47 protein-coding genes and 1 pseudogene (1 of these 48 cut by a window edge) are annotated in these 57,671 nt (G+C 67.7%); 22 read left to right on the top strand and 26 right to left on the bottom strand.

Annotation, left to right across the window (positions count from 1 at the left end; all coding sequences use genetic code 11):
* Positions 1–122 precede the first annotated feature (122 nt).
* Positions 123–1,091 (top strand): tripartite tricarboxylate transporter substrate binding protein BugE, encoded by a 969-nt coding sequence (locus F7R26_RS03545; RefSeq protein ID WP_150988791.1) that lies wholly within the window; start codon positions 123–125, stop codon positions 1,089–1,091.
* A gap of 140 nt (positions 1,092–1,231) precedes the next feature.
* On the opposite strand, the gene F7R26_RS03540 is transcribed toward F7R26_RS03545, so the two are convergent.
* The 7 genes from F7R26_RS03540 to F7R26_RS03510 all read right to left on the bottom strand — a co-directional run bounded on the left by F7R26_RS03540 (position 1,232) and on the right by F7R26_RS03510 (position 10,603).
* Complete coding sequence (locus F7R26_RS03540; protein WP_150988794.1) at positions 1,232–2,161, bottom strand: carbohydrate kinase family protein; 930 nt, start codon at positions 2,159–2,161, stop codon at positions 1,232–1,234.
* A 44-nt stretch (positions 2,162–2,205) separates the two neighbouring features.
* Positions 2,206–3,864 carry a glucose-6-phosphate isomerase gene (gene pgi, locus F7R26_RS03535; RefSeq protein ID WP_150988833.1) on the bottom strand — a complete coding sequence of 553 codons (1,659 nt, stop codon included), beginning with the start codon at positions 3,862–3,864 and terminating at the stop codon, positions 2,206–2,208.
* Between the two features lie 104 nt (positions 3,865–3,968).
* On the bottom strand, positions 3,969–5,459 hold the full coding sequence (zwf, locus tag F7R26_RS03530; protein ID WP_150988798.1) for a glucose-6-phosphate dehydrogenase: 1,491 nt from the start codon (positions 5,457–5,459) through the stop codon (positions 3,969–3,971).
* A 100-nt stretch (positions 5,460–5,559) separates the two neighbouring features.
* A complete protein-coding gene (locus tag F7R26_RS03525) occupies positions 5,560–6,498 on the bottom strand; it encodes an ABC transporter substrate-binding protein (protein WP_416351320.1) in 939 nt (312 codons plus the stop codon).
* Between the two features lie 78 nt (positions 6,499–6,576).
* A complete protein-coding gene (locus tag F7R26_RS03520; protein ID WP_241754410.1) occupies positions 6,577–7,590 on the bottom strand; it encodes an ABC transporter permease subunit in 1,014 nt (337 codons plus the stop codon).
* A 90-nt stretch (positions 7,591–7,680) separates the two neighbouring features.
* Entirely contained in the window at positions 7,681–9,357 is a 1,677-nt protein-coding gene (locus F7R26_RS03515; RefSeq protein ID WP_241754409.1) for a sugar ABC transporter ATP-binding protein, read from the bottom strand.
* On the bottom strand, positions 9,344–10,603 hold the full coding sequence (locus F7R26_RS03510; protein ID WP_150993444.1) for an ROK family transcriptional regulator: 1,260 nt from the start codon (positions 10,601–10,603) through the stop codon (positions 9,344–9,346). The genes F7R26_RS03515 and F7R26_RS03510 overlap by 14 nt, the downstream gene beginning before the upstream one ends.
* Before the next feature lie 248 nt (positions 10,604–10,851).
* Here F7R26_RS03510 and F7R26_RS03505 point away from each other — a divergent pair, with 248 nt between their 5' ends.
* The 4 genes from F7R26_RS03505 (at position 10,852) to plsY (ending at position 13,845) form a co-directional block, all read left to right on the top strand.
* On the top strand, positions 10,852–11,331 hold the full coding sequence (locus tag F7R26_RS03505; protein WP_150993442.1) for a methylated-DNA--[protein]-cysteine S-methyltransferase: 480 nt from the start codon (positions 10,852–10,854) through the stop codon (positions 11,329–11,331).
* A gap of 92 nt (positions 11,332–11,423) precedes the next feature.
* Positions 11,424–12,353 carry a site-specific tyrosine recombinase XerD gene (xerD, locus tag F7R26_RS03500; RefSeq protein WP_150993446.1) on the top strand — a complete coding sequence of 310 codons (930 nt, stop codon included), beginning with the start codon at positions 11,424–11,426 and terminating at the stop codon, positions 12,351–12,353.
* A 35-nt stretch (positions 12,354–12,388) separates the two neighbouring features.
* Positions 12,389–12,880: an aminoacyl-tRNA deacylase gene (locus F7R26_RS03495; protein ID WP_150993440.1), complete on the top strand. Its 492-nt coding sequence runs from the start codon at positions 12,389–12,391 to the stop codon at positions 12,878–12,880.
* A gap of 347 nt (positions 12,881–13,227) precedes the next feature.
* Entirely contained in the window at positions 13,228–13,845 is a 618-nt protein-coding gene (gene plsY / locus F7R26_RS03490; protein WP_150993439.1) for a glycerol-3-phosphate 1-O-acyltransferase PlsY, read from the top strand.
* Positions 13,846–13,911: 66 nt separating this feature from the next.
* Here the strand turns inward: plsY and F7R26_RS03485 are convergent, their stop codons facing one another.
* Positions 13,912–14,205 (bottom strand): GYD domain-containing protein, encoded by a 294-nt coding sequence (locus F7R26_RS03485; protein ID WP_150993438.1) that lies wholly within the window; start codon positions 14,203–14,205, stop codon positions 13,912–13,914.
* Between F7R26_RS03485 and F7R26_RS03480 the strand changes: the two genes are divergently transcribed.
* Positions 14,204–14,374 (top strand): hypothetical protein, encoded by a 171-nt coding sequence (locus F7R26_RS03480; RefSeq protein WP_170302034.1) that lies wholly within the window; start codon positions 14,204–14,206, stop codon positions 14,372–14,374. The genes F7R26_RS03485 and F7R26_RS03480 overlap by 2 nt on opposite strands.
* A gap of 42 nt (positions 14,375–14,416) precedes the next feature.
* Here F7R26_RS03480 and F7R26_RS03475 read toward each other — a convergent pair whose 3' ends face one another.
* Together F7R26_RS03475 and F7R26_RS03470 are read right to left on the bottom strand one after the other, a co-directional pair.
* Complete coding sequence (locus F7R26_RS03475; RefSeq protein ID WP_150993436.1) at positions 14,417–15,694, bottom strand: ATP-binding protein; 1,278 nt, start codon at positions 15,692–15,694, stop codon at positions 14,417–14,419.
* The gene (locus F7R26_RS03470) at positions 15,691–16,422 is read right to left on the bottom strand and encodes a response regulator (protein ID WP_150993434.1); all 732 of its coding nucleotides are present in this window, start codon (positions 16,420–16,422) and stop codon (positions 15,691–15,693) included. Before F7R26_RS03470 ends, F7R26_RS03475 begins: the two co-directional genes overlap by 4 nt.
* A 330-nt stretch (positions 16,423–16,752) precedes the next feature.
* Here F7R26_RS03470 and F7R26_RS03465 point away from each other — a divergent pair, with 330 nt between their 5' ends.
* Genes F7R26_RS03465 through F7R26_RS03450 form a run of 4 tightly spaced genes read left to right on the top strand, consistent with a single transcriptional unit; the run spans position 16,753 to position 26,189 of the window.
* Entirely contained in the window at positions 16,753–18,210 is a 1,458-nt protein-coding gene (locus tag F7R26_RS03465) for an MdtA/MuxA family multidrug efflux RND transporter periplasmic adaptor subunit (RefSeq protein ID WP_193692125.1), read from the top strand.
* A gap of 9 nt (positions 18,211–18,219) precedes the next feature.
* Positions 18,220–21,393: an MdtB/MuxB family multidrug efflux RND transporter permease subunit gene (locus tag F7R26_RS03460; RefSeq protein WP_150992724.1), complete on the top strand. Its 3,174-nt coding sequence runs from the start codon at positions 18,220–18,222 to the stop codon at positions 21,391–21,393.
* Positions 21,393–24,689, top strand: a complete 3,297-nt coding sequence (locus tag F7R26_RS03455) for an efflux RND transporter permease subunit (RefSeq protein WP_150992728.1) — start codon at positions 21,393–21,395, stop codon at positions 24,687–24,689. The genes F7R26_RS03460 and F7R26_RS03455 overlap by 1 nt, the downstream gene beginning before the upstream one ends.
* 9 nt (positions 24,690–24,698) lie before the next feature.
* Complete coding sequence (locus F7R26_RS03450) at positions 24,699–26,189, top strand: efflux transporter outer membrane subunit (protein WP_416351302.1); 1,491 nt, start codon at positions 24,699–24,701, stop codon at positions 26,187–26,189.
* A gap of 50 nt (positions 26,190–26,239) precedes the next feature.
* Here F7R26_RS03450 and F7R26_RS03445 read toward each other — a convergent pair whose 3' ends face one another.
* On the bottom strand, positions 26,240–27,667 hold the full coding sequence (locus F7R26_RS03445; RefSeq protein WP_150992719.1) for a sensor histidine kinase: 1,428 nt from the start codon (positions 27,665–27,667) through the stop codon (positions 26,240–26,242).
* Positions 27,660–28,361, bottom strand: coding sequence for a response regulator (locus F7R26_RS03440; RefSeq protein ID WP_150992717.1), 702 nt, complete (start codon positions 28,359–28,361; stop codon positions 27,660–27,662). Before F7R26_RS03440 ends, F7R26_RS03445 begins: the two co-directional genes overlap by 8 nt.
* Before the next feature lie 126 nt (positions 28,362–28,487).
* Between F7R26_RS03440 and F7R26_RS03435 the strand changes: the two genes are divergently transcribed.
* Positions 28,488–29,465, top strand: a complete 978-nt coding sequence (locus F7R26_RS03435; protein WP_150992715.1) for a tripartite tricarboxylate transporter substrate binding protein — start codon at positions 28,488–28,490, stop codon at positions 29,463–29,465.
* 22 nt (positions 29,466–29,487) lie between these two features.
* Here the strand turns inward: F7R26_RS03435 and F7R26_RS03430 are convergent, their stop codons facing one another.
* Complete coding sequence (locus F7R26_RS03430) at positions 29,488–30,393, bottom strand: LysR family transcriptional regulator (RefSeq protein ID WP_150992713.1); 906 nt, start codon at positions 30,391–30,393, stop codon at positions 29,488–29,490.
* Positions 30,394–30,510: 117 nt separating this feature from the next.
* Between F7R26_RS03430 and F7R26_RS03425 the strand changes: the two genes are divergently transcribed.
* Complete coding sequence (locus tag F7R26_RS03425) at positions 30,511–30,981, top strand: PACE efflux transporter (protein ID WP_150992711.1); 471 nt, start codon at positions 30,511–30,513, stop codon at positions 30,979–30,981.
* Positions 30,982–31,074: 93 nt separating this feature from the next.
* Here the strand turns inward: F7R26_RS03425 and F7R26_RS03420 are convergent, their stop codons facing one another.
* Positions 31,075–31,284, bottom strand: a complete 210-nt coding sequence (locus F7R26_RS03420) for a hypothetical protein (protein ID WP_150992709.1) — start codon at positions 31,282–31,284, stop codon at positions 31,075–31,077.
* Positions 31,285–31,627: 343 nt separating this feature from the next.
* Between F7R26_RS03420 and F7R26_RS03415 the strand changes: the two genes are divergently transcribed.
* The 5 genes from F7R26_RS03415 (at position 31,628) to dacB (ending at position 36,985) form a co-directional block, all read left to right on the top strand.
* Entirely contained in the window at positions 31,628–32,908 is a 1,281-nt protein-coding gene (locus tag F7R26_RS03415) for a flavin-dependent oxidoreductase (RefSeq protein WP_150992707.1), read from the top strand.
* 95 nt (positions 32,909–33,003) lie between these two features.
* Positions 33,004–34,188, top strand: coding sequence for an ABC transporter substrate-binding protein (locus F7R26_RS03410; RefSeq protein ID WP_416351301.1), 1,185 nt, complete (start codon positions 33,004–33,006; stop codon positions 34,186–34,188).
* Positions 34,185–34,694: a DUF3237 domain-containing protein gene (locus tag F7R26_RS03405; RefSeq protein WP_150992705.1), complete on the top strand. Its 510-nt coding sequence runs from the start codon at positions 34,185–34,187 to the stop codon at positions 34,692–34,694. The genes F7R26_RS03410 and F7R26_RS03405 overlap by 4 nt, the downstream gene beginning before the upstream one ends.
* Before the next feature lie 60 nt (positions 34,695–34,754).
* Positions 34,755–35,378: a MarR family winged helix-turn-helix transcriptional regulator gene (locus tag F7R26_RS03400; RefSeq protein ID WP_150992703.1), complete on the top strand. Its 624-nt coding sequence runs from the start codon at positions 34,755–34,757 to the stop codon at positions 35,376–35,378.
* A 71-nt stretch (positions 35,379–35,449) separates the two neighbouring features.
* Positions 35,450–36,985 (top strand): D-alanyl-D-alanine carboxypeptidase/D-alanyl-D-alanine endopeptidase, encoded by a 1,536-nt coding sequence (gene dacB / locus F7R26_RS03395; RefSeq protein ID WP_150992701.1) that lies wholly within the window; start codon positions 35,450–35,452, stop codon positions 36,983–36,985.
* A 467-nt stretch (positions 36,986–37,452) separates the two neighbouring features.
* Here dacB and F7R26_RS03390 read toward each other — a convergent pair whose 3' ends face one another.
* From F7R26_RS03390 to F7R26_RS03360, 7 genes are all read right to left on the bottom strand, one after another.
* The gene (locus F7R26_RS03390) at positions 37,453–38,439 is read right to left on the bottom strand and encodes an L-threonylcarbamoyladenylate synthase (RefSeq protein ID WP_150992699.1); all 987 of its coding nucleotides are present in this window, start codon (positions 38,437–38,439) and stop codon (positions 37,453–37,455) included.
* Positions 38,440–38,536: 97 nt separating this feature from the next.
* Positions 38,537–39,781, bottom strand: coding sequence for a 5-(carboxyamino)imidazole ribonucleotide synthase (locus F7R26_RS03385; protein ID WP_150992697.1), 1,245 nt, complete (start codon positions 39,779–39,781; stop codon positions 38,537–38,539).
* 59 nt (positions 39,782–39,840) lie between these two features.
* Complete coding sequence (purE, locus tag F7R26_RS03380; RefSeq protein WP_006158083.1) at positions 39,841–40,338, bottom strand: 5-(carboxyamino)imidazole ribonucleotide mutase; 498 nt, start codon at positions 40,336–40,338, stop codon at positions 39,841–39,843.
* Positions 40,339–40,512: 174 nt separating this feature from the next.
* The gene (locus F7R26_RS03375; RefSeq protein WP_006158082.1) at positions 40,513–41,421 is read right to left on the bottom strand and encodes a phosphoribosylaminoimidazolesuccinocarboxamide synthase; all 909 of its coding nucleotides are present in this window, start codon (positions 41,419–41,421) and stop codon (positions 40,513–40,515) included.
* Between the two features lie 185 nt (positions 41,422–41,606).
* Entirely contained in the window at positions 41,607–42,671 is a 1,065-nt protein-coding gene (fba, locus tag F7R26_RS03370; protein ID WP_150992695.1) for a class II fructose-bisphosphate aldolase, read from the bottom strand.
* A 161-nt stretch (positions 42,672–42,832) separates the two neighbouring features.
* Entirely contained in the window at positions 42,833–44,269 is a 1,437-nt protein-coding gene (gene pyk, locus F7R26_RS03365) for a pyruvate kinase (protein ID WP_150992693.1), read from the bottom strand.
* Positions 44,270–44,392: 123 nt separating this feature from the next.
* Positions 44,393–45,601 carry a phosphoglycerate kinase gene (locus tag F7R26_RS03360; protein WP_170302015.1) on the bottom strand — a complete coding sequence of 403 codons (1,209 nt, stop codon included), beginning with the start codon at positions 45,599–45,601 and terminating at the stop codon, positions 44,393–44,395.
* A 361-nt stretch (positions 45,602–45,962) separates the two neighbouring features.
* Between F7R26_RS03360 and F7R26_RS03355 the strand changes: the two genes are divergently transcribed.
* Positions 45,963–47,099 carry a helix-turn-helix transcriptional regulator gene (locus F7R26_RS03355; RefSeq protein ID WP_150992689.1) on the top strand — a complete coding sequence of 379 codons (1,137 nt, stop codon included), beginning with the start codon at positions 45,963–45,965 and terminating at the stop codon, positions 47,097–47,099.
* 61 nt (positions 47,100–47,160) lie between these two features.
* On the opposite strand, the gene F7R26_RS03350 is transcribed toward F7R26_RS03355, so the two are convergent.
* Positions 47,161–47,484, bottom strand: a complete 324-nt coding sequence (locus F7R26_RS03350; RefSeq protein ID WP_043343936.1) for an AzlD domain-containing protein — start codon at positions 47,482–47,484, stop codon at positions 47,161–47,163.
* On the bottom strand, positions 47,481–48,323 hold the full coding sequence (locus F7R26_RS03345) for an AzlC family ABC transporter permease (protein ID WP_150992687.1): 843 nt from the start codon (positions 48,321–48,323) through the stop codon (positions 47,481–47,483). Before F7R26_RS03345 ends, F7R26_RS03350 begins: the two co-directional genes overlap by 4 nt.
* Positions 48,324–48,639: 316 nt before the next feature.
* On the opposite strand from F7R26_RS03345, the gene F7R26_RS03340 reads away from it, so the two are divergent.
* The gene (locus F7R26_RS03340; RefSeq protein WP_193692081.1) at positions 48,640–49,785 is read left to right on the top strand and encodes an IS481 family transposase; all 1,146 of its coding nucleotides are present in this window, start codon (positions 48,640–48,642) and stop codon (positions 49,783–49,785) included.
* 856 nt (positions 49,786–50,641) lie between these two features.
* Here F7R26_RS03340 and F7R26_RS03335 read toward each other — a convergent pair.
* The 3 genes and pseudogenes from F7R26_RS03335 to F7R26_RS03325 all read right to left on the bottom strand — a co-directional run.
* Positions 50,642–51,682, bottom strand: a complete 1,041-nt coding sequence (locus tag F7R26_RS03335; RefSeq protein ID WP_150991860.1) for a Bug family tripartite tricarboxylate transporter substrate binding protein — start codon at positions 51,680–51,682, stop codon at positions 50,642–50,644.
* A 228-nt stretch (positions 51,683–51,910) separates the two neighbouring features.
* On the bottom strand, positions 51,911–54,838 hold the full coding sequence (locus F7R26_RS03330) for a DEAD/DEAH box helicase (protein WP_416351319.1): 2,928 nt from the start codon (positions 54,836–54,838) through the stop codon (positions 51,911–51,913).
* Positions 54,839–55,904: 1,066 nt separating this feature from the next.
* A pseudogene (locus tag F7R26_RS03325) lies at positions 55,905–56,135 on the bottom strand (branched chain amino acid aminotransferase); the annotation flags it as partial.
* A 132-nt stretch (positions 56,136–56,267) separates the two neighbouring features.
* Here F7R26_RS03325 and F7R26_RS03320 point away from each other — a divergent pair.
* The 3 genes from F7R26_RS03320 to F7R26_RS03310 all read left to right on the top strand — a co-directional run.
* Positions 56,268–56,462, top strand: coding sequence for a zinc-finger domain-containing protein (locus F7R26_RS03320; RefSeq protein ID WP_006158072.1), 195 nt, complete (start codon positions 56,268–56,270; stop codon positions 56,460–56,462).
* Between the two features lie 121 nt (positions 56,463–56,583).
* Complete coding sequence (gene waaF / locus F7R26_RS03315) at positions 56,584–57,606, top strand: lipopolysaccharide heptosyltransferase II (RefSeq protein WP_150991862.1); 1,023 nt, start codon at positions 56,584–56,586, stop codon at positions 57,604–57,606.
* A gap of 57 nt (positions 57,607–57,663) precedes the next feature.
* Positions 57,664–57,671 carry the 5' portion of a YybH family protein gene (locus tag F7R26_RS03310; protein WP_150991864.1) on the top strand. It continues 433 nt past the right edge of the window, so only the first 8 of its 441 coding nucleotides appear in the window; its start codon is at positions 57,664–57,666; its stop codon lies off the right edge, out of view.

The raw sequence follows: 57,671 nt of genomic DNA, 5'->3' as shown, positions 1-57,671 counted from the left end.
CAGGCCCGCCCGCCAGAACTCACGCCGCCGGCTTCAAAGCCCCGCCACCGCGGCAGCGTCGCCGGCGTTCTTTACCTTGGGCGGATATCCCCGCCCGGTCCTTTGACGGGAGACACAATCTCATGCAAACCAGCAAAATCGTCCTGGCCCTTGGCCTGGCAGCAGCAGCCTCCGTGGCGCAGGCGCAAAGCTTCCCGACCAAGCCGATCCGGCTGATCATCCCGTTTGCGCCCGGCGGCACGACGGACATCGTGGGCCGTGGCGCGGCCGACCAGATGAGCCGCATCCTGGGCCAGCCCGTGGTGGTGGAAAACCGCGCCGGCGGGGGCGGCTCGATCGGCGCCGACGCCATCGCCAAGGCCGCGCCCGACGGCTACACCATCGGCATCTCCACGGTCTCCACCATGGCGGTCAACCCGGCCTGCAACCCCAAGCTGTCGTACGACCCGATCAAGGACTTCAAGCCCGTCACCAACCTGGCCAACGTGGCCAACGTCATCGCGGTCAACCCGAACTTCCCGGCCAAGGACTACAAGGAGTTCCTGGCTGTGCTCAAGGCCAATCCGGGCAAGTATTCGTACGCGACCTCCGGCACCTGCGCCTTCGGCCACATGCTGGGCGAGCAGTTCAAGGTCTCGACCAAGACCTTCATGGTCCATATCCCCTACCGCGGCGCGGGCCCGGCGCTGAACGACGTGCTGGCCGGCCAGGTGCCGATCATGGTCGACAACCTGCCCTCCTCGATGCCCTACATCAAGGCCGGCAAGCTGCGCCCGATCGTGGTGGCATGGAACAAGCGCATCGACTCCCTGCCGAACGTGCCGACCTTCGGCGAGCTCGGCCTGAAGGAGCCGAACGACCCGGCCTGGTACGGCCTGGTGGCCCCGGCCGGCACGCCTGACGAAGTCATCAAGAAGCTGAACGAAGCAGCGGTCAAGGCGCTGCAGGACAAGGACTTCCAGCAGCGCCTGCGCACTGCCGGCGCGGAACCTTCGGGCAACACCCCGGCAGAGCATGCGGCGGAGATCAAGAAGGAATTCGAGAAGATGAAGACGCTGGTGAAGGTGCAGAACATCAAGCTGGAGCAGTGATCTCGGTGTCAAACCCGCGGCACTAGCCGAAGCCGGCGAGCAGGCCAACGCCGCGCGCCATGACGACGGCTGTCTCTCCCTCTCCCCTCATGGGGAGAGGGAGAGACAGCCGAGAGCACGACAAGGCAGATCCTGTTTTATCAGGCCAGAACCACCGCCTCGCCCAGCAGCACCCTCACCTCGGCCACCGTCGGCGAATACGCCCCTGCACGCGTGGCCGCCACCGCCGCGGCAGCGGCAGCCCATCGCGCCTGCCGCGCCAGCGTCGCCTCGGGGTCCAGCAGCAATCCCGCCATCCATCCGCCCATTGCAGCGTCGCCGCAGCCAACGGTATCCACCACGTCGACGGCGAAAACCGGCTGCTCACAAGCACCATCGCCATGAAACAGCGTCATGCCATCCGCGCCGCGCGTCAGCAGCACGCGCGCCTGCGGCGCCAGCGCCCTGAGCGCGGCGAGCGCGGCGTGTTCGTCCAGCGCGGGGTACAGGCCGCGCAGGTCTTCGTCCGATACCTTGATGTAGTCCGCCAGGCCAGCCATATGCGCAAAGACGGCCTGATACGCCGGCGCGCGCATGGGCGTGCGGAAGTTGGGATCGAAGGCGATGCGCTTGCCTGCGGCCCTGGCCTGTGTGGCTTCCGTGCACAGGCGCGCGGCGAGCGGCTGGCGCGCGAGGCTGAGCGAGCCGAAGTGCACGGTGCGCGCGGCCTGGCGCCAGCCCGGCGGCAAGCGCTCGGGATCGAAGTAGAGATCGGCGCTGTCGTCGCCGACGAAGAAGTACTGCGGCGGGTGCTGCGCGCCGACAAACGCCAGCAACGGCGAGCGCTCCACGCGCTGCAGGAAGCGCAGGTCCAGGCCGGCCTCGGCACTGGCCTCGGCTAGCTGGTCGCCCAGCGTGTCGGCGCTGATCGCACCGGCAAAGGCGGTGGGCACGCCCAGCCGCGCGCCCACGCGGGCCACGTTCCAGCACGAGCCGCCGGGCAGGCCGAGCCAGCCCTGCCCGCCCTGGTGGACCATATCGGTCAATGCCTCGCCAAAGACGACGTAGGCTGGCCATGATGTCGTTGTCATTGCATCCTCTTTCTCGTGTTTCCCAGCGCGTACGCTGCCGCGCGTCAGCCTTGCCAGGCCGATGCCGCGGCCAATGCGCGCCGGATCAGGCCGGCGGTGGAAGCATCATGCGGGCGGGCCGGCCCGCCGTCGAGCTCGCAGGCGATCGGCGCGGCAAGCTGCTTGCCGAGTTCCACGCCCCACTGGTCGAACGAGTTGATATTCCACAGCACGCCCTGCACGAAGGTGCGGTGCTCCGAGAGCGCGATCAATGCGCCCAGATGATACGGATCGAGCCGCTGCAGCAACAGCGTGTTGCTGGGGCGGTTGCCCTCGAACACCATGTGCGGCACCAGCGCTTCGTCCTGCACGCCGAGCGCCCTGACCTCTTGCGCGGTGCGCCCGCGCAGCAACGCCTCGCCTTGCGCAAAGCAGTTGGCGAGCAGCTTGCCGTGGTGGCCCGGCATCGGGTGCACCGGCTCCAGCGCGGCGATGAAATCCACCGGCATCCAGTGCGAGCCCTGGTGCACCATCTGGAAGTAGGCGTGCTGTCCATTGGTGCCCGTGGTGCCCCACACCACCGGCGCGGTGCCTTGCGCGGCGGCGGCACCATCGAGCTGCACGGACTTGCCGTTGCTCTCCATCTCGAGCTGCTGCAAAAAGGCTGGCAGCAGCTCAAGCGGCTCGCAGTACGGCGCCACGCAGCGGCTGCCGGTGCCCAGGAAGCTGCGATACCACACGTCGAGCAGGCCGAGGATCATCGGCATGTTTTGCGGCGCGTCGGCCTCGGCGAAATGCCGGTCCATGGCGCGGGCGCCGTCGAGCAACTGGCGAAAGCGCGCAAAGCCAACAGCCAGCGCAATGGACAACCCCACCGCGGACCACAGCGAGAAGCGCCCGCCCACCCAGTCCCAGAACGGGAACATATTGGCGGGGTCGATGCCGAACGCGGCCACCGCTTGCCGGTTGGTGGAGACCGCGACGAAGTGGCTGGCCAACTGCGCCTGCGGCACGCCGTGGCGCAGGAACCAGGTGCGCGCGGTGTGCGCGTTGGCCATGGTTTCCAGCGTGGTGAAGGTCTTGGAGCAAACCACCACCAGCGTGCTGGCGGCGTCCAGCCGAGCGAGCACGGCGGCAAGATCGCTGCCATCCACGTTGGCGACAAAATGCAGGCGCGGCCCTTCGGTGTCCAGGTGCGCGAGCGCGCGGCAGACCATGCGCGGGCCGAGGTCCGAGCCGCCGATGCCGATATTGATCACGTCGGTGATCCGGCGGCCATTCCAGCCGCGCCACGTGCCGCCGCGCACCGCGTCGGCAAAACGCTCCATCTGGGAGAGCACCGCAGCCACGTCGCCGGCCACCGCCACGCCCTGCGCGTGAAAGCCGTCCTGCGGCCACGCGCGCAGCGCCATATGCAGCGCGGCGCGCCGCTCGGTGGTGTTGACGGCTTCGCCGCGGTACATGGCATCGCGCCGCGCGCTCACGCCGGCCTCGTCGGCCAGCGCGAAGAGCAGCGCCATGGTGGTGTCGGTGACACGGTTCTTGGCGTAGTCCAGCGTCAGGCCAGCCGCCTCGGCCACGAAGCCGGCGCCACGGGCTTCGCCCTGCTGGCCGTCGAACCAGTCGCGCAGGTGGGCATGGCGAATGGTTTGCGCATGCGCTTGCAGCCGCTGCCAGGTCGGCAGGGAACGAGGTCCTTCGGATATCGGGGATATCGGGGACATCGGGGACATAGGGGACATCGGGGACATCGGGGACATCGAGGGCACCGGGAACATCGTGGACATCGAATCAACTCCTGTACTTCAGACTGGCTTCACAACGCGTCTCACAGCTCTTCATGCCACACCGCGCCATCGCGCGAGGGCAGCGCGCTCGACGCCGCCGGCCCCCAGGTGCCGGCGGTGTAGAGCTTGGGCGCGAGATTGCTCTGCGCCCAGGCCTGCTGGATCGGCGCGACCCAGCGCCAGGCCTGCGCCTGCTCGTCGCGCCGCACGAACAGCCCGAGCCGCCCGCGGATCACGTCCAGCAGCAGCCGCTCGTAAGCGCCGGTCTTGCGCTCATTGCGATTGCCCTGGCCGCGCGGCAGCATGCGTTGCAGGTCCAGCGTGGCGGGCTGCAGCGCCTGCGTGTCGCCGGGATGCTTGACCAGGAAATGCAGGCGGATGCTTTCCTCCGGCTGCAGCGTGATCACCAGCCGGTTGCCGGGCTCGTGGTCCAGCGGACGCGGGAACAGCGAGTACGGCACGTCGCGGAACTGGATCACGATCTCGGCCAGGCGCGACTGCATGCGCTTGCCGGTGCGCAGGTAGAACGGCACGCCGGCCCAGCGCCAGTTGGCAACCTCCGCCTTGATCGCGACGAAGGTCTCGGTCTGGCTGTCGGGCGCGACGGCCGGCTCGTTCACATAGCCCGGCACGGCGTCGCCGGCCGCGGCGCCACGGCAGTATTGCCCGCGCACCACCTTCTCGGCGACCTCGTTCAACGCGATGGGCTTGAGCGCCTTGAGGATCTTCAGCTTCTCGTCGCGGATCGCGTCCTCCGACAAGCTGGCCGGTGGCTCCATCGCCACCATGCACAGCAGTTGCAGCAGGTGGTTCTGCACCATGTCGCGCAGCGCGCCGATGCCGTCGTAGAATGCGCCGCGCTTTTCCACGCCGATTTCCTCGGCGATGGTGATCTGCACGTCGCGCACCCATTCGCGCCGCCACAGCGGTTCGAACAGGACATTGCCAAAGCGCATCGCCATCAGGTTCTGCACCGACTCCTTGCCCAGGTAGTGGTCGATGCGGTAGATCTGGTCTTCGGCGAAGTGTTGCGCCACCGCGGAGTTGATCGCATCGGACGAGGCCAGATCGTGGCCCAGCGGCTTTTCCAGCACGATGCGCACGCCCGCGTGGTTCAGGCCGGTGCGCGCCAGTTGCTCGCAGATCGGCACGAACAGCTGCGGGCCGGTGGCCAGGTAGAACACCACCACCGGCGCGGCGCGGGCACGGACCAGCTCGGCGAGTGCATCGAAGCCCTCCGGCGCGTTGGCGTCCACCTGCAGGTAGAGGATGCGCGCGACAAAGGCCTGCCAGACTTCGGCCGCCGCGGCGGCCGGCAGCGCCGGACGCACCTTGGACTCCAGCATGGCCAGGTAGGCGTCCTGGCCGAGCGGCTGGCTGCCGAGTGCGAGAATGCGCCCGCGCGGGTGCAGCGAGCCCACGCAGTGCGCATCGAACAGCGCCGGCAGCAGCTTGCGTGTGGCCAGGTCGCCGGTGCCGCCGAACAGCACGAAGTCGAATTCGGGGACTGCGCCTACAGCATTGTTTGGCATGGTTTCACCAGTCGGATGGTCGGTTGGTCGGTTGGTCGGTTGGTCGGTTCATCGGCTATCAGGGAATTCGGTTGTCAGTTGAGCGCGGGCCGCCGCCCCGCTAGCGCGGCGCCGCCCAGCCCTTGTACGCGTTCACATTGGCTCGCGTCACCAGTGTGGGCGGCAACAACACGGTGCGGTTTACGGGCGCCTGGCCATGCATCAGCCCCACGCCGATCTCCACCGCGGTGCGGGCGATGGCCCACGGGTCCTGGCTGGCCGAGGCCTGCACCAGCGTGTTGGCCTTGAGCGCGGCCTCGATATCGGGCGCGCCGTCGACAGACGCGATCAGGATGCCACGGCGGTTCAGCTGACGCGCGGCCAGGTCAGCGCCGACAGCCTGCGGGTCGTTGATGGTGAAGACCGCGTCGATCCTGGGGAAGCGGGTCAGGTAAAGCTGCATGACATTGAGGCCGCCCTCGCGCGAGCCCTTGCCATCCTGGTCATCGGAGAGCACGTGGATGCCGGGGTGCTTGCCCAGCACCGTCTTGCAGCCCTTCACGCGATCCAGCACGGCAGACACCGGCGGGCCATTCTGGATGATGAGGTTACCGCGCCCGCCCAGCTGCTCGGCGAGGAAGGCGCAGGCCAGTTCGCCGGCCTGCGTGTTGTCGGTCTGCACCGTGGCGTCGGCGCCCGCCGCCGCCACGTCCACCGCCACCACCACGATACCGGCCTTGCGGGCCTTCTTCACCGCGGGCTCGATGGCGCGCGCATCGGCCGCGTTGATCAGGATCAGGTCCACCTTCGACACGATAAAGCTATCGATATGCGAGAACTGCTTGTTGAGGTCATAGTCGGCGGACAGCACCGTGACCTTGGCATCCGGGTTGATCTTCTTGGCGGCGGCTTCGGCGCCATGCGCCAGCGCGACAAAGTACGGGTTGCCGAGCGAGCCGAGCGTGACGCCGACTTTTTTCAGCGGCCGTTGCGCGGCCTCGCTCGCCGGTGCGGCGTCCGGCGCGTTCTGTGCGGCTGCGCCGGCGCACAGCAAGCTCATTGCCGCCATCGCCAGTGCCGCCAGGTATTGCTTGGACATATCGTGTCTCCAGTAGCCGGTGGTCAGGTCACGCACGCCTCACGTGCGCGCCGAGCCCTTGCGGCGATAGCTGTCGAGCGCCACCGCGCCGATGATCACCAGCCCCTTGATGATGTACTGCCAGATATCGGACACGCCCAGCAGCACCAGTCCGTTGGACAGCACCGCGATGATCAGCGCCCCGACCAGCGTGCCGACGATGGAGCCAGTGCCGCCCACGAAGCTGGTGCCGCCCAGGATGACCGCGGCGATGGCGTCAAGCTCGTACGACTGGCCAAGCTGCAGCCCGTTGGCCGCGTACAGGCGCGCGGAAGACATCACGCCGCCCAGTCCCGCCAGCAGCCCGGACACCGCGTACACGAACAGCAGCACGACCCACACCTTGATGCCGGACAGGCGCGCCGCCTCGGCATTGCCGCCCACCGCGTAGATCTGCAAGCCCAGCACGGTACGGCGCAGCACGAACCACGACACCGCCACCACGGCAAAGGCGATGATCACCAGCCAGGGCACGCCCAGCACTTCGCCATTGCCGATAAAGGCAAAGCCGATATCCGGGTTGTAGATCGTGCTGTCGTTGCCGACCAGCCGCGCCAGCCCGCGCACCGCCGTCAGCGTGCCCAGTGTGACGATGAACGGCGGCAGTTTCATGAAAGCAACCAACGCGCCGTTGACGATGCCGAACAGCAGGCCGCACAAGAGCGCGGCGGGCACGCTCAGCATGCCGAGCTGCGGCATCAGCGACACCAGCATCGCCACCACCGCCGAGATCGACAGGATGGAGCCCACCGACAAATCGATACCGCCGGTCAGGATCACGAAAGTCATGCCCGCGGCCAGCACCATGTTGATGGAGGCCTGCTGCGCGATGATCGACAGGTTCTGCCAGCCGGCGAAGTTCTCGGTCAGCACCGAGAAGCCGACGCACAGCAGCACCAGCACGGGCAGCATGCCAAGCGCGCGCAGGCGCTCCTGGGTGGTGAGGCGGCCAAGGGTGGCCGCGGGCAATGAAGCGCCAGTGGATGCGGCGGGACGCGTAATGGATTCATGCATGGTTGTCTCCTGCGCCGGCGGCCGCGCAGCGTTGCGGTCCGGCGTCGATCGTTTTGTCTCTTGCGGGCGGCGCACAGGCTGCGCCCTGCCTCAGTGCAGCGTGATGCCGGTTGCGTTGGCGGTGGCAGCGCGCGGCACGTCAGCCCACGCGGGCGCCGGCTGCGCGGCCGCGCCGGTGGCCAGCGCGATGATGCGTTCCTGGGTCTCGGCCGCGCTGCCGGCGGGGCGCACCTCGCCGGCCAGCACGCCCTCGCGCATGACCAGCACGCGGTCGCACAGGCCCACCACTTCGGGCAGCTCGCTGGAGATCATCAGGATCGCCACGCCGCTCTGGGCCAGCGCGTTGATCAGCCGGTAGATCTCCGACTTGGCGCCAATGTCCACGCCACGCGTGGGCTCATCCAGGATCAGCACGCGCGGCTGGATTTCCAGCAGCCGCGACAGCATCACCTTCTGCTGGTTGCCGCCGGACAGCGCGCCCACGTTGACCTGCGCATGCGCCACGCGGATGCCCAGCGAGTCGATGGCCTCGGCCGTGCGGCGGCGCGCGGCGCTCCGGTTCAGGCGGCCCAGGCCCAATGCGTCGCGCGCGGCCACGATCAGGTTGATGTTCTCGTGCACGCTCTGGTCCAGGAACAAGCCCTGCAGCTTGCGGTCCTCGGTCAGGTAGGCAATGCCGGCATCGATGGCCTGGCGCGGGCCGCCGGCCGGCAGCGTGACCAGCCCGCCGGCGCCGGCGGGGTTGGCCGGGTCGGCAATGCGGACCTCGCCGCGCGTGCGCACGTCGGCGCCAAACACCAGCCGCGCCAGCTCCGTGCGGCCCGCGCCGACCAGGCCCGCCAGCCCCAGTACCTCGCCGGCGCGCAGGTCGAAGCTGCAGCCCTTGACGCGCCGGCCATCGGCCACGTCGCGCACGGACAGCATCACCTCACGCTCGGCCGCCTGGCCGTGCGTCTTGGTGTAGAAGCCTGACAGGTCACGCCCCACCATCATCTTGACCAGCGCCGCCTGCGACAGGTGCGCGCGGTCCAGCGTGCCGACGAAGCAGCCGTCGCGCAACACGGTCACGCGATCGGCCAGCTCATCGATCTCGGCCATGCGGTGGCTGATATAGAGAATCCCCATGCCTTCGCCGCGCAACTGGCGGATCAGCGCGAAGAGACGATCCGTCTCGTGCGTGGACAGCGGCGTGGTGGGCTCGTCCATCACCAGGATGCGCGCCGCGAAGTGCACGGCCCGCGCGATTTCCACCAGCTGGCGCTGCGCGATCGACAGGCTCGCCACGTTCGCCGCGGGCGAGAAATCCGCGCCGAGCCTGGCCAGCGTGGGCGCGCAGGCGCGCACCATGTCGCCGCGCGCCACCAGCCCGCGCCGCTGCAGAGCGCGGCCCAGGTAGATGTTCTCGGCCACGCTCAGGTTGGGCGCCAGGCTCAGCTCCTGGTAGATCACCGCCACGCCAAGGTCGCGCGCGGATTGCGGCCCATCGATCTGCACCCGTTGCCCGTCGATATGGCATTCGCCGCCGGGGTCCGCCGTGTAGGCGCCGGACAGGATCTTCATCAGCGTCGACTTGCCGGCGCCGTTCTCGCCCATCAAGGCGTGGACCTCGCCGGCGTAGGCCGTGAGCTCGACGTTGCGCAGCGCGCGCACGCCGGGGAAGGTCTTGCAGATATTGCGCAGCGCCAGCAGCGGCGCCTTGGTGGACGTATCGGACGAAGCAGCCGAAGTTGCCGAAACAGCCGAAGCGGACAGATCAGACGATGGCATGGTTGGCCTCCGGAATCATGGCGGATGCGCCTTTGAGCATGTCGGCCCGCGGCGAGAAATTCATGAACATCGGCAGCGACGCGGCACCGACCGCGCCGGCGTTGGCGCCAAAGCAGCCACGCACCACGCGTGGCGCTCGCCGTGCCTCGGGCGCGCCGTCGTCCAGCTCGCCTTGCAGGCGCTCGATCAGCGCCTGCACCAGGCCACCGTCGATATCGGCGTCAAGGATGATCAGCGGCACGTCGAGCACCGCGAGCGCGGATTGCATGGCGGGCGCCAGCGCATCGATGCAGTCGTCCAGCCACTGCGCCACCGCCGGATGCTGGCCGCGCACCTGCGCTTCCAGGTCGGCATGGCCGTCGATGGCCACGCCGTGGTAGCGCAGGTGGCGCGTCAGCGCGTTGAGCGAGGCGCGCGCCAGCAGGATGTCGCGCCGCTTGCCGGTGCGCGGCGCGGAGGCCAGGGTGCTGGGCTGCACCGGCATCATGCCGATATCGCCGGCATTGCCCGACACGCCGCGCACGCAGTCTCCGTTGAGCACCACGCCGCCGCCGATGGCCGGGCCGACGAAGACATAGAGGAAGCTCTGCGCGTGATGGCTGCCGTAGAACAGCTCAGCCACGGCGGCGGCGGTGCCGTCGTTCTCGCCAAACACCGGCAGGCCGGTGGCATCCGACAGCGCCGCGGCAAAGTCCACGGCATCCCAGGCGCGGAAGGTGGCCTGCGATGCCTCGTCCTGCAGGTCCAGCTCGCGCAGCCAGGCGCCCAGGTTGTAAGGTTGGGCCACGCCGATGCCAAGCAGGCGCTTGCGCTCGGCCGGCGTGAGCAGCGCACGCAGTTCGGCCACGTCGTCGCGCACCAGCGCCAGCGCTTGCTCCGGGTGGGGCAGGACCATCTGGTGGGCACGGCTGGCGAGGATCTCGCCACCGAAGTCCACCATCACGCACTCGATGCTGCCGCGGTCCAGCCGGACCCCGATGCCGAACGCGCCCTTGGGCTGCAGGCGGATCAGGCTGGCCGGCTGGCCGCGCTGCCCATCCTGGCGGCGGCCGGCCACATGGATCAGGCCATCCTCGGTGAGCGTCTGCACGATGCTGCCCACCGCCGTGTTGGTGAGCTGCGCGATGCGAGCGAGATCCGCCTTGGACGCCTCCCCGGCATGACGCAGCGCCAGCAGCAGGGCACGCTCGTTGTACAGCCGCAAACTGGCGGAATTCACGCCGCGGCCGGCCTTGACACTGTTCATGTCGTCTCCGAATGCTGTTATGAGTGCCGTTTGCATCACGCTGCGCACCGGGTGGCGGCGGCGGTGCGTCTGGCTACGGCATTAATTAATTCAGATTGAATTAAATAATAAGCCAGACCAGAACTCAAGGAAGGGGAAACCCCAGTCAAGTGGTTGCATGGCCCTCTGCGGTGCGCCCCACACGCCACCGCGCATCCCGGCGCCGCCGCCATGCTCTAAAATCCAGGCTCGCGCTTCCCACCCCTGCCATGGACTCCATCTTCGACGCCATCCTCCCAGCCCCTTTCGGCAAGATCGGCGTGCGCACCGACGGCGAATTCATCCGCGAGATCGTCTACCTGCCCCCGAGCATGCGGCTCGTCGCGCCGGCCAACGCGGTCACGCAACGCCTGGCGCGGCAGCTGGAGGCCTACTACGCCGATCCGGATGCACGCTTCGATATTGCGCTGGCGCCGGTCGGCAGCGCGTTCCAGCGCCGGGTCTGGCAAGCGATCTCGAACGTGCCGCGCGGCAAGGTCACCACCTATGGCGCGGTGGCGCGGCAGATCGCCAGCGCGCCGCGCGCGGTCGGGCAGGCGTGCGGCGCGAATGTCTTCCCGCTGGTGATTCCCTGCCATCGCGTGGTTGGCGCCAGCGGCATCGGCGGCTTTGCCAACCATGACGGCGACGGCTTCTTCCTTGACATCAAACGCTGGCTGCTGCGCCATGAAGGGGTGATGCTGGCATGAACGACATTGCGCAGACTGACGACGGTGACAACGGCGGCGACAGCGGCCATATCGACGACCTCGAAGACGGCCTCGAAGACGGCAGCGCCGCCATGGACACCATCGACACCGAGGACAGCCCCGCCCTGCTCGCCGACCTGGCCCTGGTCGACCGCTTCTGCGACGCGCTGTGGCTCGAAGACGGCCTTGCGCAGAACACCATCGACGCGTACCGGCGCGACCTGGCGCTGCTGTCGCGCTGGCTGCATGCCTCGGGCACCTGCGCGCTGCTGGCGGTGGACGACACCGCCCTCAACGGCTACTTCGCCTCGCGCCACCTGGAAACCCGCGCCTCGTCCGCCAACCGGCGGCTGACGGTATTCAAGCGCTTTTTCCAGTGGGCGCTGCGCGAGCACATGATCACGGCCGACCCCTGCCTGCTGCTGCGCCCGGCCAAGCAGCCGCCGCGCTTTCCCAAGACGCTGACCGAAGCCCAGGTCGAGGCGCTGCTGGAGACACCCGACACCGCCACGCCGCTTGGCCTGCGCGACCGCACCATGCTGGAACTGATGTATGCCAGCGGCCTGCGTGTGTCCGAGCTGACGCAGATGAAGACCATCGAGATCAGCCTGAACGAAGGCGTGGCGCGCGTGGTCGGCGGCAAGGGCAACAAGGAGCGCCTGGTGCCGTTTGGCACCGAAGCCGGCGACTGGCTGCGCCGCTACCTGGCCGAAGGCCGGCCCGCGCTGTTGGGCGAGCGTGCCTGCGAAGCGCTGTTCGTCACCCAACGCGGCGACGGCATGACGCGCCAGGCCTTCTGGCACCTGATCAAGCGCCACGCGCGCGAAGCCGAGATCTACGCGCCGCTGTCACCGCACACCTTGCGGCATGCCTTTGCCACCCACCTGCTCAACCACGGCGCGGACCTGCGCGTGGTGCAGTTGCTGCTGGGGCACGCCGATATCTCCACCACGCAGATCTACACGCACGTGGCGCGCGAGCGCCTACGCGAGCTGCACCAGCACCACCATCCGCGCGGCTAGGTTGCCCGCGCGGTCATCGCGATCCGTCATCCATCATGAGCAAGTCCAAACACGTTTCGGAAACCCCGGCCACCCAGTTCCTCAAGCGGCATGGCGTTGCCTTCGGCGAGCATGCCTATGACTACGTCGAGCATGGCGGCACGGGGGAGTCCGCCCGCCAGCTCGGCGTGGACGAGCATGCGGTGATCAAGACCCTGGTCATGGAAGACGAGCGTGCGCAGCCGCTGATCGTGCTGATGCATGGCGACTGTTCGGTGTCTACCAAGAACCTGGCGCGGCAAACCGGGCACAAGAGCGTGCAGCCCTGCAAGCCCGAGGTGGCGCAGCGGCATAGCGGGTATCTGGTGGGCGGGACGTCACCGTTCGGGACGCGCAAGCAGATGCCGGTTTTTGTTGAGGCAGGTGTGTTGGCGCTGGAGCGGATCTATATCAATGGGGGCCGCAGGGGGTATCTGGTTAGTATTGATCCGCAGGTTTTGAAGACGTTGGTGGGGGCGGAGGTGGTGGAGTGTGGGTTGAGGGATTGAGGGATTGAGGGGTTGGGATGATGGGGTGGTCGCTGTTTCTTTGAGCGGCGATGGCGTTTGCACCCAAGTGCCGTACGACATCTCCCTTGCGGGGTTGGTCGCTGTTTATTTCAGCGGCGTTGGTTTTTGCACCCAAGGGCCATACGGCAGCCCCCGCAGGGGGATGTCGTATGGCTTTTGGGTCCAAAAACCAACACCGCACAAAGAAACAGCGACCAAGCAAGCAAGGGCGATGTCGTACGGCACTTGGGTCCAAACGCCAACGCCGCCGACAAAAGCCCCCCCTCAACGCCCCTCATCTCCCTTCCACGCTACAATCCCGCCAGCCTAAAACCCCCAATTCCCACATGGCCAATCTGATCTTCGCACTAGCCGCCTACCTGATCGGCTCCATTTCCTTTGCTGTCGTGGTCAGCAAGGCCATGCACCTGCCCGATCCGCACACTTATGGCTCCGGCAACCCCGGCGCCACCAACGTGCTGCGCAGCGGCAACAAGAAGGCCGCCATCCTGACGCTGATCGGCGATGCCTTGAAGGGCTGGCTGGCGGTCTGGCTGGCGCTGCGCTTCGGCCCGGCGTACGGGGTCGACGACACGGGCATCGCGCTGGTGGCGGTGGCGGTGTTCCTGGGCCACCTGTTCCCGGTGTTCTTCCGCTTTGCGGGCGGCAAGGGCGTGGCCACCGCGGCCGGCATCCTGTTTGCCATTGACCCGCTGCTGGGCGCGGGCACGATGGCGACCTGGCTGATCGTGGCCTTCTTCTTCCGCTACTCGTCGCTGGCGGCGCTGGTGTCGGCGGTCTTTGCGCCTTTCTTCTACGTGCTGATGTCGGGTGTGGACGTGATCGCCGGCGCGGTATTCGCGATCAGCGTGCTGCTGGTGGTGCGGCACCGCGCCAACATCGAAAAGCTGTTGGCCGGCAAGGAAAGCCGCATCGGCGAGAAGAAAAAGGCGCCCGGCGCCTGAACGCCGAATCAGACAGCAAAAAGCCCGCACGATGATGCGGGCTTTTTCATGCCGGCTGGCAAGTGGCTACGGCAGCTTGCTGAGGATGCCGTTCATCTCGTCAGCGGAGAAGGCACGCAGCGTCTGGCTGCGGACGTTGCCCGCCATGCCCAGGGCCAGGCCGAATGCGGTCATGGTGGCCTCGTCAGGCGCGCTAAAGGTCGCTACCAGGTCATATTGCCCGAGCGTCCAGAAGATATCTTTCATTTCAATGCCGCTTGCCTTTGCCATTTCGCGAACAGCCGCGGCGCGCTTGGTTGTGTCCTTGACGGTACGGATTCCCTGGTCGGTGAAGTTTAGAAGCGTGACGAACGTTGCCATGATGCGTCTCCTGATCCACTGGATTGGCGCTACGCGTTGCCAAAGCGCACAGAGCAACTACTCGCAGCAAGCTGCGTACCACGCGAGCCAGCATATGGCCCGCGTGGCCATGGCGTCAGCCGGCAGCCCCCGCGCAGGGGAAAACCGCATCAATGTGTTCCAGATCTGATACGAGCCGGGACGCCGCTGTGCGGCGGCCTGCGGCCGGCGCTCAGGCCGCTTGTGCCAGCGCCGCGAACGGAAACACCATTTCCACCCGCAAGCCGCCCTCGTCCCGGTTTGCCAGCACCAGGCGGCCGCCCGCCTGGCGCACCAGCCGGTCGACGATGGCCAGGCCCAGGCCCGAGTGCGCATTGCCGCCGCGCGCCGGGTCCAGCCGCACGAACGGCAGGGTGACCTTTTCCATGGCATCGGGCGGAATGCCCTCGCCGTGGTCCTCCACCACCATGTGCCAGCCATCGGCCTGGCGCGAGGTGCTGAGCAGCACCGGCGCCGCGCCATAGGCATAGGCGTTGTCGACCAGGTTGCCGACAATACGGTCGAGCTGGGTGGCGATCATGCGGAAGCCCTCGCCTGCCATCAGCGAGACCTCCACCGACTTGTCCTGCTCGGCCAGCGAGGCGGCCAGCTCGCCGATGCGGCGATCGACCGGCACCGGCCGCGCCACGGGTTCGCCGCTCTGGGCAAAGGTCAGGAACTGCTCGACGATGGCGGACATGGATTCGACATCGCGCGTGACGCCGGCCGCGGCCTTGGGGTCGGCCAGCATCTCGGCGCGCAACCGCAGACGCGCCAGCGGCGTCTTGAGATCGTGGGCGATGCCGGCAAGCATCGTATTGCGCTCCTGGTCGATGCGGGTCAGGTCAGCCATCATGCGGTTGAAGCGCACGATCAACTGGCGCAGCTCGTGCGGGCCGCGCTCACGCAGCGGCTTGACGGTGTGCTGGCGCGACAGCTGCTCGGCCGCGGCGGCCATGTCGCGCACCGGGCGCTGGATCTGCCAGGCAATCAACAGGGCCACGGCCATGGCTACGCCGACCACCAGGATCACGCCAGGCAGCAGGCGGTTGTCGGGCGGCGGGTTGACCACCCACAGCGCCGGCATCGCGATCCAGTCCTGCCGGTGCGGCAGCTTGACCCAGATGCGCGTGGTCTGGTCCTCCTCGAGCCGTACCTGCGTCCCGGGCGGCATGCGCTGGGAAAACTGCTCGACCAGCCGGCGCGCCCGGCCCTTGGCCGCCACCGTGTGCTCGGCCGCGCTGGCCTCGCTGGCCACCTCCACCAGGCTTGGCAGCTTGACGGGCGGCTGGGCTGCAAGCGCGCGCTGGATGCTCTCGAACTGGAACATCATCTGCTCGACGGAGTAATCCACCTGCTGCTGGCGGCGATCCATGCGCAGGATGGCGAGCCAGGAGAAATGGCTCAGCACCAGCACCGCTGCGATCAGCAGCGCGATGCGTCCGAACAGCGTATCGATGCGCAGCTTCATTGGGCAATGTCTTCAGCTTCGTCAGGCACGAAGGTATAACCGCGCCCCCTTACCGTCTGGATGTAGCGGGGCCGCTGGGCGTCTTCGTCCAGCAGGCGGCGCAGGCGCCAGATCTGGACGTCGATTCCGCGGTCGCTGATGCCGCTCGCGGTGCCGTACATCAGCTCCACGATGCGCTCGCGCGACAGCACCTCAAGCGGGTGCATCAACAGCAGCTTGAGCAACGCGAACTCGGTATCGCTGATCGCCACCGGGTCGCCGCCGCGCACCAGCGAGCGCTGGCGGAAGTTGACGCGGAATGGCCCGAACGCCATGCCCTCGCGGTCTTCCGGCGCGGCCGCGGGGCGGGCCAGCTTGCGGCGCAGCACGGCATTGATCCGCGCCAGCAGCTCGCGCGGCGAGAATGGCTTGCCGAGATAGTCGTCCGCGCCGATCTCCAGCCCGACGATGCGGTCGATCTCGTCGCTGCGCGCGGTGAGCAGGATCACGGGAATGTCGTCGTTCTTGGCGCGCAGGTTGCGCAATGCGGTCAGCCCATCCACCTTGGGCATCATCAGGTCGAGCACGACCAGCGCGGGGCGCTCGCGCTCCAGGCGTGCCTGCAAGCCTTCGCCATCGTGCAGCACGGACACGGCAAAGCCCTGCTGGGTGAGGTATTCGCGCAGCAGGTCGCGGAGTTCGGGATCGTCGTCGACGACGAGGATCTGGGTAGGCTGATTGGCTCGCATAGGCAGATGATAGCTAGGCTGGACGCGGCAATCCGGGCGAATTGTTTCAGGGCATTACACCCGGCCTGCTGGTAATGATTTGTAAGATTGGTCGCCCGCGCTGAAACATGGGCGCCGCCAAGGCGCATTATGCTTCGCTTATGTTGCCGTTGCCGGCGGTCGCCGGTCAGGACGGCCCCGCCCGACGCCGCCCGGCCAGCGCGCAATTGCGCATGACGCCGCGTGCTGCCAGCGGCACGTGCCGACGGCATTGCGGCATACTTCTGCCTCTCAAACCCCGAAAATCGTTCGAACGCGTCTTTGTCGACGCGTCGCTCCCAGGATCCGGTCATGGCCAACCCCGAAGAACATCAACCGGCTAAGCTGCCACTGCCGCCCAAAGCTGCCTCGCGCCGCCGCAAACTGATCGCCGCCGCGCTGATCCTGCTGCTGGCCGGCGGCGGCTGGTATTGGTACAAGCATCGTACGCCCGCCGCCGGCGCCGCGGGTGCGCCCGGCGGCGCTAACGGCAGCCGTGGCGGCCCCGGTGGACCCGGCGGCCCTGGGGGTCCGGGCGGCCAGCGCTCGCCGGTGGTGGTCAGCACCGTGGCCAAGCGTAATATGGACGTCATCCTCAACGGCCTGGGCAATGTCACGCCCGTGGCCAATGTGACCGTGCGGGCCCAGGTGTCGGGCCCTCTGCTCAAGGTCCTGTTCAAGGAGGGCCAGATGGTCAAGGCCGGCGACGTGCTTGCCGAGATCGACCCTCGCCCGTTCCAGGCCACGCTGGACCAGGCCGTGGGCACGCTGGCGCGCGACCGCGCCTTGCTGGAAAACGCCCGCCTGGACCAGAAGCGCTACCGCACCCTGCTCAGCCAGGACTCCATCTCCAGCCAGCAGGTAGACACCCAGGACGCCCTGGTGCGCCAGTATGAAGGCTTGGTCAAGACCGACCAGGCCAACGTGGACAGCGCCCGCCTGCAACTGGGCTACACCCGCATCGTCGCGCCGGTCTCTGGCCGCATCGGCCTGCGCCAGGTCGACCCGGGCAATATCATCAGCACCAGCGACACCAACGGCATCGCCCTGATCACCCAGATCCAGCCGATCGCGGTGCTCTACACCATTCCTGAAGACAACCTGCCGTCGGTGCTCAAGCGCCTGCACGCGGGTGAGACCATTCCCGTCCAGGCCTGGGACCGCCAGGCCCGCAACCGCCTGGCCGATGGCACGCTGCTGACCACCGACAACCAGATCGACACCACCACCGGCACGGTCAAGCTCAAGGCAATCTTCCAGAACCAGGACGGCCTGCTGTTCCCGAACCAGTTCGTCAACATGCGCACCAAGGTGGACACGATCGAGGACGCCACCGTGGTACCGGTGGCGGCGATCCAGCGCGGCCAGCAAGGCACCTTTGTCTACGTGGTGGACGACAGCAGCAAGGTCAAGGTCCAGGTGGTCGCGCTCGGCACGAGCGACGGCGATCGCACCGTGGTGACCAAGGGCCTGCAGCCCGGCCAGCGCGTGGTGGTCGACGGTGCCGACCGGCTCAAGGAAGGCATGACGGTGGAAACCGTGGACCCGGCGGCGCGCGCCGCCGCGCTGGTGCCGGCCAGCGCGCCACGCGGGCGCGGACGGCGCCGCGATGGTGGCGCCAGCGGCGCGGCCGGCGCTTCCGGCGTGCCGGGCGCCTCGGGTGCGCACGGTGAAGGGCGGCGTCACCGCGACGGTGCGAGCGCCGCGGCAACGGATGGCGGCGGCAGCGCTGGCGCCCCGGCGGGCGCGGCGCCCCAGCGGCCGCAGTAAGGACCCAGCATGAATCCCTCACGCCTGTTCATCGAGCGGCCGGTCGCCACCGCGCTGCTGATGGTCGCCATCCTGCTGTCGGGCCTGGTGGCCTTCAAGCTGCTGCCGCTGTCGGCACTGCCGGAGGTCGACTACCCGACCATCCAGGTCACCACGCTGTATCCGGGCGCCAGCCCGGATGTGATGACTTCGTCCATCACGGCACCGCTGGAGCGCCAGTTCGGCCAGATGCCGGGCCTCAAGCAGATGTCGTCGTCGTCCTCGGGCGGCGCCTCGGTGATCACGCTGCAGTTCGAGCTCACGCTGTCGCTGGACGTGGCCGAGCAAGAGGTGCAGGCCGCCATCAACGCCGGCGGCAACCTGCTGCCGGCGGACCTGCCGATGCCGCCGGTGTACAGCAAGGTCAACCCGGCCGACGCGCCGATCATGACGCTGGCCATGACGTCCGACACCATGCCGCTGCCCAAGCTGCAGGACATGGTGGACACCCGCGTGGCGCAAAAGATCTCGCAGCTGCAGGGCGTGGGGCTGGTGAGCATCAGCGGCGGGCAGCGCCCGGCGGTGCGCGTCCAGGCCAACCCGACCGCGCTGGCCGCGCTCGGCATGTCGATCGATGACCTGCGCACGGCGATCGGCAGCGCCAACGTCAACGGCGCCAAGGGCAGCTTCGACGGCCCCGCGCGCGCCTCCACCATCGACGCCAACGACCAGCTCAAGTCCGCCGACGAGTACCGCCAGATCATCGTCGGCTACCAGAACGGCGCGCCGATCCGCATCACCGATGTGGCCAACATCGTCGACGGGCCCGAGAACAGCCGCCTGGCGGCCTGGGCCAACGACAAGCCGGCCATCGTGCTGAGCATCCAGCGCCAGCCCGGCGCCAATGTGATCGAGGTGGTGGACCGCATCAAGGCCCTGCTGCCGCAATTGCAGAACGCGCTGCCGGCCTCGGTCAAGGTGCAGTTGCTGACCGACCGCACCACCACCATCCGCGCCTCGGTGCGCGACGTGGAGTTCGAGCTGCTGCTGGCGGTCGCGCTGGTGGTGATGGTGATCTTCGTCTTCCTGCGCAACGTGCCCGCCACCATCATCCCGGGCGTGGCGGTGCCGCTGTCGCTGGTCGGCACCTTCGGCGTGATGTACCTGGCGGGCTTCTCGATCAACAACCTGACGCTGATGGCGCTGACCATTGCCACCGGCTTCGTGGTGGACGATGCGATCGTGATGATCGAGAACATCATGCGCTACATCGAGAAGGGCGACTCGCCCATGGAGGCGGCGCTCAAGGGCTCCAAGCAGATTGGCTTCACCATCATCTCGCTGACGTTCTCGCTGGTGGCCGTGCTGATCCCCCTGCTGTTCATGGGCGATGTGGTCGGGCGCCTGTTCCGCGAGTTCGCCATCACGCTGGCGGTGTCGATCCTGATCTCGGCGGTGGTCTCGCTGACGCTCACGCCGATGATGTGCGCGCGCCTGCTGCACCATGTGCCCGAAGAAAAGCTCTCGCGCTTTCACCGCGCCACCGGCCGCTTCTTTGACAAGGTGATCGACCGCTACGGCCGCGCGCTGGAATGGGTGCTGGATCGCCAGAAGCTCACCTTGCTGGTCGCCGTCGGCACCATGGTGCTGACCGTGCTGCTGTACATGCTGGTGCCCAAGGGTTTCTTCCCGGTGCAGGACACCGGCGTGATCCAGGGCATTACCGAAGCGTCCCAGACCACCTCGTTCCCCGCCATGGCACTCAAACAGCAGGCCGTGGCCAAAGTGGTGCTGGAAGACCCGGCGGTGGAGAGCCTGTCCTCCTTCATCGGGGTCGACGGCACCAATACCACGCTCAACGCCGGGCGCCTCTTGATCAACCTGAAGCCCAAGGACCAGCGCAGCGACTCCATCGAGGACGTGACGCGCCGCCTGCAGGCCGCGGTCGACAAGCTCGGCGGGGTTTCGCTCTACACCCAGCCGGTGCAGGACCTGACCATCGAGGACCGCGTGGCACGCACGCAGTACCAGTTCACCGTGCAGGACCCGGACCCCGCCACGCTGGCCACCTGGGTGCCGAGACTGGTCGAGCGCCTGAAGCTGGAGCCGGAACTGCGCGACGTGGCCAGCGACCAGCAGAACAACGGCCTGCGCGCCTATGTGGATATCGACCGCGACGCCGCGGCGCGCTTTGGCATCACCACCGCGGTGATCGACAGCGCGTTGTACAGCGCCTTCGGCCAGCGCCTGGTGTCGACCATCTTCACGCAGGCGAGCCAGTACCGCGTGGTACTGGAGGCCATGCCGCAGTTCCGCACCGACCCGCAGTCGCTCGCGGAGCTGCGCCTGCCCTCTTCCTCCGGCGGGCAGGTGCCGCTGGGCGCGTTCGCGCGCATCAGCGAGCGCACCGGGCCGCTGGTGATCAACCACCAGGGCCAGTTCCCTTCGGCCACCATCTCGTTCAACCTGGCACCGGGCGAATCGCTCGGCGCCGCGGTCGACAAGATCGCCAAGGTGGAGCAGGAAATCGGCCTGCCGATCTCGATGCAGACCGACTTCCAGGGCGCCGCGCTGGCCTTCCGCGCTTCGCTGTCCAACACGCTGTGGCTGATCCTGGCCGCGGTGATCACGATGTACATCGTGCTGGGCGTGCTCTATGAGAGCACCATCCATCCCGTGACCATCCTCTCCACCCTGCCCTCGGCCGGCGTGGGCGCGCTGCTGGCGCTGCTGGTCTCGGGCCAGGACCTGGGCATCATCGCGATCATCGGCATCATCCTGCTGATCGGTATCGTCAAGAAGAACGCCATCATGATGATCGACTTCGCGCTCGAGGCCGAGCGCGAGGGCGGCATGGCGCCGCGCGAGGCGATCTTCCAGGCCTGCCTGCTGCGCTTGCGCCCCATCCTGATGACCACCATGGCGGCCCTGCTGGCGGCGCTGCCGCTGATGCTGGGCACCGGCATCGGCTCGGAGCTGCGCCGCCCGCTGGGCATCACCATGGTGGGCGGCCTGCTGGTCAGCCAGGTGCTGACGCTGTTCACCACGCCGGTGATCTACCTGGCGTTCGACAGCGTGGCAACGCGCCTGAAAGCCTGGCGCCAGCGCCGGTTTGGCGACGACACGGGTGGTGGCGCAGGTGGTGGCGAAGGTGGCAGCGCAGGTGGCAATGAAGCCGGGCAAGCTCCGGAGCCGAGGCCGTGATGAACCTGTCGGCCACATTCATCCATCGCCCGGTTGCCACCGCGCTGCTGACCATCGGCATCCTGCTGGCGGGGCTGGCGGCGCTGCGGCTGCTGCCGGTGTCGCCGCTGCCGCAGGTGGATTTCCCCACCATCTCGGTGTCCGCCTCGCTGCCTGGCGCCAGCCCCGAAACCATGGCCGCTACCGTGGCCACGCCGCTGGAGCGCGCCCTGGGCGCCATTGCCGGCGTCACCGAGATCACCTCCAGCAGCTCGCTGGGCTCGACCCGCATCACGATGCAGTTCGAGCTCTCGCGCGACATCGACGGCGCCGCGCGCGACGTGCAGGCCGCCATCAATGCCTCGCGCGCCACGCTGCCCACCAGCCTGCCGAGCAACCCGACGTACCGCAAGGTCAACCCGGCCGATGCGCCGATCATGATCATCGCGCTGACCTCGCCCACCATGACGCGCGGCCAGCTCTACGATGCGGCCTCGACCATCCTGGCGCAGAAGATGTCGCAGATCGAGGGCGTGGGCCAGGTCACCATCGGCGGCTCGTCGCTGCCGGCGGTGCGGGTGGAACTCAACCCCACGGCGCTCAACAAGTACGGTGTCTCGCTGGAGGACGTGCGCAACACCATCAGCGCCACCAACGCCAACCGTCCGCTCGGCTCGCTCGAGAACACCACCACCAACTGGCAGGTCTACGCCAACGACCAGGCCATGAAGGCGGCGGACTACATGCCGCTGATCATCCGCTACGCCACGCCGGGCACCTACTCGTCGGCCTCGGCCGGTGCGCTGATCGCCAGCACGGCCAATGCCACCGCGGGCGGCGGCGTGAGCACCAAGACCGTCAACGGCGTCACCACCACCACGCTGACCACCAGCAGCGGCACCACCACCATTACCACCGGTGCCACCGGCGGCAACAGCAACAGCGGCGGCCCGAACTCCTTCGCGGTGCCGATCCGGCTGTCGGATGTGGCGCGGGTGACGGACTCGGTGCAGGACATCCGCAACGCCGGCTCCGCCAACGGCCAGCCCTCGGTGCTGCTGGTGCTCAACCGCTCGCCCGGCGCCAACATCATCGAGACGGTGGACCGCGTCACCGAGATGCTGCCGTCGCTGCAGCAGATGATCCCGTCGGCCATCAAGATGGAAGTGATGATGGACCGCACCCCCACCATCCGCGGCTCGCTGCGCGAGGTGGAGCACACCCTGATGATCTCGGTGGCGCTGGTGATCATGGTGGTGTTCCTGTTCCTGCGCAACGTGCGCGCCACGCTGATCCCCAGCGTGGCGGTGCCGGTGTCGCTGATCGGCACCTTCTCGGTGATGTACCTGGCCGGCTTCTCGCTCAACAACCTGTCGCTGATGGCGCTCACGGTCGCCACCGGCTTTGTGGTGGATGACGCCATCGTGGTGCTGGAGAACATCTCGCGGCACATCGAGGAAGGCATGAAGCCGCTCGAAGCCGCGCTCAAGGGCTCGCGCGAAGTCGGCTTCACGGTGCTGTCGATGAGCTTGTCGCTGATCGCGGTGTTCATCCCGCTGCTGATGATGGGCGGCATCGTCGGGCGGCTGTTCCAGGAGTTCGCCATCACCTTGTCGGTGGCGATCCTGGTCTCGCTGGTGGTCTCGCTCACGGCCACGCCGATGATGTGCGCGCGCCTGCTAAAGCCGGTGCGCCCCGAGCGCCAGGGCCGCCTCTACCGCGCCAGCGAGCGGGTGTTCACCTGGATGCACAATGGGTACTCGCGCACGCTGGCGGTGGCGCTTCGCCACAGCGCGCTGGTGTGGCTGGTGCTGCTGGCCACCATCGGCCTCAATGTCTGGCTCTACACGATCGTGCCCAAGGGTTTCTTCCCGCAGCAGGATACGGGGCGCCTGATCGGCTTTATCCGCGCCGACCAGGCCACCTCGTTCCAGGCCATGCGCACCAAGCTGGATAACTTCATCAAGATCGTGCAATCCGACCCGGCGGTGGTCAATGTCACCGGCTTCACCGGCGGCTCGCAACGCAATACCGGCCAGATGTTCGTCACGCTCAAGCCGCTGTCCGAGCGCGAGTCCGCCGATGCCATCGTGGCGCGCCTGCGCGTCAAGCTTGCCAAGGAGCCTGGCGCGAGCCTGTTCCTGACCTCGGTGCAGGACATCCGCATTGGCGGGCGCCAGAGCAGCTCGGCCTACCAGTTCACGCTGCAGTCGGACGATCTCGACGTGTTGCGCGAGTGGGAGCCCAAGGTGCGCGCGGCCATCTCCAACCTCAAGGGGCTGGAAGACGTCGACACCGACACCAACGACAAGGGCTTGCAGACCTCGGTGATCATCGACCGCGACACCGCGTCCAAGCTCGGCGTCACCGCGCAGCAGATCGATGCGATCCTCAACGATGCCTTCGGCCAGCGCCTGGTGTCCACCATCTACAATCCGCTCAACCAGTACCGGGTGGTGATGGAGCTCAGCCCCGAGTATCTGCAGGGCCCGCATGCGCTCCAGGATATCTACGTGGTCACGGGCGGCGGCAAGCGGGTGCCGCTGTCGGCCTTCGCGCACTTCGCGCCCACCAGCACCCCGCTGGGCGTCAATCACCAGGGCCAGTTCGCGGCCTCCACCATATCCTTCAACCTGGCCGAGGGCGTCTCGCTGTCGCAGGCGACCGACATGGTCAAGGACGCGATGGCGCGCATTGGCGTGCCGGAGACGCTGCAGGCCAACTTCCAGGGCAGCGCCAAGGCCTTCCAGGATTCGCTCAAGAGCCAGCCGCTGCTGATCCTGGCCGCGCTGATCACCATCTATATCGTGCTCGGCATGCTGTACGAGAGCTATGTGCATCCGCTCACCATCCTGTCCACGCTGCCGTCGGCCGGCGTGGGCGCGCTGCTGGCGCTGCTGGCCTCTGGCACGGACTTCAGCATCATCGCGCTGATTGGCGTGATCCTGCTGATCGGCATCGTCAAGAAGAACGCCATCATGATGATCGACTTCGCCATCGACGCCGAGCGGCGCGAGGGCCTGTCGCCGCGTGACGCCATCTACCGCGCCTGCCTGCTGCGTTTCCGCCCGATCCTGATGACCACCATGGCCGCCCTGCTGGGCGCGATACCCCTGGCGATCGGCCACGGCGACGGCGCCGAGCTGCGCGCGCCGCTGGGCATCTCCATCGTCGGCGGGCTGGTGGTCAGCCAGTTGCTGACGCTGTACACGACGCCCGTGGTGTACCTGACGCTGGACCGCTGGCGCCTGAAGGTGAAAGCCTGGCGCCAGCGCCGCTCCGCCGTGCCTGCAGGCACGGTCAGCCTCGAACCCTGAATGCGATCCATGAACGCTTTTCTTCGCCTCCCCGCCCTTTCCGTCCCCGCGACCGTGCTGACGGCAGCCTGCGCCCTGCTGCTGGGCGGCTGCGCCGTGGGTCCCGACTACAAGCGGCCGGACGCGCCCAGCACCCCGGCCTTCAAGGAAGCACCCGCCGACACCTCGCAGTGGGGCACGTGGAAACCGGCCGAGCCACAGGATGCCAGCGCGCGCAGCAACTGGTGGGCGGTGTTCAGCGATCCGGCACTCGACACGCTGATGTCGCAGGTGCAGGTATCCAACCAGAACATCAAGGCGGCCGAGGCGCAGTACCGGCAAGCGCTGGCCGCGCTGCAATCGGCGCGCGCCGGCTACTTCCCCACGCTGGGCGCATCGGCCGGGCTGAGCCGCGCGAGCGGCAGCAGCGGCCTGATCGGCAACAGCCAGAACGCCACGCTGTCGGCCAGCTGGGAAATCGATGTGTGGGGCCGCGTGCGCAGGCAGGTGGAAAGCAGCGAGGCCAGCGCACAGGCCAGCCAGTCCGACCTGGCCTCGACCTTGCTGTCGACCCAGTCCACGCTGGCGCAGAGCTATTTCCTGCTGCGCATCGCCGACCAGCAGAAGGCCTTGCTTGACCGCACCGTAGTCGATTACGAGAAGTCACTGCAACTGGTACGCAACCAGTACGCAGCCGGCACCGCCCAGCGCTCCGACGTGCTGCAATCCGAGACCCAGCTCAAGTCCGCGCAGGCGCAGCAGATCGATATCCAGATCACGCGCGCGCAGCTCGAGCACGCCATCGCCATCCTGACTGGCAAGCCACCGGCCGACCTCTCCATCACGCCGCAGGACTATGCCGCCGCCGTGCCGCGCGTGCCGGTCGCGGTGCCGTCGGCGCTGCTGGAACGCCGGCCCGATATCGGCGCGGCCGAGCGCCGCATGGCCGCGGCCAACGCGCAGATTGGCGTAGCCCAGGCCGCTTATTACCCGACGCTGTCGCTGTCGGCCACCGGCGGGCTTTCCGCCGCCACGCTGGCGCGCTGGCTGTCGCTGCCGGACCGCGTGTGGTCGATCGGCCCGGCGCTGGCCGGCACGCTGTTTGACGGCGGCCTGCGCAGCGCGGCCAAGGCACAGGCGGTGGCGGCCTATGACCAGACCGTGGCCAACTACCGCCAGACGGTGCTCGCCGCGTTCCAGGAGGTCGAGGACAACCTGGCCGGCGCGCGCCTGCTGGAGCAGGAAAGCGTGGTGCAGAACGACGCGCTGCGTTCGGCGCGCGATGCGCTGGCCCTGGTCAACAACCGTTACCGCGCCGGCACCGCCAGCCTGCTGGACGTACTGACCGCGCAGACCACCGCCTACACGGCGGAGCGCACCTACCTGACCATCGTAGGCCGCCAGTACACGACCAGCGCGGTGTTGATCAAGGCACTGGGCGGCGGTTGGCATATCGAGACGGAGAGCGCGTCGAATACGGCGCCGGCTGGCGCAGCGCCCGGCGGCTCGGCAACGCAATAGCAAAAAGCAGATCGCAGATGGCGAATGGCGGTGGAAGCCTTCGCGCCGCCCTATGCCGGCGCGAAACGCACCCGCACCAGCAGGCCCCTGCCCTGCGCGCCATCCAGCAGCGCCAGCGACGCGCCATGCGCCAGGGCGATGTCGCGCACGATGGTCAGGCCAAGCCCCGAGCCGGCGGGAGCCGCCTCACCGGGCGCCTTCAAACCCGCCGCCTTGCCGCGGTAGAACGGCTCCAGCACCGCCGCGCGTTCCGCGGCGGGAATGCCGGGGCCGTCGTCCTCCACTTCCAGTACCACCGCCTCGCCCGCGCGCAAGACACGCGCCGTGACCATGCCGCCTGATGGCGTATAGCGCAGCGCGTTGTCGACCAGGTTGGTCACCAGCTCGTGCAGCAGATCGGTGCCACGCACTGGCTGCGCGCCCTCGCCTTCGAAGCCCAGGTCGATGCGGCGCGCACGCGCGGCGGGCGTGAGCTCAAGGCAGACCTCCCTCACCAACGCCGCGAGGTCCAGCGCGCGCGGCGCCGCGGCCCCGCCGTGCGCGGCGCGCGCCATCGACAGCAGGCGGTCGGCCAGCGCGGCCATGCGCGCGGTGCTGTCGGCCAGGCCCTGCGCGATGCGCCGCTGCTCGTCGGGATCGTGCTCGCGCGCGGCCAGCTGGGCCTGCGTGTGCAGCACGGCCAGCGGCGTGCGCAGCTGGTGTGCCGCGTCGGCGATAAAGCGGCGCTGCGCGGCAAGCACCTGTTCCAGCCGCGCCATGTAGCCGTTCATGGCCTCCACCAGCGGCGCGGTCTCGCGCGGGGCGCTGTCGAGCGGCAGCGGCGTGGTGGCGCCGGGCTGGCGTTGCGCCACGGCTTCGCGCAGCGCATCGAGCGGTGCCAGCGCGCGCCGCGTGAACAGCCAGATCACCAGCACCGCGGCCAGCACCAGCATCAGCTGGCCCCACAGCACATCGAACAGGATGTTGCGCGTCAGCGCCTGGCGTGAGTCCAGCGTCTCGCCCACCTCGATCAAGGCCATGCCGCCGCGCGTGCCGCTGGCGTCCATCACCGGCTGGCGCAGCGCGGCGATGCGGATCGGCTGGCCACGGTAGGTGCGGTCGTAGAAGCTCACCAGTGCCGGATATAGCTTGGTGCGCGGCTGGCTGGCGTCGAATGGCGGCAGGTCGTCGTAGCCCGAGACGAACTCGCCATGCACGCCGCTGACGCGGTAGAACATGGTGGCGTTCATGCCCACCTCGAAGGTATCGAGCGAGATATACGGCACGTCCACGCGCACGCCTTCGGGGGTCAGCGTGATGCGCTCGGAGATATTGCGCGCCGATGCCAGCAAGGTGCGGTCATAGGCCTGGTCGGCGGACTCAAGCGCATTGGAGTAAGCCACCACGCCATACGCGGCTTGCAGCGCCAGCATGGGCGGGATCAGCCACCACAGCAGGCGTGCGCGCAGGCTGGCGGCGCGCTTGCGCGGCTCAGCCAACGCTGGGCTCCAGCACGTAGCCCAGCCCGCGCAAGGTCACGATGGCAGCACCCGAGCCTTCGAGCTTGCGGCGCAGGCGATGCACGTAGACCTCGATCACATCCGGCTGGGTGTCGTCGGCCAGGGTGAAGATGCTGGCGTAGATGCGGTCCTTGCTGACGGTCTTGCCGGGCGGCGTCATCAGGATCTCCAGCACGGCATGCTCGCGCGGCGTCAGCGCCAGCGGCACGCCGCCCACCTGGAAATGGCGCGACACCGTATCGAAGCCCAGGCCGCCGCACACCACCAGCGGCGCCTCGGTCTGGCGCGCGCGGCGCAGCAGCGCCTTCACCCGCGCCTCGAACTCGGCCAGGTCGAAGGGCTTGGCCATATAGTCGTCGGCGCCCAGGTCCAGGCCCTTGACCCGCTCGCCCACTTCGCCGCGCGCGGTCAGGATCATCACCGGCACGCGGCAGCCACGAGCGCGCAGGCGCGCGAGCAGGTCCAGGCCGTCGCGGTCGGGCAGGGTCAGGTCCAGCAGCACCAGCGCGTAGTCACTGCCGGCCCCGCCCGCGCTGCCGGCGTGCGTGCTGAACAGCAGGGATTGCGCACTGGCCGCGTCGGCCGCGCGCTCCACGGTGAAATGCAGCGCGCGCAGCGCCTGCATCACCCAGGTGGCCAGTTCATCGTGGTCCTCGACCAGCAGTACTCTCATGGAAGGGTGTTCTCCTGCTTCTTGGCGGCGTTTTGTTATGCCTGATTTTCGCATCGCCAGCCAGCGGATTTGTTTGGAATTTCCCGGTAAGCTGTCTGCCGTCCAATTGCCCCCGGGGGAGAATCGATGCGCCACGTCCTGGCCGCCCTGCGCTATGCCTGTGCGGCGCTCGCCCTCGCCGTCGCCTGTGCGCGGCCGGCGGCGGCCGCGCCGGAATGCATCGTGCCCGCCAAGCCCGGTGGCGGTTTCGACCTGACCTGCAAGCTGGCGCAGCGCGCGCTGCTGGAGGCCGGGTTCACCGAGCAGGCGATGCGGCTGGCCTACGTGCCGGGCGGCATCGGCGCGGTCGCCTACAACAGCATCGTGGCGCAGCGCCCCGCCGAGCCCGACACCATCGTCGCCTTTTCAGACGGCTCCCTGCTGGCGCTGGCCCAAGGCAAGTTCGGCAAGTACGGCGCGGCGGACGTGCGCTGGGTGGGCGCGCTCGGCACCGATTACGGCGTGATAGCGGTACGCGCCGATTCGCCCTTCAAGACCCTGAAGGACCTGGTGGCAGCGCTCAGGTCGGATCCGGACCAGGTACTGTTCGGGGCCGGCGGCACCATCGGCAACCAGGACTGGATGAAGGCCGCGCTGGTGGCGCGGCAGGCCGGCGTGGGCTACAAGCGCATGCGCTTCGTGGGTTTCGAGGGTGGCGGCGAGGCCTTCACGGCACTGCAGGGCGGGCACGTCCAGGCGGTGTCCGGCGACGCATCGGAGGCCGCCATGCAGCTCGGCGCGGGCGGCATCCGCATCCTGGCCGTGCTGGCGGCGCAGCGTCTGCCCGGCAGGCTGGCCGGCGTGCCTACCGCGCGCGAGCAGGGCTTCGACATCGTCTGGCCCATCCTGCGCGGCTTCTACATGGGCCCCAAGGTTGCGCAGGCCGACTACCAGCGCTGGGCCAGCCGCTTCGCGCGCCTGCAGGCCAGCCCGGCATTCGCCCGGCTGCGCGCGGAGCAAGGCCTGTTCCCCGCCGACCTGGGCGGCGCTGACCTGGATACCTATGTGCAGCGAACGGTGCAGCGCTATAGCACGCTGGCCAGGGAATTCGGGCTGACCCGATAGCGCCGATACTTACCAACATCGGCTACGGCCGGGCGGGCACCTCGGGACGCGGCAGCGGCTGCTTGCTCACCCGCTCCTTGAGCCAGGTGGCGGCCTTGCCAAGCGGCCGCTGCTTGTGCCACACCAGCTCCATCGCCACCGGCCAGTCCTGGTCGTCGAACTCCAGCGCGGGCGACACCAGTTGCGCGCCCGCCGGCGAGTTGGCCGCCACGTGCCAGGGCACGAAGGCCCAGCCCAGCCGGCGCTTGACCAGTTCAACGATGACCCACTGGCTCTCCACCCACCAGACTTCGGCGGCCACGCGCAGCCGCATTTTTTCCTCGCTATCGGTACGGGTGGCCACCATCAGTTGCCGGTAGCGCTTCAGCTCCTCCCAGCCCACGCGCTGGTCCGCAAGCGGATGGTCCGGGGCACAGATGATGCGCATCGGCACCCAGCCCAGCGCGCGGAAACCCAGTTCCGGCGGAAGCACCTCCTGGCGCCACATGATTCCCAGGTCGGCGCAGCGCTCCAGCACCAGCCGGCTGACGTCTTCCATCAAGGGAAACAGCAATTCCAGCTCCACCGCCGGGAAGCGCGCTGAGAACTCCTCCAGCATCACGCCCAGGGTTTCCTCCGGATAGAGTTCGTCCACCGCCAGCACCAGGCGGCTCTCCACGCCCTCGCCCAGGCTCTTGGCCACGCCACGGAAATGCTCGCAGCGCTCCAGGATCACGCGCGCCTCGGCCAGCAGGCGTTCGCCCGCGGCGGTCAGGGTGGGATAGCGCCCGCCGCGGTCGAACAGCTGGTTGCCCAGGTCGATCTCGAGATTGGACACGGCCGCGCTGACAACCGACTGGGCCTTGCCCAGCCGGCGCGCGGCGGCGGAGAAAGAGCCACATTCGGCAGCCGCGGCAAAGGCCTGCAATTGTTCGAGCGAGAGGCTCATGTCGATTCCTTGGGACGGGCCGTGACCCATCCATCGTTTTTAGCGATAGAACCTAACTTTACCATCTCAGAATACTCGATAGAATGCCCTCTATTCACACGCCAGACAGGAAGTATCATGCGCAGCACCAAGGACAGGATTCGTCACACCATCGGCTTTGAAGTGATTGGCTTGCTGATTGTCGCGCCTGTGGGCAGCTGGGTCTTTGGCTTCGCCCTGCACCAGATCGGCATCCTCGCCGTGGTGGCATCGTTGATCGCCGCCGGCTGGAACTACCTCTACAACGTGCTGTTCGACAAGGCCATGCTGCGGTTCACCGGGCAGCTGCGCAAGCCGGTTGCCGTGCGGGTGCTCCACGCCATCCTGTTCGAACTGGGCCTGCTGGTGGTGTTCCTGCCGATGGTGGCGTGGTATCTCGACATGAGTCTCTTCGATGCCTTCATCATGGACATCGCCCTGGCCGCCTTCTACGTGGTCTATGCGTTCGTCTACAACTGGGCCTACGACACGGTGTTCCCGGTGGCCAACGCGGGGCAAGGCGGAAAGACTGGGAAGGCCGGAAAGTCCGCCGTAAAGTCTGCCTGCTGACCCTTAGCGTCAAAAAACAAAAAGCGGATGCCGACGGCATCCGCTTTTTGTTTTGTGGCGGGCCGCGTCGCGCTGCGCCCCGCTGCTGTTTGCTTACCGGCGTTCGGGCGTCGCCACGTTGCCAACCACACCGCCCAGCGCCGCGCCGCCGATGGTGGCCGCCGGGCCGCCGATCAGTGCCGCGCCGGCCACGCCGCCAACACCCGCGCCGATGGCGGTATTGCGCTGCTTGGGCGTCATGTCGGCGCAGCCCGCCACGCTCAGCAGGGTGGCAAGCAGGATAGACAGGGTTACGGTACGCATGATGAGGCTCCTTTTGAGATTTGTTTTGCGCCTGGTAATGCACCCAGGCATCGTTATCGCGTTTACCGCAAGGTCCATGCTTTGCGGCAGGTAGATTCACTATGGGGCCCGGTGCCGCTGCGCGGAACCGGGGCTTGGCCGAACTTCGTGTCAGCGGATTCCCACAAACCCCGTGCTCAGGACGTGCATGCGGCGCTTGCTTGCGGGTTTCCCCGCACGCCGCCGATCTTGAAGCCTTCGCGCATTTAGTTATACTCTATAACAATATTGCCAGTGGCCGCCGGCTCCCCATGGAGCACCCGCGCGGCCCGGGAATTCCATAACAAGCCGTGGAGACAACACCATGAAGATCGCGATTGCCGGTGGCGGCATCGGCGGCCTGACGCTGGCACTGCTTTGCCACCGGCACGGCATCGAGGCCGAGGTCTGGGAAGCCAGCGAGACGCTGCGCCCGCTCGGCGTGGGCATCAACCTGCTGCCGCACGCGGTGCGCGAGCTGTCCGAGCTGGGACTGCACGATGCACTGGCCGAGCTGGCGGTGCAGACCTCGTCCCTGTCCTACTACAACAAGCTTGGCCAGCGCATCTGGCACGAGCCGCGCGGGCGCGCGGCGGGCTACGGCCAGCCGCAGTTCTCCATCCATCGCGGCGAATTCCAGATGCTGCTCTACCGCACCGTGGTGGAGCGCCTGGGCGCGGAGCGCGTGCATGCCGGCCATACGTTTGAAGCGGTCACGAGCACCGGCGCGCGCGCGGGTGATCCCGTGGAGTTCACGCTGCGCCGGCGCAGCGACAACGCGCAGGTGACGGCGCGGGCCGATGTGCTGGTGGGCGCCGATGGCATCCACTCCGCCGTGCGCCGCCACTTCTATCCGCAGGGCGACGCGCCGCGCTTCTCGCGCCGCACGCTGTGGCGCGCCGTCACCGAGGCGCCGCCATACCTGGACGGCAGCTCGATGTTCATGGCGGGCCACCAGGACCAGAAGTTCGTGGCCTACCCGATCTCCGAGCCGCTGCGCCGCCAGGGGCGCTCGCTTGTCAACTGGATCGCCGAGCTGCGCGTGCCCGACAGCGCGCCGGATACCCCGCCGCGCAGCGACTGGAACAAGCAGGTCGACAAGTCCGTGTTCCGCGAAGCCTTTGCGAACTGGCGCTGGGACTGGATCGACATCCCCGCGCTGATCGACGGCGCGCAGGCCATCTACGAATTCCCCATGGTCGACAAGGACACGCTGCCGCGCTGGACCTTCGACCGCGTGACGCTGCTGGGCGACGCCGCCCACCCGATGTACCCGATCGGCTCCAACGGCAGCGCGCAGGCCATCCTCGATGCGCGCTACCTGATGGACAGCCTCCTGGCCAACGGCGCGCCGCGCGACGCCTCCGGCACCGGCCATGCGCTGCGCGAGTACGAAGCGGAACGGCTGCCGCGCACCGCGGCCATCGTGCTGCGCAACCGCATGAACGGGCCCGAGCAGGTCATGCAGCTGGCCGAGCAGCGCGCGCCGCAGGGTTTCAGCGATATCGAATCCGTGATCCCGCGCACCGAGCTCGAAGCGATCGCGCTGCGCTACAAGCAGCTCGCCGGCTTCGACCGGCAATCGCTGCAGGCGCCGCCGCGCTAAGCGGGCCGCGCGCCTCTGTGATTGCGCCAGTCCGTCGTATCATGCCCCCCGACCGGCCCTGAGAAGCCGGCGTCATTCGAAGAAAAGGAGACATCGTGCCGCGCCCCAGCTCTACACGTCCTACACACCTTGCCACGCCCGCCAGCCGCCTTGCGCTTGCCGTCATCGCCAGCCTTGCCGCCGCGCTTGGCGCCGCGCCCGCGCTTGCCGACGTGACGGTCGGCGTCAGCATCGCGTCGACCGGCCCCTCGGCCTCGCTCGGCATCCCGCAGAAGAACAGCATGCCCTTGCTGCCGGAGACCATCGCGGGCGAGAAGATCCGCTATATCGTGCTGGACGACGGCTCCGATCCCACCCAGGCCACCAAGGTAGCGCGCCGCTTCGTCAGCGAGGACAAGGTCGACATCATCCTCGGCTCGTCGGCGGTGGCGCCGTCGATCGCGATTGCCGAAGTGGCCGACGAGAGCCAGACCGTGCAGCTGGCCTTCTCGCCGATCGAGCTCAAGCCCGGCCGCGGCGAATGGACGTATCGCCTGGCCCAGCCGGTCAAGCTGATGGCCGAGGCCGTGGCGGATGCGGCGCACGCCAGAGGCGTCAAGACCATCGCCTTCATCGGTTTTGCCGACGCCTACGGCGAGACCTGGCTCAAGGAGTTCACCACCGCCGCCACCGCGCGCGGCATGCGCCTGGTGGCCACCGAACGCTATGCGCGCTCGGACACCAGCGTGACCGCGCAAACGCTCAAGCTGATCGCCGCCCGCCCCGACGCGGTGCTGATCGCCGGCGCCGGCACCGGCGCGGCCCTGCCGCACACCACGCTGCGCGAGCGCGGGTACGCGGGTCCGGTCTACCACACGCATGGCGCGGCCACCAAGGACCTGATCCGTATCGGCGGCAAAGCCGTCAACGGCTCCATCCTGCCCGCCGGGCCGGTGATCGTGGCCGAGCAGTTGCCGGACAGCGCCGCCACCAAGAAGCCGGGGCTGGACTACGTGGGCCGCTACGAGAAGCAGTACGGCCCCGACACCCGCACCCAGTTCGGCGCCCACCCCTACGATGCGGGCCTGGTGCTGCAACGCATCGTGCCGGTGGCGCTCAAGCAGGCCAAGCCGGGCACGCCGGAGTTCCGCCGCGCGCTCAAGACCGCGCTGGAGAGCGAGCGCAATATCGTGGTGTCGCACGGCGTGCTGAACTACACCGCGCAGGATCATTTCGGCTTTGACACCCGCGGCCGCGTGATGCTGACCATCGACAACGGCAACTGGAAGCTGCTGAAATGACCGCGCCCGCCGCACCCTTTGCCATCGCCGCCCTGCCCACGCCCACGCTGGAGCACGTGGCGGACTTCAGCTTCCGGCTGGCGCCGGTCACCGAGGTGGGCGCGAGCGCGCTGGGCAACCGGCGGGTCATTCCCATTCTCGATGGCGTCGTTTCCGGGCCGCGCCTGCAAGGGCGCATCCTGCCCGGCGGCGCGGACTTCCAGCTGGTGCGCCACGACGCCGGCAACGGCATCGTCGTGGCCGATATCGAGGCCCGCTATGTGCTGGAGACCGACGACGGCGCGCGCATCTACATCGTCAACGCCGGCGTGCGCAGCGGACCCGCCGAGTTGATCGCGCGCCTGGCCGGCGGCGAGATCGTCGACCCGCGCCTGATCTACTTCCGCACCGCGCCCCGCTTCGAGACGGCGGCGCCCGGCTACGACTGGCTCATGCAGCACCTGTTTGTCGCCACCGGCGCCCGCTATCCGGACCGGGTGGAAATGCGGTATTTTCGCGTCGTATAGGCGGCCCGGTTTTTCAGGCAGCCATCGCCACCCACATCCATCGACCGACGCCCAGGCCTCATGACCACAACCAAGGCGCGAGCGCGCCGCAGCCGCGACGCCCTCGCCCCCGATCCCGCCGGCGCCAGCCAGGCGGCCGATGCGCCCGGCGGATTCGACCCGCATATCGCCAACGTCGACTACGGCGTGCTGGACGGCCTGGTCGGCTACGCCATCCGCCGCGCGCAGATCCGTATCTACGAAGACTTCGTGCAATCGCTGGCGCAGTGGAACATCACGCCGCCGCGTTTCTCCGCGCTCGTGATCGTCTCGCGCAATCCGCTGCTCAAGCTGACCGAGCTGGCCAGCATCCTGGGCATCGCGCGCTCGGGCGCGGTGCTGCTGGTCGACGCGCTGGAGGACATGAAGCTGGTGGCGCGCCGCCCGGCGCCGCACGACCGCCGCGCCTACAGCCTGGTGCTGACCCCGGCGGGACGGCGCACGCTCGAAGCCGCCACCGCCGCGGTGTGCGCGCACGATGCGCGCGTCGCGGGGGCATTGTCGGCGCAGGAACAAGACACGCTGCGCACGCTGCTCGGAAAGCTCGCGCCGCCGCAGGCGATCGGCGTGGCGCACTTGGCCCATTCGGCTCATTCGGCTCATTCGGCTCATTCGGCAGATCCCGCAAACGCCGCAGAAGACTAGACGGAACTTCTGCGGAAAAACCTGCGGAAATCGCATGGCGGCGTCATCCGCGCCAAGGCCCATGCGTTAACATGGGCACCATGCCGAATCGCCCTTCCCCCATTCTTCACCGCCTGCTGCCGCTTTGCGCCGCCGGGCTGTTGTGCATCAGCGGCGTGAGCACCGCCGCCGCCAAGACCCCCGCTCACAAGACCAAGGCCACCCACGCCGCGACCGAGTCCGCCGAGCCGCGCTCAGGCCTGCCAGGCAGCGTAACGGCCGCGCTCAAGCGCGCGCATGTGCCTGCCTCGGCCACCAGCTTCTACGTGATCAAGGTCGGCGCGCAGGCACCCCGCGCAAGCTGGAATGCGCAAACGCCGATGAACCCGGCTTCCACCATGAAGCTGGTCACCACCTTCGCCGGGCTACAGCTGCTTGGCCCCGGCTACCGCTGGCAGACCGCGCTGTACGCCGACAACCAGCCAGGCGCCGACGGCACCGTCAACGGCAACGTCTACCTGCGCGGCTATGGCGACCCCAAGCTGGTGCCGGAAGAAATGGCCAAGCTGGTCAACGCCGCCCGCACCGCGGGCGCCACCACCATCAACGGCGACCTGGTGCTGGACCGCAGCTACTTCGATTCCGCGCTCGACAAGGGCACCACCATCGATGGCGAAACGCAGCGCGCCTACAACGTCAGCCCCGACGCGCTGCTCTACGCCTTCAAGACGCTGTCGTTTACCATCACGCCCGACCCGGCCAACCAGTCGGTCGCGGTATCGGTCACGCCCGCGCTGGCGCAGCTCAAGCTCGACAACCGCCTCGCGCTGTCCCACGGCAAATGCGGCGACTGGTCGGCACGCGCCCGCCCCGCCGTCACGCCGCAGCCCGACGGCACCGTGCTGGCCTCCTTCGACGGCAGCTACGCCGCCGACTGCGGCGAACACGTGGTCAACATCGCCACGCTCTCGCACAACGAATTCACCTGGGGCGGCTTTGTCGCCGAATGGCAACTGGCTGGTGGCCGCTTCACCCACCAGCCAGCCCTGCGCATGGGCCGCGCCCCGCGCAACGCCTTCCTGCTGGCACGCCACTACGGCCAGCCCCTGTCGGAAATCGTGCGCGACATCAACAAGTTCTCGAACAATGTGATGGCCCGCCAGCTTTACCTGACCATCGGCGCGGAGATGGACCGCAGCGGCCCGGCCAGCACCACCCGCTCGGCCAAGGTGGTGCAGCGCTGGCTGGCGCGCCAGGGCCTGGACATGCCCGGCCTGGTCCTGGACAACGGCTCCGGGCTATCGCGCGAAGAACGCATCAGCGCCTACGATATGTCGCGGCTGCTGCAGCAAGCGCTGGCCAGTGAAGTCGGCCCGGTGCTGATCGATTCGCTGCCGATCCTGGGCGTGGACGGCACACTGCGCAACCGCCTGACGCGCGCCGGCGCGGCCGGCAATGCCTATATGAAAACCGGAACGTTGAACGACGTCCGGGCGCTGGCCGGCTATGTCGATGCGCTGAACGGCGACCGCTATGTGGTGGTCAGCTACATCAACCACGCCAACGCAGCACAAGCCCGCGAAGCCCACGACGCCCTGCTGCAATGGGTGTATCAGGGCGCACCGTGAGTCGCGTGATACTGGCAGCCGGCACGGGAGAAGGTGAGATCGCGCCCTTGCCAGCGCCCGCCCTCTCCCCCGGCCCCTCTCCCACAAGTGGGAGAGGGGAGCCAACCAGCGGCAAGATCAACCAACTGGTGTAGCCGTGATTCCCGCCCTTCGGGCGGGAATCACCCCAACGCGATGCGAAGCGAGCCGTCAAGGTGTACCAAGGCCGTATGGGGCGCCTCGGGATTCGGCGAAAAGAGCGGAAAAGAGGGACCCATGTCTGAGTATCGCCTTAAGGCGATGCGAGTTTGGGTCCCGGCCGCTCTTTTCGTCGAAGCCCGAGGGGGTAGTCGCCCCATCCGGCGCGCCTTCTTTGCCTACTTTCTTGGCAAGACAAGAAAGTAGGTCGCCGCCCCGCAGGGGTGGTGAAACTGCCGTTGCCTTTGACTTTAAGCAGTTGCAGTTACTACCAACAACCAACACCCCCCTCACTCCCCAAACGCAGCAGCCGCTCTCTGCAACCGATCCCGCACCCCATCCCACTCATGCCCGGCCGGCAAGGCCTCAAACACCAGCCGCGCAAACCCCTCCCCATCCAGCCGACGCAACAAGCTATAAAGCGCCCGCGCATAACCCTCGGCATCGGCAGGCGCCTCTACCCACACACACCGCGGATCGGCAACCGCCTGCACACCAACCCACGCCACCCGCGCGTCGGCGGGCAAATCGACCAGCCGCGCAGGCAGGTCCGCGGCAGAACACAAAGCCAACGGCGTATGCGGCGCATAGTGCGCCTTCAGCGTGCCTGACGCGCGCGGCGCAGCAGCGTCCGGCGGCAACGGCGTGACGCCCAGCACCTGCGCCATCATGGCCGGCGTGATCGCGCCCGGGCGCAGCAGCACCGGGCCAATGCCCTGCTCCAGCCGCGACAGGTCCACGATGGTCGATTCGATGCCCACCTCAACGCCGTCGCCTTCCAGCACGAAGACCGCGTCGCCAAACTCGTCGCGCACGTGCTGCGCCGTGGTCGGGCTGACCTGCCCAAACTTGTTCGCGGACGGCGCGGCGATGCCGCCCCGGCCACGCTTGAAGCGGCCCAGCAGCGCCTGCGCAACCGGATGCGACGGGCAACGCAGGCCGATGCTGTCCTGGCCGCCGGCAACCGCCGCCGGGATATGCGCGGCGCGCTTGAGGATCAGCGTGAGCGGGCCGGGCCAGAAGGCGTCGATCAGGTCTTGCGCGGCCGGCGGCACATCGTCCACCCAGTAGCTGATGTCGCCGCCATCCACCACGTGCACGATGATCGGGTGATTGGACGGGCGCCCCTTGGCCGCGTAGATACGAGCGATGGCCTCGGGGTTTTCCGCGTCGGCGCCCAGGCCATAGACCGTCTCGGTCGGGAAGGCGACCAGCTCGCCGGCCTCCAGTAGTTGGACCGCTTGGTCAAGTTCGGCGGACGTGGGCATGCGCGACATCGGGGATCTCTGGGGTGGCGTGACTGCGAAGCTTCGGAACTACGGAGCTGCGAAAACAGGAAAACGGAAAAGCCCGGCGCATGCGCCGGGCATGCCATCAAGGCGCGATGTGCAGCGCCGTCAGGGCCGCGTCGAAGGCGCGCTCGGCGTCGGCCGCCGCGCCGCCCACGCAATTCACGTGGCCCATCTTGCGCGAGGGGCGCGCATCGCTCTTGCCGTACAAGTGCAGCTTGGCGCCGGGCTGGGCCACGACTTCGTCCCAGGCCGGCGTGCGTTCCAGGCCGAACTCGAACCACACATCGCCCAGCAGGTTGAGCATCTTGCCGGCCGAATGCTGGCGCGTGCTGCCCAGCGGCAGGCGCGCCATGGCGCGCACCTGCTGCTCGAACTGGCTGGTCTCGCAGGCGTCCATGGTGATGTGGCCGGAGTTGTGCGGGCGCGGCGCCATTTCGTTGGCGACCAGCGAGCCATCCGTCAGCACGAAGAACTCGATGCACAGCACGCCCACGTAGCCCATCTCGGTGGTGATGGTGGCGGCCGCGGCGCGCGCCCGCGCGGCGATCTCGTCGGAGACGCTGGTGGACGGCATCACGGTGGAGAACAGGATGCCGTCGCGGTGCACGTTTTCGGCGAGCGGCCAGGTGGCGGTGGTGCCGTCGGCAGCGCGCGCGGCCAGTACCGAAACCTCGTAGGCCAGCGGCAGCATCTTTTCCAGCACACACGGCACGTGCTGCATCGCACGCCACGCTGCGCGCACGTCTTCGCGGGTCCTGACGCGGGCCTGGCCCTTGCCGTCATAACCCATGCGCGCGGTCTTGAGGATGCCGGGCAGCAGATCCTCGGGCACCTGGTCGACGTCGGCGTCGTGCTGGATCACCCAGTGCGGCGCGGTGGGCACGCCGGTGCGCTCGGCGCAGGAAGCGAAGAACTTCTTCTCGCCGATGCGGTTCTGCGCGATCGACACGCAGTAGCCGCGCGGCGCGACGAAGGCGCCGAGTTGCTCCAGCCGGTCGAGCGAGAGCGAGGGCACGTTCTCGAACTCGGTGGTCACCGCCGGGCACAGCTTGGCCATCTCGGCCAGCGCGGCTTCATCCGTATAGGCCGCGCAGATGTGCTTCTCGGCGATGGTGCCGGCCGGGCTGTCCTGGTCCGGATCGAGCACGCAAACCTTGTAGCCCATCGACTGCGCGGCATGGGTGAACATGCGGCCGAGCTGGCCGCCGCCCAGCATGCCTAGCCAGGCGCCGGGCAGCACCGGCGCGCTGGGATTGTCGATGCCGAACTCGGCACGCGACTCCGGCGTGTGGGCTTCGACCAGGTGGGGATGGATATCGGTTGGCATTGCGCGTCTTTCCGGATTCGGGGGCTTGGGGCTAGTCGGTGTGCGTGCGAATGTGCGTATTACACCGGCAGCGTCATGGCGCGGGCAGCTTCGGTCTGCTTGGCGCGGAACGCTTCGAGCGCGGCGGCCAGCGCGTCGTCGGTGGTGGCGAGCGTGGCGATGGCGTGCAGCGCGGCATTGGCGGCGCCCGCTTCGCCGATGGCGAAGGTGGCAACCGGCACGCCCTTGGGCATCTGCACGATCGACAGCAGCGAGTCCTCGCCACGCAGGTAGCGCGACGGCACCGGCACGCCGAACACCGGCACGATGGTCTTGGCGGCGATCATGCCGGGCAGGTGTGCGGCACCGCCGGCACCGGCGATGATGGCGCGCAGGCCGCGCTCGCGCGCGGTCGCGGCGTACTCGAACATGTCGTCGGCCATGCGGTGGGCGGAGACCACGCGTGCCTCGAAGGCCACGCCGAAATCCTTCAGCATGGCGACCGCGTTCTGCATCACGTCCCAGTCGGAACTGCTGCCCATCACAACGCCGACCAGCGGCTTGGCTGTATTGCTCACGTTAAGTCCTTAAAAATCTGTCTGGCGCATATGGATTGCGGGATTGCGCCAACTTTCGCGTCGCCTTCTTTCGCTCCCCTCTCCCCCTGAGGGGAGAGGGAGTAAACACCATTGGGCATTTCAGGCGGCTTTGGCGCACCGGCCGGCTTCGGCCAGCACCTGCGCCGCCCAACATTACTGCAGTTCCTCGCCGGTCAGGCGCGTCAGCGCCTCGCGGTACTTGGCGGCGGTCTTCTCGATCACGTCGGCAGGCAGTGCCGGCGCCGGGGCGGTCTTGGGCCAGGGCTTGCCGTCGATGCGCACAGCTTCCAGCCAGTCGCGCACGAACTGCTTGTCGAAGGACGGCGGGTTGGTGCCGACTTCATACGAATCCGCGGGCCAGAAGCGCGAGGAGTCGGCGGTCAGCACTTCGTCCATCAGCGTCAGCGTGCCGTTCTCGTCCAGGCCGAACTCGAACTTGGTGTCGGCGATGATGATGCCGCGGGTGGCGGCGTAGTCGGCGGCTTCCTTGTACAGGCGGATCGAGATATCGCGCATCTGGCGGGCCAGGTCGGCGCCGATGCGCGCTTCCGTTTCCGCGAAGGAGATGTTCTCGTCGTGCTCGCCCATCTCGGCCTTGGCGGCCGGGGTGAAGATCGGCTCGGGCAGCTTCTGCGCGTTCTGCAGGCCGGCGGGCAATTCGATGCCGCACACGCTGCCGGTGGCCTGGTAGTCCTTCCAGCCGCTGCCGGCCAGGTAGCCGCGCACCACGGCTTCCACCAGGATCGGCTTGAGGCGCTTGACCACCACGGCGCGGCCTTGCACCTGCTCGACTTCGGCCGGGCTCACCACGGTCTCGGCGGCAATGCCGGTTTCGTGGTTCGGCACGATGTGAGCCAGCTTCTTGAACCAGAAGTTGGCCATCTGGTTGAGCACGCGGCCCTTGGCCGGGATCGGCTCGCCCAGGATGACGTCGAAGGCCGACAGGCGGTCGGTGGTGACGATCAGCAGCTTGTCGTCGCCGACGGCGTAGTTGTCGCGGACCTTGCCGTGGCCGAGCAGCGGCAGCGAAGTGATGGAGGACTGGTAGAGAGCGTTCGACATGGTGTTTCGGTGGTTCGGTGGTTCCGACGGGAGGCACTAACAGAATGATTCTGGCGCCGGGCCAGAACAACTGCTTCGCTTCATTTTGTTAGCGCTTTTCAGCGCCCCGGCGCCGGGGCCTGAAAAGCGTCGTCCCCGCACCTCCCCGTTTGACGGGACCGGGGCGGGGACGGCACGGGTCCTGCTTACTGCACGACCTGGGCGAGTTCGCCCGACTTGTACTTCTGTGCGATGGCGTCGAGCGAGACCGGCTTGATCTTGGCGGCCTGGCCTTCGCAGCCGAAGGCGACGTAGCGTGCCTTGCAAACCAGCTTGGCGGCTTCGCGGGCAGGCTTCAGGTATTCGCGCGGGTCGAACTTGCTCGGGTTCTCGGCAAAGAAGCGGCGGATCGCGCCGGTCATGGCAAGGCGGATATCGGTGTCGATATTGATCTTGCGCACGCCGTACTTGATGGCTTCCTGGATTTCCTCGACCGGCACGCCGTAGGTTTCCTTCATGTCGCCGCCGAACTGGCGGATTTCCGCGAGCAGTTCCTGCGGGACCGACGACGAGCCGTGCATCACCAGGTGGGTGTTGGGGATGCGGGCGTGGATTTCCTTGATGCGGTTGATCGCCAGGATATCGCCAGTGGGCTTGCGGGTGAACTTGTAAGCGCCGTGCGAGGTGCCGATGGCGATCGCCAGCGCGTCCAGCTGGGTAGCCTTGACGAAGTCGGCGGCCTGCTCAGGGTCGGTCAGCAGCATGGAATGGTCCAGCTTGCCTTCGGCGCCGATGCCGTCTTCCTCGCCAGCCTCGCCGGTCTCGAGCGAGCCCAGGCAGCCAAGCTCGCCTTCCACGGTCACGCCGATGGCGTGCGAGAGCTGCACCACCTTGCGGGTCACTTCGATGTTGTACTCGTAGTCGGACGGGGTCTTGCCGTCTTCGCGCAGCGAGCCGTCCATCATCACCGAGGAGAAGCCCAGGTCGATCGCTGCCTGGCAGATCGCCGGCGACTGGCCGTGATCCTGGTGCATCACCACCGGGATATGCGGATAGGCTTCCACCGCGGCTTCGATCAGGTGGCGCAGGAAGTGCTCGCCGGCGTACTTGCGTGCGCCTGCGGAGGCTTGCATGATCACCGGCGCATTGACTTCGTCGGCGGCCTGCATGATGGCCTGAACCTGTTCCAGGTTGTTCACGTTGAAGGCGGGCAGCGCGTAGCCGTTTTCGGCGGCGTGGTCGAGCAGCTGGCGCATCGATACGAGTGGCATGTCAAACTCCTAAAGAAAGAATGGGGTGTCTCGTTTAATAATCTGGTCGATCTGTCGATCTGGTCGTTCTTTGCTGTTCGCGCAAGACACCGTCTCAACGCGATTTATCCAGGGCGATCCTGTGCGCTCGGGCGCCGGCTGTCTGTCCGGCGCGGCACATATCAGGCGCCAACCCGGACAATCTTCAGCGTATTCGTGCCACCCGGCTGGCCCATCGGCTCGCCAATGGTCAGCACGATAAAGTCGCCGCGCTGCACGACGCCGCGCGACAGCAGCAGTTCCTCGGCCTGCTCCAGCGCGGTGTCACGGTCGGCGCTGGCTTCCAGCGGCAGCGGCACCACATTGCGGTAGAGCTGCATCTTGCGCTGCGAGGCCAGGTTGGGCGTCATCGCGTAGATCGGCACATGGATGCGATGCCGGCTCATCCACAGCGCGGTGGCGCCGGAATCGGTCAGCGCGGCAATCGCCTTTACCTGCAAATGATAGGCGGTGAACAGTGCGCCCATGGCGATCGACTGGTCGATGCGGCCAAAGGTCTGGTTGAGGAAATCGGTGTCGAGCTGGACCACCTCGGACTTCTCCGCCTCGACGCAGACCGCGGCCATGGCTTCCACGGTTTCCACCGGATAGCGGCCGGCGGCGGTCTCGGCCGACAGCATCACGGCATCGGTGCCGTCCAGCACGGCGTTGGCCACGTCCGACACCTCGGCGCGCGTGGGCACCGGGTTGACGATCATGCTCTCCATCATCTGGGTGGCGGTGATGGTCAGCTTGTTGGCCTCGCGCGCCAGCCGGATCATGCGCTTTTGCAGCGCCGGCACGGCCGCGTTGCCCACTTCCACGGCCAGGTCGCCGCGGGCCACCATGATGCCGTCGGAGGCCTGCAAGATCTCTTCCAGCACGCCCGGGCGGATCGCCTCGGCGCGCTCGATCTTGGCGATCATGCGGGCCTTGTGCTGATGCGGCTGGCCGGCCACCGCGGCAAGCTGGCGGGCCATTTCCATATCGGTGGCGTTCTTGGGAAAACTCACCGCGACATAGTCCGCGCCCAGCGCCATGGCGGTCTTGATGTCTTCCATGTCCTTGGCGGTCAGCGCCGGCGCCGACAGGCCGCCGCCCTGGCGGTTGATGCCCTTGTTGTTGGACAGCTCGCCGCCGATCCGGACCGTGGTGAAGATCTCGTGGCCCAGCACGCGATCCACCACCAGCACGATCAGGCCATCGTTGAGCAGCAGCAGGTCGCCCGGGCCCACGTCGCGCGGCAGGTCCTCGTAGTCGAGGCCGGCGCGTTCCTGGTTGCCCAGGGTGCAGGTGGCGTCGAGGATGAAGGGCTCACCCACGTTCAGCGTGATCTTGCCGTGCTCGAACTTGCCAACGCGGATCTTCGGCCCTTGCAGGTCGGCCATGATGGCAACTTCCCGGCCGCAGGCCTTGGCCGCCTCGCGCACCAGGCGGGCACGCTCGATATGGTCCGCGGCCACGCCGTGGGAGAAGTTCAGGCGCACCACGTCGACCCCTGCCGCGATCATGCGCGTGAGCATTTCCAGCGTGCTGGAAGCAGGGCCGATGGTAGCGACGATCTTGGTGGAACGGGTCATGAACTGATTTTCCTTATCGAGGGCCAGCGCAGGTAGGACAGCGGCACACCGCAAGCAAACACGGCAGCCCGGCCATGCGCAACGGCGTGGCTGGGCTGCCGCGGAACAACTCGGCAAATTCGGTCAGCCCGCGGCGCGCTGTTCCAGCACCTCGAACGCGGGCAGCTTCTTGCCTTCCAGGAACTCCAGGAAGGCGCCGCCACCGGTGGAGATGTAGCCCACCTGGTCAGCGATGCCGTACTTGGCGATGGCCGCCAGCGTGTCGCCGCCGCCGGCGATCGAGAACGCCTTGGACTCGGCGATGGCTTGGGCCAGCACCTTGGTGCCATTGCTGAACTGGTCGAACTCGAACACGCCGACCGGGCCGTTCCACACGATGGTGCCGGCCAGCTTGAGCTGCTCCGCCAGCATCTGCGCGGTCTTGGGGCCGATATCGAGGATCATGTCGTCGTCGGCCACGTCCTTCGCGTCCTTGACGGTGGCCACGGCGGTGGCGCTGAATTCCTTGGCGCACACCACGTCCACGGGGATGGGCACCGAGGCGCCGCGCGCGGCCATGAGATCGATGATGGTGCGCGCGTCGGCCACCAGGTCAGCCTCGGCCAGCGACTTGCCGATCTTCAGGCCGGCAGCCAGCATGAAGGTATTGGCGATGCCGCCGCCGACGATCAGGTTGTCGACCTTGCCGGCCAGCGTCTTGAGGATGGTCAGCTTGGTAGACACCTTGGAGCCGGCGACGATTGCCACCAGCGGACGCGCCGGCTGGCCCAGGGCCTTGCCCAGCGCATCGATCTCGGCGGCCAGCAGCGGGCCGGCGCAGGCGATGGGCGCGTATTTGGCGATGCCGTGGGTGGTGGCTTCGGCGCGGTGCGCGGTACCGAAGGCATCGTTGACGTAGACGTCGCACAGCTTGGCCATTTTCTGCGCCAGTTCGTCGCTGTTCTTCTTCTCGCCCTTGTTGACGCGGCAGTTTTCCAGCAGCACCACTTCGCCCGGCTTGACCGCGCTCACTTCGCCGTTGCCGTCGACCCAGTTCTGCACCAGCTTGACCGGCTTGCCGAGCAACTCGGCCAGGCGCTTGGCCACGGGCGCTAGCGAATCCTCGGGCTTGAACTCGCCTTCGGTCGGACGGCCCAGGTGCGACGTCACCATCACGGCGGCGCCTGCCTGCAGGCAGGCCTCGATGGCGGGCACCGAGGCGCGGATGCGGGTATCTTCGGTGATTTGGCCGGCGTCATCCTGCGGCACGTTCAGGTCGGCGCGGATAAAAACCCGCTTGCCGGCAATTTTGCCTTGGGAGATGAGATCGGAAAGACGCAGGACAGAGGTCATGGCGGTGGCTGGAGAGCGAAAATCGGGGAAAATCGGCATTTTACCTGATCGCAAGGGCCATTTTGCGGGATTGCGGCCCGGATGCATCCGCCTGTGGGTGCCCCGTTCGCCACATGCGATGCGCAACGTGCCGCATCCTTGCAACGTACCCCCTGAATGGGGGGTGCGACAATTGCATTGTGTCTCGTACGCTGCTGCCAAAGCGCGCAATGTATGCACAAATCGGTACAAGATAAGCACGCAAGAACATAGCCAGAGGCCCGCCTCAGACGGGACCCAAGGCACTGGTGCCGGACACGCTTACGGTAAGCGGCGTCGGCGCCACGCGGCTAGCGCCGTTGTCGCGAAGGCAGGGGTAACCATGAACGAAGACATGCACGGGGCAATCCGTGGCTTGTACGAAGGGATTCTTGACGCGCAGGCCTGGCAGCGAAGCCTGCACACCTTGAGCAACATCGTAGGCAGCGCGCACGCATCGATGATCGTGCGCGACACCGATCGCGACCTGATGACGGTCAATGAGGTCGTGCGCCCGGTGCAGGAGCTGTTCAGCGCCTACGAGAAGGAGTTCCACGCGCTGGATCCGGGCAAGCTGTTTGCCCACAACCTCTCCCCCGGGGAGTGGTATATCGACGCGCGCGATTTCGGCGAAGGCGCGATGCAGCGCAGCCCCTTCTACCGGGAGTTCTTCCACCGCTTCGACCTATGCTCCTACGCGGCCTGCCTGGTCGAGCGAAAGCCCCACTACGAGGTGTATTTCGCGCTGCAGCGCTCGTTTTCCCAAGGCAATTTCACGCCGGCGGATGTCAGCGCGCTGGACTGGGCGCTGCCCCACATGCGCAGCGCCATGGCCATGCGCGACCGCACCATCGGGCTGTCGACGCTGGCGCAACTGTCAGGGCAGATCCTGGAGCGCCTGTCGTTCGGCGTGATCGCCTTCTCGCCCGAGCGGCGCGTGCTGCTGAGCAATGGCATCGGCGAGCGCTGGGTGCGGCGGCTGGCCCCCGCCGGCAAGACGGGCGAGTGGCAGTTGTCGCGCTCGCTGGCCGACATGGTGACGGCCGCCTGCGCGCCGCGCAGCACGGTACCGGCGCAGGCGGCAATCGCCCGCCATGGCAACGGCGTCAGCGCGCAGCTGATCGTGCTGCCGCTGCCGCCCTCCCACATCTTTGCGCTGCCCTGGCAGCAACCCGCCGCGCTGGTGGTGATCCATGAAGACGCGCAGGCACCGGCGGAACTGCCGCAACTACTGCGCGAAGTCTATGGACTGACGCCCGCCGAGACCCGCCTGGCAAGCCTGCTGGCCACCGGCATGGGCCTGCCCGAAGCCAGCGAGCGCCTGAACGTGCGCCACGAAACCGCGCGCAGCCAGCTCAAGGCGGTATTCCTCAAGACCGGCGCCAGCACGCAGGCCCGCCTGGCGCGGCTGCTGACGCAGCTGAGCACGGCGCTTGGCCCCGCGCCGCAAGGGCCGAGCGACGCCAGCGACGCGGCCTAGCGGATCGCACCTTCTCGCACCTTCTCGCGCCTTCGGGGCCCGGCGTTCGCCCGGCCCCGGCTCAGCCGAGCAGCCGCATGGCGGTATAGACCGCCATGCCCGCCACAATCATGCCCACCATGCGCCGCGTCACCAGGTAGAACACCAGCGCCACCGCGCCGGCCACCAGCTTGTAGTTGCTGGGGGCCAGCGTGAAATGCCCCTGCCAGGTCATCAGGTCGGGCAGGATGATGGCCGCCAGCGCCGCCGCCGGCGCGTAGCGCAGCGCGCGCTGGATGCGGTCCGGCACCGTTACGCGCTCGCCCGCCATCAGGAACAACGCACGCGTGACGATGGTCACCAGCGCCATGCCAACCAGCGCGATCCAGATCTCGAGATGGCTCATGCCCGGTCCTCTGCCGCCGGGGCTGCTGACTGGGCCGCTGACCGGGCCGCCGCCTGCGCGGGCGCATGCTCGGCCTTGCGGCGGCGGATGCCCCGCAAGGTCGCGCGAGCTGCCAGTTCGTCGCTGGCCATGCCGGCCGCGATCGCCCCCACCACCGCCGCCACCAGGCCGAGCCGGTAAGGCAGGTCGAAGCACAGCAGCGCCAGCGCGGAAGCCACAGCCACCGCCAGCAGCGTCGAGCGCGAGCGGATGGTCGTGACCATCACGGGAATCAGCGCCAGCGTGCCAGCCAGCCCCAGGCCCCAGCTATCCGGGAACGCGCTGGCCAGCACGATGCCGATGATCGACGAGACCTGCCACATGGCGAAATTGGTCAGCGCCATGCCCCAGAAGTACCCCTCCTTGCCCGGCTCATGGCCTGGCGTGGCATAGCGCTGCATGAAGTAGACGAAATGCAGGTCGCCATTGAACGACCCCAGCAGCGTGCGGCGCCACAGCGGCAGATAGCTGAAATGCGGCTGCAGCCCCGCGCTGAAGATCACGAAGCGCAGGTTGACGATGGCGGCGGTCAGCCACACCGTCCACAACGGCAGGCCCGCCGCGAACAACGGCAGCACGGACAACTGAGCCGAGCCCGCGTAGACCAGCAAGGACATGCCGATCGCCTCGGGCACGTTCATCACCGACTTGCTCATGGCCACGCCCGTCACCAGTCCCCAGGAGAACACGGCAGGCAGGGAAGGCGCGAAATAACGCGCCCCCTCGATAAAGCCGGCCCGCTCGGCCGGGGCAAAACGATGCCAGGGACGCAGCAGGGCCTGGGGCGGTCGGAAGGTCATAGCTGAAGGCGGGGGATGGCAGCCGCCCGGGGGCGGGCTAGCCCTTGGGCTTAGGGGGAATTGGGCATTATAGGGGGAGTGGGAGGGGGTGGTAAGTGGTTGCTTAACTTGTTGAGGGGATGGGCTGGTTGGCTGCGGGGTTGGTCGCTGTTTATTTCATCGGCGTTGGTTTTTGGACCCAAAAGCCATACGACATCCCCCTGCGGGGGCTGCCGGTCACTTTTCTTTGACCGGTGTATAGACCGGGGACATAGGTGACGGGTGTGCGAGGACATGGTTGACACTTTCGGGCAATGAATCTGCCCGGAATCCGACCATGCCTTGGAGCACGCGCGACACCATGAGCCTTCGTCAAGAATTCATCCTTCTGGCCCAGCAAGAGGGCAGCAATCGCCGCGAGTTATGCCGGCGTTTCAGCATCAGTCCCCAGACCGCCTACAAATGGCTCGCGCGCTATGCCGAGCAAGGCGAGGCCGGTCTGGTCGACCGCTCTCGGCGGCCCAGTCGCAGCCCGGAACAGACCCACGCCGACCTTGAACAGGCCGTGATCGCGCTTCGCCAGCAGCATCCTGCCTGGGGCGGGCGCAAGATCAGCCGCCGCTTGCAGGACCTGGGGCATACCGAGGCGCCGGCTCCCAGCACTGTCACCTCGATCCTGCATCGCCACGGGCTAATTACCCCGGAGGCCTCCGCCAAATCGGTGGCATGGCAGCGTTTCGAGCATCCCGAGCCCAACCATCTCTGGCAAATGGACTACAAAGGCTGGTTTGCCACCCGAGACGGCGTGCCGTGTTACCCGCTGACAGTGCTGGACGACCATTCCCGCTTCAATATCCTGCTCACGGCCTGCACCAGAACCCAGACTGCAGTGGTGCAGCGCCATCTGCGCGAGGCTTTCCGTCGTTATGGGCTGCCGCTGCGCATCAACGCCGACAACGGTGCGCCCTGGGGCAGCCCTTCCCAACCCGGCCAGCTCACGGCCCTGGCGATCTGGTTGATTCGCCTGGGCGTACGCCTGAGCCATAGCCGCCCCGCGCACCCACAAACCAATGGCAAGGATGAGCGGTTCCACCGCACCTTTAAGGCCGAGGTGCTCACCGGCAACGACTTTGCTTCCTGCCGTTATGCGCAGCGCGCATTCGATCGCTGGCGCGATGTCTACAACCAGCAGCGACCTCACGAAGCCCTTGGCCTGGCGACGCCCGTCACGCGGTATCGGCCCAGCCCGAGGCCATATCCGGAGCAGTTGCCGCCCATCGAATACGGCCCTGACGACACCGTAGTGCAGGTCAAATGGCACGGCGAGCTCTGTTTCCAGGGACGTCGCTTCAAGGTTTCGAATGCCCTAGCCAAGCTGCACGTGGCGCTGCGGCCTGACGCCAGACACAGCGGCAAATACGCCCTTTACTTCGCACATCATCGCTTCGGAAGCATCGACCTAAACGACCCGAATGCCGCTTAAAATGTGTCAACCATGTCCTCGCACATGTGTCACCCATGTCCCCGGTCTATACAACCGGCAAAGAAAACTAACGAAAAGAAAGCCGCCCTGCCGGGGGCAGAGCAATCAGGCTGTTTTTGCCTCGGTGGTCTCGTCGTACGGCCCGGAGTGTTGGCTGGCGGATCCTACCGGCCCAAAGGACATCGCACTTGCATGACCTACGGGTTACGTGGTGCGGCCCCTGACCTCGTGTGCGGTGACCATTCCCACATCTGCCGTTCGCGGGGCGAAGTGCTGCGCCGTTTCGGGTGTGGCTGGTTTCGTGGTTTTATCTCGGAGGACGAGCATCGTGGGTGTGAGCACGGCCCTGCAGACCGGGCCACGGTGCCCACCACGAAACCAGGGAAGTGAATAGCAAGGTGCTGGTAGCGCCGGTACGGCAGGGCATCAAATGGCCGGGCGCCCGCCGCCAGAGACAAAACCACGAAACCACCAAGGCAGGCAGGATCGTGGCGCTACGCACCGCGAACGGCAGATGCCCGAACGCGCACCGAGCAAAGCGATCAGGGGCACCACCACGTGACCATTGGGTCATGACGTAGCGATGACCTCTAAGCCGGTATGGCAAAGGCCAGCCAACACTCCGGGCCGTACGACGCAACCACCGCCCCACATAAGCCTGATTGCTCTGCCCCCGGCAGGGTCGGCTTTCTTCTCGTTAGTCTTCTTTGCCGACGCAAAGAAGAGTGACCGGCAGCCCCCGCAGGGGGATGTCGTATGGCTTTTGGGTGCAAAAACCAACACCGTATCAAATCAAAGCCAAATCAAACAGCAAGATCCAACGGTTCTGCCCCTGCACCCAACAACCAACGCCATATCAATCAATAGACGCCCCAACACTCCTAACCACCCCCGCCCACTTCTGCCGATCCGCCTTCACCGTAGTCCTGAACTGCTCAACCGTCTCGATCCGCGGCGAATTCCCCGCCTCGATCAGTTTCTGCCGGATCGCCGGCGTTTCCAGCGCAACCTTGACCGCATCGTTGATCTTCTTGCTGATCTTGGGATCCAGCCCCTTGGGGCCGAAGAAGCCAAACCAGATGGTGCTGTTGAAGCCGGTCAACCCGCTCTCGGCAATCGTCGGCACTTCGGGAATCACCGCCACACGGTTCTTGGTGGTCACGCCAAGCAGCCGCACCTTGCCGGCGCGGTACTGCGGCAACACGCTCTGCACCTGATTAAAAATGCAGCAGACCTCGCCCTTGAGCACGGCTTGCAGCGCATCGGGCCCGCCCTTGTACGGCACATGGACCATATCCAGGCCGGCGCGCGCGTTGAATTCGGCGAAGGCCAGGTGCGTGCCGGTACCGTTGCCGGTCGACGCGTAGTTGTACTTGCCGGGGTTGGCCTTGACCTTCTCGATGAACTCCTTGACCGACTTCACGTCGATCACGGCGGGATTCACGGTCAGCACGTTGGAGACTTCCACCAGCGGCGCGACGGGCGTGAAATCGGCTTCGGCGTCGAACGGCAAGCTCTTGTACAGGGCCGGGTTGATGCCGTGGGTGGCGGCGGTGCCGAGCAGCAGCGTGTAGCCGTCGGGCTTGGCATGGGCCACCACTTCGGAGGCCACATTGCCACCGGCGCCGGGGCGGTAGTCATAGATGATGGTGGCCTTGAGCGACTTCTGCAGCGATTCCTGCAGCGTGCGTCCCACCATGTCCACGCCGGAACCAGCGGTAAAGCCCATCAGGATGGTGATCGGCTGGGTCGGCCAGGCGGCCGGATCCTGCGCGCAGGCCGGTGCGGCCAGCGTGCCTAGCGCGGCCAGCAAGCCAAGGCCGGCGGCCAGGCGGGAAGCACGGAACGAACGGGACTGGAAAGCGGACGAGATGCGGCGGGTAGCAGTGCGGAACATGGGGGTACCGTCGAAAAGTGGAATGCGGGTCGGGGCTGCTGGCCGGGGTCTGGCGCCCCGGGCCAAAACAGCAAGATACCAACGATCCGCCGCATTACCAACGATGGAGTTCGCTTGAAGGTATGCCATGTTGGTATAAGCAGACATGGACCGGCGCCCCGCCGCCCGCACAGGTGAAAGGCGAAAGCGCCCCTTGCACCCCTTGCACCCCTTGCACCCCTTGCACCCCTAGCTGCGCAGCAGCCCCACCAGTTCGTCGATGTCCGGCAGCGCCGCCGCCGTGCCGATGAATCCGGCCCCGCCGTCCTCGCCCGCCTCCAGGATGCCATCGGCCAGCGCGCGCTTGCCGTGATGCAGCGTGAGGATGCGTTCCTCGATGGTGCCCGCGCTGATCAGCCGGTAGACGGTCACCGGGCGCTGCTGCCCGATGCGGTGGGCGCGGCCCATGGCCTGGTCCTCGGCCGCCGGGTTCCACCAGGGGTCGGCGATGATCACGTAGTCGGCGGCCGTCAGGTTGAGGCCGAAGCCGCCGGCCTTCAGGCTGATCAGGAAGACATCGCCCTCGCCAGCCTGGAACGCCGCCACGCGCCGCGTGCGCTCGGCCGCCGGCGTGGCGCCGTCGAGGTACTGCCAGGCCAGGCCAGCCTCGTCCAGCCCCTGGCGCAGCAGTTGCAGGAAGTCGACGAACTGGCTGAAGACCAGCGTCTTGTGCCCGTTGGCGGCCAGCTCGCCCGCCAGTTGCACGAAGGCGCGCACCTTGGCGCCCGCCTGCCCGAGTTCCAGTTGCAGCTCGGGCGTGACCAGGCGCGCGTCGCAGGCGGCGCGCCGCATCCGCATGAGTTGCGCCAGCACATGGATGCGCGCCTCGGCGGCGGGCTGGCCGGCGGCGGTCTTGCGGGCCTTCGGGCCTTTGACCACGGCCTCGGCTTCGGCGAGTGCCTGGCGGCGCAGCGCTTCATAGTGGGCCGCCTCGATCGGGTCCGGCTCGATGCGCAACACCAGCTCGGTGCGCGGCGGCAGTTCGTCCAGCACCTGGGCCTTGGTCCGGCGCAGCACAAACGGCGCGATCATGCGGCGCAGCCGCTGGGCCGCCTCGCGCACGCCATTGCGCTCGATCGGCACGGCGAAGTGCTCGTTGAAGCGGGCCAGCGAGCCAAGCAGGCCGGGGTTGCAAAAGCGCATGATCGACCACAGCTCGGCCAGCCGGTTTTCCACCGGCGTGCCCGACAGCGCCATGCGGAAATCGGCCCGCAGCTCGAACACCGCCTGCGAGCGTTTGGTGGCGGCGTTCTTGAACGCCTGCGCTTCGTCGGCCACCACCGTGTGCCACGCGCGCTGGCAGAAGGCGTCGCGCGCCTGCAGCAGCAGCGTGTACGAGACGATCACCACGTCATGCGGGCCGGCCTGTTCCAGCAAGGCCGCGCGCTCGCCCTCGGCATAGATGTGCACGCGCAGCGTCGGCGCGAAGCGCCTTGCCTCTTCGGCCCAGTTGCCGCACACGGAGGTCGGCGCGATCACCAGCGCGGCGCCGCCGTCGGCGCGCGCCAGCATCACGGCGAGCGCCTGCAGCGTCTTGCCCAGCCCCATGTCGTCGGCCAGGCAGGCGCCGAAGCCGGCCTCGGCGAGCGACATGGCCCAGCGGTAGCCGTCTTCCTGGTAGGGCCGCAGTTGCGCGGCCAGGTTGGCCGGCAGCACGGCGTCGCTGTTGCGCGCCCGGCGCAGCCGCGCCACGCGCTGGCGGAAATGCTGGTCGGGGTCGATGCCGGCGCCGGCCAGCACGTCGTCCAGCCAGGGCGCCGCCATCAGCGGCACCTTGATGCCATCGGGCACGTTGTGCGCCACGCTGGCCAGGTCGCGCAGCCTGGCGCGCAGGCTGCGCGTGAGCGCGACGTACACGCCCTGCCCCATCGGCATGAAGCGCCCGGCATGGCTGCCAGCCCAGGCCAGCAACTCGCCGAGCTGCAGCACCAGTCCCTCGGCCACGCCCAGCTCGCCGACCAGCTTGAACCATTCGCTCTCGGTTTCGATATGTACCGCCAGTTGCGGGATGTCGGCGCCCACCACGCGGATTTCCTTGCCCCGGGGCCACTCCACCGCCAGCACGGCGGGCAGCCCGGGCAACTGCTCGACCACCGACAACGCTTCCTCCGGGTCGGCCAGGGTCCAGTCGTATTCGCCGCTTTCCGGCGAGCGCGGCACCAGGAAGGGCAGCGCGTCGAACACTGCAGCCACGCTTGCCAACTCAGCCTTGAGGTCGCGCACCGTGGCCAGGCTCTCCCCCTTGACCGCCGCCATCAGCCGCTCGCGCCCGCTGCCCGGGGCCAGCCGTGGCCCGAGGGGGCCCAGCGGCGTCACCACCAGGCGCAGCGAAAGGCCTTCGCCCAGCGGGGACAACTCGGCGCGCAGCCGGCTCTCGGTCTCGAGCTCGCGGGCGCTGCCGTCATGGTCAGAGTGCACCTGAAAGTGACCGGACAGCGCGCGCAGCGTGGCATCAAGCTGCGCATGGGCCTCGGCCGGCACCGCCAGCCCGTCGGCGATCAGTTGGGCCGCGCCCTGCTGCGCGGGCGTGAGGCGGATCACGCGCAGGCGCTGCGAGCCTTCACGCAGCACCGTGATCTGGCGCAAGGCCTCGGCGTCCGCGCGGCTGCCGGCGGGCAGGAAGCTGTCCATCGCCGGGGCCTCGCGCACCGGGGGCGAGACCCGCAAGGTGTAGCGGCCGCCCTGGCGCACCACTTCCAGCGTGGGAGCGCCCTCCACCACTTCCAGCGTCTGCTCGGGCGCCTGCGCCAGCACCACGCCCGGATGCCCGACCAGCGCCAGCATGGCGGCGGCGCGATCGAGCACGTAGCGGCGGTGATAGGACTGGTCGCGGCGCACCGCCCGGGCGACACGGGCGTCCCACGGCTCCAGCCGGTCGTCTTCGGCAAGGCGGGCCAGCGGCACGGGACGCGGCTTGTTCCAGCCGCGCGCTCCGCGCTGCTGCTCCAGCGGCTCGATGGTGCCGACCGCGCCGTCGGCGTCGATGGTCAACGCCCACAACAGGCGGCTAGCGCTGGCGCCGTCGGGCGCGCGCGTCTCGCCCGCCAGGGCCTGCAACGCTTCGAGCGCGAGCCGCCAGCTTTCCTGGCGCTGGCCGGCAAAGAAAGCCTGCGGCACCGGTTCGCCCGCTTCCAGCGCCAGCGCGGCGTCCAGTTGCTGCGCGAACCAGTGCAGGCCGCAGCCTTGCAGGCGCGCGCGCAGCGCCGCGACGGCCTCGGCGCGGGCGGCCGCCGGCTGGCGCCGTCCGCTGGCTTGCTTCACGTCGCCGAGCCAGGCGCGCAGCAGCACGCGCCAGAACTGCGCAAGCGGCGGCACCTCGGGGCGCAAGTCGAACGCGGACTCGTCCAGCCGCGCATCCCCCTTGTGCACGGCCAGCACGTGGCACCACAGCCCCCAGCGCTCGGTCGGCACCGGGCTGCGCGTGCCCGCTTCCGCCTGGCAGAACTTGCGGGCTTGTTCGAGGTGGGCCGGCGTGCGCTGGGCCAGCAAGGACAGCGGGTAGCAAGGCGCCAGCGAGGGCGGCAACAAGCCGGTGCGCTGGCGGCTTTCGGCGCGTAGCCGCTTGAGCGCAGCCTCGAAGCCCGCCTGGGCGGCTGGCCAGTCGCCTTCCTGCAAGTGGGCAAAAGCACGCAGGGCGTCGCCATCGCCGCCGCTGGCGTTGCCCGTCGTGGCTAGCAAGGCCAGGGCCGCCGGGCGCTCGCCAGCGTACAGCCGGCCCTCGGCCAGCGCGGTGCGAATGGGGACCGGCAGCGCCTGCGGATCGTCGGCATGGCGGGCCAGCCCGTAATCCAGGTAGGGCTGGAAGCGGGGATCCCAGTCGAAATAGAGACAGTCCAGGATCGCCAGCAAGATGCGCCAGCGCCAGGGTGGCACCACCCGGTCGAGCAACGCGGCATCGCCGCTGGCCAGCGCCGCTTCCACCAGCATTTCGGCGCGCTCGGTTCCCTGCCCCCAAGGCGCCAGCATTTCGCCGATCGCCGCCTCCGAGGCGCCTGAGAACAGCATCTCGCGCAGCCGCCTGGCGTGCATGCGGGCTGGGGATTCACGACGGGAGGCGGAGGGTCGAGACGGCGGCGGCAGGGTCACGGGCGGCAGTGGCGGCATACACAATGTGACGATTTTAGACCCCGGCGGGCCCGCGCCCGCGTTGGCACAGGGGGTCTCGGGGTTTACAATGTCTCTTTTCATGGCTAGGCATCTGCATCTGGAAGATCTTGGCCGAGTTGAACAGGCGGCGGGTGTGCTCCTTGAGGCGGAAGATCGTGGTGCCGGGCGGCGTCTTGCAGGCACGTACGCCTTCAAGCACGCCCATGCCGTAATGCAGGGTATGGGTCAGCACATGGACCTTGGCGTCGCGCCATTCGATCAACTTGCCGTCCATCCAGATTTTTCCGTCGCGATCCGCCATCGACATGGGTCACTCCCTGCGCGCCGCCCCGGACCCGAAAGCGCCAGGCAACCACGAACCGTTTAACCCGTTAACCAGTCATACTTCAGTCCATCCAACAGACTAAAGATTAAAAACGAAAGCCATCCCCGCAACACCATGACGCAAACCGCCTCCCTGATCGAAATCGGCGCGGAAGACCTTCCGCTGCACTGCCCCACCGGCAACACGCCGACCTGGAACTACCATCCGCGCGTCTTCCTCGACGTGACCGACACCGGCGAAGTGAAGTGCCCGTACTGCGGTACCGTCTACAAGCTCAAGCCCGGCACCGTGATCAAGGGTCACCACTGACACGGCCCACGCTTGACCGCACCACCCCGATGCTCCGGCCCGCCCTGCGGCGCGCCGGAGCGTTGGCGTGCGTGGCGCGCGCAGCATGTGCCACGCCCACCCTTCCGGCAGCGCCCCATTCATGAAAAAAGCCCTCGTCATCGCCCCCAACTGGATCGGCGACGCCCTGATGGCGCAGCCGCTCTTCACCCTCATGAAAGCGCGCCATCCGCGCCTGCAGATCGACGCCCTCGCCCCTAAATGGGTGGCGCCGGTGCTGGCCCGCATGCCCGAGATCCACCAGGTCTTCCCCAGCGAGCTGGCGCACGGCAAGCTGCAGCTCTCGGCCCGCCTGATGTTCGCCCAGCAGCTCAAGAACGAAGGCTACGACGCAGCCTATGTGCTGCCGAATTCGCTCAAGTCCGCGCTGATCCCCTGGCTGGCCGCTATCCCGCTGCGCGTCGGCTATCGCGGCGAAGCCCGCTTCGGCCTGCTCAATATCCGCCACGGCAATCCGCCCCGCGACCAGCGCCCGCCCATGGTGGAGCACTACGCGCGGCTGGCGCTCAAGCCCGGCGCCCGCCTGCCGGAGAACCTGCCCGAGCCGCGCCTGCGGACCGATCCGGTGCGCATGGCCAAGACCGCGGAGCGCTTTGGCATTGCCCCGCAGACGCGCCTGATCGCGTTCTGCCCGGGCGCGGAGTTCGGCCCGGCCAAGCGCTGGCCGGCCGCGCATTTCGCCGAGCTGGCGCAGATGCTCAAGCGCTCGTTCCCGTATGCGCAAATGGTCACGCTGGGCTCGCCCAAGGACGCCGAGATCGCCGACGAGATCGTCAAGGCCGCGCCCTTCGTGCGCAACCTGTGCGGCCAGACCTCGCTGGACGACGCGGTCGACCTGCTGGCGATGTCGGAAGCCGCCGTGTGCAACGACTCCGGCCTGATGCACGTCACCGCGGCGCTGAACCGGCCACAGGTGGCGGTGTTCGGCTCCAGTGACCCGCGCCATACACCCCCGCTGTCGCAGGCTGCGAGTATCATGTGGCTGCAGCTCGAATGCAGTCCGTGCTTCAAGCGCGAGTGCCCGCTTGGCCACCTGCGCTGCCTGAAGGACATCGAGCCCGAAATGGTGTTTGTGGAGCTGCGCAAGCTCCTGAACCGGGCCTGAAGCGCTGACCCGCCGTTCGTGTTTATCCGGCCAACGAATCCCTGAGCCCAGTCCACCATGCCTCG

The organism is Cupriavidus basilensis (assembly GCF_008801925.2).
GTDB lineage: Bacteria > Pseudomonadota > Gammaproteobacteria > Burkholderiales > Burkholderiaceae > Cupriavidus > Cupriavidus basilensis.
This window is presented reverse-complemented; position numbering and strand designations above follow the sequence as displayed.

Coding starts and splice junctions, on each gene's coding strand:
- F7R26_RS03505 (WP_150993442.1), top strand. CDS start 10,852: ATGGACTCCATCTTCGACGCCATCCTCCCAGCCCCTTTCGGCAAGATC.
- F7R26_RS03540 (WP_150988794.1), bottom strand. CDS start 2,161: ATGACAACGACATCATGGCCAGCCTACGTCGTCTTTGGCGAGGCATTG.
- F7R26_RS03525 (WP_416351320.1), bottom strand. CDS start 6,498: ATGAGCTTGCTGTGCGCCGGCGCAGCCGCACAGAACGCGCCGGACGCC.
- F7R26_RS03425 (WP_150992711.1), top strand. CDS start 30,511: ATGCGCAGCACCAAGGACAGGATTCGTCACACCATCGGCTTTGAAGTG.
- F7R26_RS03470 (WP_150993434.1), bottom strand. CDS start 16,422: ATGCGAGCCAATCAGCCTACCCAGATCCTCGTCGTCGACGACGATCCC.
- zwf (WP_150988798.1), bottom strand. CDS start 5,459: ATGCCAAACAATGCTGTAGGCGCAGTCCCCGAATTCGACTTCGTGCTG.
- dacB (WP_150992701.1), top strand. CDS start 35,450: ATGGGCACCATGCCGAATCGCCCTTCCCCCATTCTTCACCGCCTGCTG.
- plsY (WP_150993439.1), top strand. CDS start 13,228: ATGGCCAATCTGATCTTCGCACTAGCCGCCTACCTGATCGGCTCCATT.
- F7R26_RS03405 (WP_150992705.1), top strand. CDS start 34,185: ATGACCGCGCCCGCCGCACCCTTTGCCATCGCCGCCCTGCCCACGCCC.
- pyk (WP_150992693.1), bottom strand. CDS start 44,269: ATGACCCGTTCCACCAAGATCGTCGCTACCATCGGCCCTGCTTCCAGC.
- F7R26_RS03440 (WP_150992717.1), bottom strand. CDS start 28,361: ATGAGAGTACTGCTGGTCGAGGACCACGATGAACTGGCCACCTGGGTG.
- F7R26_RS03545 (WP_150988791.1), top strand. CDS start 123: ATGCAAACCAGCAAAATCGTCCTGGCCCTTGGCCTGGCAGCAGCAGCC.
- F7R26_RS03415 (WP_150992707.1), top strand. CDS start 31,628: ATGAAGATCGCGATTGCCGGTGGCGGCATCGGCGGCCTGACGCTGGCA.
- xerD (WP_150993446.1), top strand. CDS start 11,424: ATGGACACCATCGACACCGAGGACAGCCCCGCCCTGCTCGCCGACCTG.
- F7R26_RS03335 (WP_150991860.1), bottom strand. CDS start 51,682: ATGTTCCGCACTGCTACCCGCCGCATCTCGTCCGCTTTCCAGTCCCGT.
- F7R26_RS03480 (WP_170302034.1), top strand. CDS start 14,204: ATGATGCGTCTCCTGATCCACTGGATTGGCGCTACGCGTTGCCAAAGC.
- F7R26_RS03435 (WP_150992715.1), top strand. CDS start 28,488: ATGCGCCACGTCCTGGCCGCCCTGCGCTATGCCTGTGCGGCGCTCGCC.
- F7R26_RS03515 (WP_241754409.1), bottom strand. CDS start 9,357: ATGCCATCGTCTGATCTGTCCGCTTCGGCTGTTTCGGCAACTTCGGCT.
- F7R26_RS03520 (WP_241754410.1), bottom strand. CDS start 7,590: ATGCATGAATCCATTACGCGTCCCGCCGCATCCACTGGCGCTTCATTG.
- F7R26_RS03510 (WP_150993444.1), bottom strand. CDS start 10,603: ATGAACAGTGTCAAGGCCGGCCGCGGCGTGAATTCCGCCAGTTTGCGG.
- pgi (WP_150988833.1), bottom strand. CDS start 3,864: ATGTCCCCGATATCCCCGATATCCGAAGGACCTCGTTCCCTGCCGACC.
- F7R26_RS03390 (WP_150992699.1), bottom strand. CDS start 38,439: ATGTCGCGCATGCCCACGTCCGCCGAACTTGACCAAGCGGTCCAACTA.
- fba (WP_150992695.1), bottom strand. CDS start 42,671: ATGCCACTCGTATCGATGCGCCAGCTGCTCGACCACGCCGCCGAAAAC.
- F7R26_RS03460 (WP_150992724.1), top strand. CDS start 18,220: ATGAATCCCTCACGCCTGTTCATCGAGCGGCCGGTCGCCACCGCGCTG.
- F7R26_RS03345 (WP_150992687.1), bottom strand. CDS start 48,323: ATGACCTTCCGACCGCCCCAGGCCCTGCTGCGTCCCTGGCATCGTTTT.
- F7R26_RS03320 (WP_006158072.1), top strand. CDS start 56,268: ATGACGCAAACCGCCTCCCTGATCGAAATCGGCGCGGAAGACCTTCCG.
- F7R26_RS03450 (WP_416351302.1), top strand. CDS start 24,699: ATGAACGCTTTTCTTCGCCTCCCCGCCCTTTCCGTCCCCGCGACCGTG.
- F7R26_RS03360 (WP_170302015.1), bottom strand. CDS start 45,601: ATGACCTCTGTCCTGCGTCTTTCCGATCTCATCTCCCAAGGCAAAATT.
- F7R26_RS03465 (WP_193692125.1), top strand. CDS start 16,753: ATGGCCAACCCCGAAGAACATCAACCGGCTAAGCTGCCACTGCCGCCC.
- F7R26_RS03350 (WP_043343936.1), bottom strand. CDS start 47,484: ATGAGCCATCTCGAGATCTGGATCGCGCTGGTTGGCATGGCGCTGGTG.
- F7R26_RS03455 (WP_150992728.1), top strand. CDS start 21,393: ATGAACCTGTCGGCCACATTCATCCATCGCCCGGTTGCCACCGCGCTG.
- F7R26_RS03375 (WP_006158082.1), bottom strand. CDS start 41,421: ATGTCGAACGCTCTCTACCAGTCCTCCATCACTTCGCTGCCGCTGCTC.
- F7R26_RS03355 (WP_150992689.1), top strand. CDS start 45,963: ATGAACGAAGACATGCACGGGGCAATCCGTGGCTTGTACGAAGGGATT.
- F7R26_RS03430 (WP_150992713.1), bottom strand. CDS start 30,393: ATGAGCCTCTCGCTCGAACAATTGCAGGCCTTTGCCGCGGCTGCCGAA.
- F7R26_RS03495 (WP_150993440.1), top strand. CDS start 12,389: ATGAGCAAGTCCAAACACGTTTCGGAAACCCCGGCCACCCAGTTCCTC.
- F7R26_RS03420 (WP_150992709.1), bottom strand. CDS start 31,284: ATGCGTACCGTAACCCTGTCTATCCTGCTTGCCACCCTGCTGAGCGTG.
- F7R26_RS03340 (WP_193692081.1), top strand. CDS start 48,640: ATGCCTTGGAGCACGCGCGACACCATGAGCCTTCGTCAAGAATTCATC.
- F7R26_RS03475 (WP_150993436.1), bottom strand. CDS start 15,694: ATGAAGCTGCGCATCGATACGCTGTTCGGACGCATCGCGCTGCTGATC.
- waaF (WP_150991862.1), top strand. CDS start 56,584: ATGAAAAAAGCCCTCGTCATCGCCCCCAACTGGATCGGCGACGCCCTG.
- F7R26_RS03385 (WP_150992697.1), bottom strand. CDS start 39,781: ATGCCAACCGATATCCATCCCCACCTGGTCGAAGCCCACACGCCGGAG.
- F7R26_RS03400 (WP_150992703.1), top strand. CDS start 34,755: ATGACCACAACCAAGGCGCGAGCGCGCCGCAGCCGCGACGCCCTCGCC.
- F7R26_RS03485 (WP_150993438.1), bottom strand. CDS start 14,205: ATGGCAACGTTCGTCACGCTTCTAAACTTCACCGACCAGGGAATCCGT.